The organism is Streptomyces sp. NBC_01431 (assembly GCF_036231355.1).
Taxonomy (GTDB): domain Bacteria; phylum Actinomycetota; class Actinomycetes; order Streptomycetales; family Streptomycetaceae; genus Streptomyces.
In genome coordinates, this window is sequence record NZ_CP109496.1 from 1,033,747 (window position 1) to 1,090,109 (window position 56,363).

Consider the following 56,363-nt stretch of genomic DNA (forward strand, 5'->3'; position numbering starts at 1 on the left):
CGCCAGGCCCATGTCGAGGTTGCCGACGCTGTCGATGCCCCGGTCGTAGTTGTAACCACGGCGCAGGATGCGGGAGTTGTCGGTCTGGGCGGTGCGGGGGTTGGCGAGGCGGATGTGCGCGTCCAGGGGGATCGCGTTGCCGTGCGGGTCCTTGGCGTAGTTGGGGCTGTCGGTCTCACTCGCGCCGTCCAGCGGGGCGCCGGTGTCCTTGCGGCGGCCGAACATCTTCTCCTGCTCGGTGAGCGAGACCCGGTCCCAGAACTCGACCAGCATGCGGATGATCCGGATGACCTGGTAGCTGCCGCCGACCGCCCAGGACGGCTCGCCGAGCGCGTCGCCGACCCAGATCAGCCGGTCGGTCTCGCGCGCGGACTTCACGTCGGGATTGACGATGCCGTCCTTGAAGCCGAGCAGGTTGCGCTGGGCGCCGGTGGGGCGGGGCGCGTTCTGGAAGCCGTCGATACGCCACTTGATCTGCATGGCGCCGCGGGTGTGCCGGGCGATGTCGCGCAGCGCGTGCAGCACGACGTCCTGGCGGGCGCCGCAGATCTGCAGCGAGAGGTCGCCGTGGCATTCGGCGGCCAGCAGGTTGTCGTTGGGGAAGGTCCGCATGGGCGTGAGGTGCAGCGGCTTGGCCTTGGCGAGCCCGTACCGGTCGTCGAAGAGCGAGGCGCCGACGCCGACCGTGACGGTCAGCGCGTCGGCGGGGACCTCCGGGCCGAGGATGCCGTTGTCGGACGGCGGCGCGCCGACGCCGAGGTCGGCGGGGGCGCCGCCGGTGGTCAGGAAGCGGGCCCGTTCGGTGATGGTCCGCAGCAGGTCGGCGAGGTCCGCCCGGCTGTCGGCGATGACGTCGAGGGAGACGAAGGCGGCGGCCGCGGGCTGCGGGGTGAGGATGCCGGCCTGGTGGGCGCCGTGGAAGGGGACCTTCCCCGCATCGTCGGTGCCCGCCGCGTGCGCCTCGGTGGGACGGGCCTGGCTCAGCGCGAAGCCCCCGCCGGCCAGGACCGCGCCGGCCGCACCCGCGCCCAGGGCCGTCTTGACGAACGAGCGCCGTCCGGCGGGGCAGCCGCCTTGCGGGGCAGGGGTTTCGGCGGGCATGTCGGGGTTCCCTTCGGGGCGTGCGGCAGATCGTGCGTCGTGCATCAGGCGGACTTCCGGATCTCCAGGAGGTCCGGCACCGGGGCCAGGTCTTCGAGCAGCTGTCCGGTCGCGCCGTTCAGCCGGGTGCGCGCGGCCGCGTCCAGCCGGTCGACGGGGGTCCAGCTCTGGTCGTGGTGCGCGGCGTCGAGCAGTTTCTGCACCCGGGCGATGTCGGCGTCGATGCGGGGCAGCAGCTGTGCGTCGCGGGAGACGAGCAACGGCCTGAGCACGCCGAGCAGTTCACGGGTTCCGGCGAGATTGGCGTCGGCGGTGGCGAGGCTGGTCCCGCTGCCCTGGTCGGCGTCGCCGGTGAGCTCGAACTGGAGGGTGTTCTCCAGGATCTCGTGGGTGCGCAGCGGCAGGTCGCCCGGGGCGAAGTCCTGGGTGGGGAACGCCTTTTGGAGACCGGCGCTGTCCTCGGCGAGGTGGGCTGCGGGCGCGGCCAGATCGCTCGCCGACTGGCCGTGCCACAGGCCGTACTCGACGCGGTGGAACCCGGTGAAGTCCTTGTCGTTCACACCGTCGGGCAGTCCGGCGGTGCGCCCGTTGATCTTCTTGTCGAAGTCCTGGAAGGTGCCGTAGGCGGCACCGAGCGAGGCGTAGGTGCGGTGCGCGGTGAGCCAGTCGGTGCGCGCCGCGTCGAGGTTGCCGCCGGCTATGTCGTCGCTGAGCTGCCTGGTCTGCGCGACGAGGGTGGTCAGGCCCTGGCCGAGGTACTGCTTGTACGCGGTGAGGGGCGCGGCCAGGTCGGCTTCGGAGACGGGCACGACCGCCTTGGCACCGCCTGCGCCGCTGACGCGTACGGGCACGGAGGTGACCGCCTTGCCGCCGGTGGGCACACAGCGCCAGGCGTAGGAGCCGCCCGCGACGGTGGCGACCAGGTCCCGGGTGGTGCCGGGGGCCAGGCCCTCGATCTCGCCGTAGACCGCGTTGCTCGCCGGGTCGATGAGGTAGACCTCGGAGGCCTTGTCTCCGGTGTTGTGCATCTGGAAGGTCTGGCGGCCTGGCTTGGGCGCGGCGAAGCCCTTGCCGCACTCCTTCTCGGAAACGGCGATGGTCTGGGCGTCGGCGGGCTTGGACTTGCCGAAGGCCACGACGCCCGCGGCGACGGCGGCGGGAACGGTGACCACCGCGACGGGCACCACCCAGGCGGGCCGCTTGCGCGTCCGCACGGGCGGCTCGGCGGAGGCCTCCTGCGCGGCGTCCTTCGCGGGGCCGGACTGCGCGGCGTCCTTCGCGGGAGCCTCCTGCGAGGCCTCCTTCACTGCGGCCTCCTGCGCGGCGGGCTTCGCCTCGCGGGCCGGCTTGGCCGCCGAGGACCGCACGCCCCGTACGAACAGCGTCATGACCACGGCGAGGTAGCCGACGTACGCGATGACCTGGAGCCAGGTCATCGTCGGCGTCAGGTTGAACACGCCCTGCACGAGGGTGCTGTACCAGGCGCCGGGGTCGATGCTCTGGCTCAGGTCGACGGCGTACGCGGACTTGCCGGGCAGCACCCCGCCTTCCTGGAGGTCGCGCAGCCCGTAGCCGAGGACTCCGGCCGCGATGACGATGAGGACGGCGCCGGTGGCGGTGAAGAACTTCGTCAGGTTGATCTTCAATACGCGGCGGTAGAGGCCCCAGCACAGCCCGGAGGCGATGACGATGCCGATTCCGGCGCCGATCATCGGGCCCGCGGATTCACCGGCCGCCCGCGCGGTGGTCCACAGGAACAGCGCGGTCTCCAGCCCCTCGCGGCCCACCGCGAGGAACGAGGTGACGATCAGCATGCCGGCACCCATGGCCAGCGCCCCGGTGACCTTCTCCTTGATCTCGCCGGAGAGGTTGCGCGCCGAGCGGCGCATCCAGAAGACCATCGCCGTGACGAACGCCACGGCCACCACGCTGAGCGTGCCGCCGAACGCCTCCTGGGCGGTCCCGGACATGCTGGCGGCCGTGAAGGTGAGCACCGCCCCGAAGCTCATGGCGAGCGCGACCGCCGCCAGCACACCGGTCCACACCTGCGGCAGCCGGGATCTGGCATCCGCACGCACGAGTGTGGCGACCAGGATCGAGACGATCAGCCCTGCCTCAAGACCCTCCCTCAAACCGATCAAGAAGCTCGGAAACGCGTCGTCCCACATGCGGTTCTCCCCAGCCCTGCCAAGGCGTGCCTCGCCTCAGTTAGCGAAGGCATACCTTAATCAATGCGGACTGGAGGCGTCTACGCGGGTGTAGTCACGCTGGAAGTCCGGTGCGGTACCGCGTCGCGAAGGGGCGCGCGAACTCCCCGACCCGCCCCGGGACCGACGAATTACCACCCCCCCTGGGAGGCGCCCTACGCCGGAGCGGCCCCTCCCCCGCCGCCCACAGCCCAATCGTCTACAGTCACGTAGACATTCACCGGTGGCGATCACCACCGCATGGGACATATCAGCCCAACCATGCCCGGAGCAGGGGCAGTTGAGGCTCGGGGCGCAGTGCGCCGGGAGGGCGGGAACGAGCATGGGTCAGCCGATCAGCGAGGCCATGACCAGGCCGGTACCGGAGGGGCGCCGTCGGGGGGCCGGACAGCCGACCGGTTCCGCCTTGAGCAAGGTGCCCCAGGTCACCGCCCTGTTCTGGATCGTCAAGGTACTGACAACCGGTATGGGCGAGACCGCCTCGGACTACCTGGGCCGCACGCTCGGCCCGATACCCGCCGGAAGCCTCGGGCTCGCGGGCCTGACCATCGCCCTGGTGCTGCAACTGCGCAGCGACCGCTACCGGCCGTGGACGTACTGGTCGGCGATCGTCATGGTCAGCGTGTTCGGCACCATGGCCGCCGATGTCGTCCACGTCGTGGCGGGCGTGCCGTACGCGGTCTCCACGGTGGCCTTCTCGGTGGCGCTGGCCGCCGTTCTCATCACCTGGTACGTCAGCGAGGGAACGCTGTCGATCCACAGCATCCGCACCCGCCGCCGCGAGACGTTCTACTGGGCCACCGTCCTCGCCACCTTCGCCCTGGGCACCGCGGTCGGTGACCTCACCGCGGGCACCCTGGACCTGGGGTACCTCACGTCCGGCTTCCTCTTCGCCGCCCTCATCGCGGTGCCCGCCGTGTCGGGCCGCTTCCTGGGCCTGAACGCGGTGGCCGCCTTCTGGTGGGCGTACGTCCTGACCCGGCCACTGGGGGCCTCGTTCGCCGACTGGATGGGCGTGCCGACCAGCCGGGCGGGGCTCGGCTGGGGCACCGGACCCGTCACGCTGGCGCTCATCGTGCCCATCGCCGCACTCGTCGGCTACCTGGCGGTCAGCCACAAGGACACGCCGCCCCAGGAGCCGGTCAGCGCGTAGCGGGGAGCGGCCCACCGGCCGCCGCACCCGTGCGACGGGAACCATGCGGCGGCTCACCCGGGCCACTGGTGGAATGTTCAACCACATCACTGTGTTGAGCGGGGTGCACGGCCCCCTGAGCGGGCCCCCGGACAGAGAGTGCCCATGAGCGCCGTACACAGTGAAGTGACCGACAGCTACTACGAGTTCGGGACGCCAGCCGAACGCTGGGCGCGCGCCCGGCAGTTCTTCGAGGCGAAGGAGTACGTCACGGCCGCGGACATCCTGACCGGCCTGGTCGCCGAGGCGCCCGAGCAGGTGGCCCCGCGCCTGCTGCTGGCGCGCGCCTACTACCACTCGGCCCGGCTGAAAAAGGCCGAGACGCAGTTGCGCGCCGTGCTCGACCGCGACCCGGTGGAGGAGTATGCCGCGCTCATGCTGGGCCGCACCCTGGAACGCCAGGGACGACCCGCGGAAGCGGCACCGTACTTGCGGGTGGCGGCCGCCTTCGCGGGCGATTTCCGCGACTGATCCCAATATCACGGGCGCCCCGCTCTGGCGAGAGGCGCCCGTCGGGCAGCACATTCCAGCCAACTCGACTGCGCCCGGTGACAGTTACGTCACGTTGTGCCACATTGCTGCACATGAACTCAGCCGTTTTCTGCACCGTGGTGCCGCCCCACATCCTCGACAGGCTGGCTCAGCACGAGGACCCCACCGTTTACGAGCCGGCGCGCCGCACCCTGGAGCACGACGCCCTGCTGCGCACCCAGCGCCGGATCACCACCGTCCGCGGTGTCGCCGCCCCCACCGGCACCCCGTCCGACAAGCCCGCCCGCACGATCTACGACGCGGGCCACCAGGAGACGCTGCCCGGCACCAAGGTGCACGCGGAGAGCGACCCGCCCGGCCGCGACGCCACCGTCAACCGCGCGCACGCCGGCCTGGGTGCCACGTTCGAGTTGTATCTGAAGGCCTACGGCCGGCACTCCATCGACGACTCGGGGCTGCCGCTGATCGCCACCGTCCACTACGGCGAGAAGTACGACAACGCGTTCTGGAACGGCGACCAGATGGTGTTCGGCGACGGCGACGGGGATCTCTTCCTCGACTTCACGCTCCCGATCGACGTCATCGGCCACGAGCTGACCCACGGCGTCACCCAGCACACCGCGAACCTGGACTACTTCGGCCAGTCCGGCGCGCTCAACGAGTCCGTGTCGGATGTGTTCGGCTCGCTCATCAAGCAGTACGCGCTGAGCCAGAGCGCCGACCAGGCCGACTGGCTCATCGGCGCCGGGCTGCTCGGCCCGCGCATCCACGGCGAGGCACTCCGCTCGATGAAGGCCCCCGGCACGGCGTACGACGACCCGCAGCTCGGCAAGGACCCGCAGCCCGCGACGATGGACGACTACGTCCGCACCAGCCGCGACAACGGAGGGGTACACATCAACTCGGGCATCCCCAACCACGCCTTCTACCTGGTGGCTTCGGCGCTCGGCGGCAACGCCTGGGAGCGGGCCGGGAAGATCTGGTACGCCGCGCTCACCGGCGGCGGGCTCGGCACGGGCGCCCAGTTCGCCGACTTCGCGCGGCTGACCGCGGCGACCACGCGTAGCCTCTTCGGCGACGGCGACGAGATCCAGGCGGTGCTCAAGGCCTGGTCCCAGGTCGGCGTGCCGGCAACGTAGCGGCGGTCCGCCGGTCGCACGGCACGGCCGCGCGCTCCTGGCCCCGCACGTCCTCGGTGTCGGGGTCGTGCTGGGGCGCGCGGTCGATCAGCCGCCCGGCGGGGCGCAGCAGCAGGTGTACGGCGAGGACGGCGACGGCGCCGAGCAGCGCGAGGTCGAGCCGGCCCGAGGCGGCGAGCACACCGAGCGCGGCCGAACACCACAGCGTGGCCGCGGTGTTGAGGCCGCGCACCGAGGCGCCGTCACGCAGGATGACGCCGCCGCCGAGGAAGCCGATGCCGGAGACGACGTAACTGGCGACCCGGGTGGGGCTGGTTTCGTCGCCGACCGCCTCGCTGTACAGGACGAACAGGGTGGCGCCCGCGGCGACGAGGGCGTTGGTGCGCAGGCCGGCGGTGCGGGCCCGCCACTGCCGCTCGACGCCTATCAGGGCGCCGCAGCCGACGCCCACGGTGAGGCGCAGGGCGAAGTCGAAGGTGGTGAGGGTGGACACGGGAACTCCTCTCACCCGGCCGGGACGGCCGGACGCGCCGACCCGGCGGCGCGCCGAGGGCGCTACCGCGAGCCGGAGGGGTGCGGGGACGGGGCGGCGCAGGACCGGTACCGGTCCTGGCTACTGTGACTTCGCTCCATGTCTCCACCCCCTTCCCGGGCTCCCGATCGTCCGGCGCCCAACGCTCCGCCGAAGTGGCGCTCGCCGGCCCCGGCGGCCGTGGCCGGTGGCGCGGCTCCCCGCACCCCCTCAGGGCGCCGACAGCGCACCCGCCTTCCACGAGCCGTCCAGGAAAAAACCGTACTTCCTATTTGCGCATCCACGCAAATAGGGAGCAGGCCCTCACTTCACATACACGGCGACGAAGTCCCGGGTCGCCTGGTTGTAGTAGCGCTCGGGCGGGTTCTGGAAGTCGAGGATGTTGGTGGGTCGCGGATCGGCCGGGTCCTTCGAGGGGTCGTAGGTCATGAAGGAGGGCCAGGCCCGGTTCATGTCCAGCGGCATGGCGCGCACCGCACCGGCCTGCTGCATGAGTTCGGCGAGAGTGCGCGCGGTGAGCGCCTGGCCGACGACCATGATGACGTCGCCCTGGGCGGTCACCCCGACCCCGGAGCGCTCGACGAACATCCGGCTCTGGTCGGTGGCGCCCCACTTGGAGTCGACGCCGATGTCGGGCACGACCCGGCCGTTGTCGACCATGAGGTCCAGGCACTGGCGCACACCGACCACGTCGGGGGTCATGCTCACATCGCGGCCCCACTGGCCGATCCTGATCGAGCCGTCCCGGTAGAAGACCTCCGAGGCCGCGCCGTCGCGCAGACCGCCCACCGTCTCGCCGTTGAGGTAGAAGCCGCCGCGCGAACCGCCGTCGGTGACCTTGAAGCCGCCGTTCCAGGTGGCCAGGAGGCCGGTGCGCCTTCCCTTGGGGATGGTGGGCGGTACGGAGAAGGTGCCGCCGGGTTCACGCACTCCCGGATGCAGTTCGAAGCGCGCCTTCGTGCCGCTGACCCAGGCGATGGCCGCCTGGTAGGAGGTGTGGTCGGCGTCGGGGCGTACGTAGGTGCCCTGGACCACGGCTTCGCCGCCGGCGGTGGCCAGCACCCGCCACACCCCCTCGCCCGGCAGCGCGGGGCTGACCAGTGGCCGCACCGGGGCGCGCAGGGGGATCTGCGCATGGCGGACCGGCATGGGCGCGGCGGTCGCCCTCATGCGGGCGAGCGCCTCGCTCGGCAGCGTGCCTCCCACCTGCGGCGGGTCGAGTTCGTACTGGAGGTTCTCCAGCTTGTCGACGACGACGCCCAGCTTGTGCTCGCGGGCCCAGCCGGCCAACCGTGCCTGGGTGCTGTCGTCGCCGGGGTAGGTCAGCGCCTCCCCCACCGAGTAGCCGACCGCTCCGACACACACCAGGCACACCGCGAGCGCGCCGTGGGTGGCCAGTTTGCGGCGCCGGAGTTGGCTCGGCGTCAGCGCGCTGCGGGGTTTCCACGGCACCAGACGTCGCCGCGCGGCCTTCGCCCGGCCGACGTCGCCGCGGGCCGCCCCTTCCGCTCCACTCCCCTCGTCCTCCCCACCACCGCTCCCCGGCCGTCCCGCGCGGTCCGCCATGTCGCCCTCTCTCCCGGCCGTCTCGTGACCTTCACGGCCCCATCCGCACGAGGTCGCTCTCCTCCGCGGCCCTTCGACGGCCGCGGATGGCCTGACACGCCGTTTCACAACGTAATCCGACTTTTCGTATATCTCGACCGCTGTCGGGCGACCGGATGACACCGGCTCACGTCGGGGCCGCGTGAAGGGCGCCGGAGCCGGTCGACCTGGGTCAGCTCGTCGGGGACCAGCTGTGCGGGGGACGCCCAGGGCGCGGGCGTGCGACCCATAAGGCGCCCAACTGGCATCAATCGGTGGGGAGTTCAAGCTCCGGGCGGTCCCACATCACAGCGGGCGGGTTGGCGGCGACCGTGCCCACGCGCTCGGCTCCGACACTGAGGTAGAAGCCCTCGGCGGGCGGATGCGAGACGATCCGCACGCGACCGAGCCCGGCGGCACGAGCCCGGCCCTTCAGGTCCGCCATCAGAAGGCGGCCCACACCGAGGCCCTGGGCGTCGTCCGCCACGAACATCAGGTCCAGCTCCGGGGGCGCCAGGACCAGCGCGTAGAAGCCGAGCACCCGGCCGTCCGGGCCGACCGCGACGAAGACCTCATGGGTCTCGATGTAGTCCGGACCGACCCGGTACCCCGCGACCATCGGCGCGTACGGGCCCTCATAGGTGCGGGAGCCGCGGACGAGCCGCGTCAGCCGCTTGGCATCGCGCGCGACCGCCCGCCGCACGGTCACCCCGCCGGGCGCCTTGCCCTTCGAACCCGTAACCCGTGAAGACATGGGGAGAGTATTACCCATGGACGGGTGGACCTTGCCGTGGGCTCAGCCGGCTCCCGCCGGGGCCGCCGACAGGACGTCGCCCGCCGTGGTCCGGTAGTAGAGGACCGAGCGTCCCGACCTGCGGCGTGCGACCAGTCCGGCGTCGAGCAGGACCTTCAGGTGGCGGCCCACCGAGCCCAGCCCCTGCCCGGTCAGCGCCACCAGGTGACTCGTGCTCTTCGGGGTGTCGAGCAGGACGAGCACGCCCGCGCGGGCCGGACCGATCAGCCGCCCCAGGGCTTCGGGCACCGCCGCCCGGCCCGCTTCGGCGAGCGCGCCCGTGCACGAGTACACCGCGGCGTAGTGACCGTGGTCGTCCCAGCTGACCCAGCACTGGCTCGGCGTGACCGGGAGGAAGAGCAGGCGCGCCCCGGAAAGGTCCCGGGGCGGGTAGTCGTGCACGTTGATCTGGATGCGGCTCTCGCCCAGCCAGCGCATCCCGGGCCGCATGTCGTCGAGTACCGCCGCCCAGCCGCCCCGGCTCAACTGGCCGGTGCGCGCGATGATGTCGGCCTCGATGACCCGGCGCCGACGCGGCCAGTCGGGGAGCACCGCCCGCTGCCACAGCCAGTCCAGGAGGTCCGCCGTACGGTCGGAAAGATCGTCGCGCAGCAGCGCGGCGGGGAGCGGTCCGCCGATCGTCTCGACCAGATCCGCGTGGACGGTCGCGGCCGAAGTGGCGCGGATCTCGGCGAGTTCCTCGTGGAAGTCGGGTTGGCCGTCGCCGGTCGGCGTGGGCACCAGGAAGTCCGCGGTCCAGCGGGGGCTGCGTACGGCGCGTACGAGCTGCGCGGTGACGGGGTCTGCCGCCAGTTTCGCCCGGAACGCGGGCAGATGGGCATCGAGCCAGGCCCGTTCCCCGGGGTGGCGGGCGGAACGAGCCGTCAGGGCAAACAGGCTCGCGGTGGTCTCGGCCAGCGGCGAGACCAGGAAACGGCTGCCCGCGAGCGTGTCCGCGCTGACCTGCCACCACCCCATGGTTTCGCCTCCCCGCGAAACAGTAACGCCGACACGGCGCCGCCATCGAGACTCCCCGCCATGCCCACGTACCGGGAGCTCCTGCGCACGCCGGAGTTCACACCCTTCTTCCTCGTCAGCTCCGTCCAGGTCGCCGCGGCGACGGTGAGCGGACTCGCGCTCGCCACCCTCGTCTACGCGGCGACCGGATCACCCCTGCTTTCCGCACTCAGCATGTTCGGGGCCTCCTTCAGCCAGGTGATCGGAGCGAGCCTGCTGATGTCGGCGGCCGACCGCCTGCCGCCGCGCACCGCGACGGCCTCGATCGCGGCCGCCTTCGCGGTCGGAACCGCCCTGCTCGCGCTGCCCGGTATGCCCGTGGGGGCGGTCTTCGCCGTCCTGCTCTGCCAGGGTCTGGCCGCCTCGGTCGGCGGCGGGGTGCGATACGGCCTGCTCAACGAGATCCTCCCCAAGGACCGCTATGTCCTTGGCCGTTCGGTGCTCAACATGAGCGCGGGCGCGACGCAGATCTGCGGGTTCGCGGTCGGCGGCGTGCTGGTGTCCGCGCTGTCGCCGCGTGGCACCCTGCTCGCGGGCGCCGCGCTGTACGCGGTCGCCGCGACCGTGGCCCGACTGCGGCTCAGCCGCCGCCCGCCGCGCGCCGCGGGCCGCCCTTCGGTCACCGAGACCTGGCGCGTCAACTCCCTTCTGTGGTCGTCCGGTTCACGCCGCCGCCTCTACCTCGGCCTGTGGGTGCCGAACGGCCTGATCGTCGGCTGCGAGTCCCTCTTCGTGCCGTACGCACCCGCGCACGCGGGCCTGCTCTTCGCCGCCGCGGCCGTCGGCATGCTGGCCGGGGACACGGTCACCGGGCGCTGGTTGCCCGCGCGCTGGCGCCGGCGGCTGCCCGTCCCGCTCCTTCTGCTGCTCGCCCTGCCCTATGTGCCGCTCGCCCTGCACCCGGCCCTGCCGCTCACCGTCGCGTCCATCGCGCTCGCCTCCGTCGGATACGCGGCGAGCCTCCTCCAGCAGGAGCAGCTCATGGCCCGCACCCCGGACGCCATGACCGGACAGGCCCTCGGCCTGCACTCCTGCGGCATGCTCACCTTCCAGGGCGTCGGAGCCGCCGTCGCGGGCACCCTCGCCCAGCACACCTCCCCCGGCACGGCGATCGCCCTGACGGCTGCGGCGTCCGTCTCGGTCACCGTCCTTCTGGCACTCGGCGCGGGTTCAGGCCGAATTCGCGGGCCCCGTAGGCCCGTTGAGGGCGCACGCCCCGCACCACAGCAGGTGTCCGGGACGTGAGGGGAACGTGGCCGATACCGCGTGGTGTCGGCACGACAGAAGGGCCACGGGGTAGATAAGGGTCATGACCGACCATGTGCTGTCGCCCGCCCTGTACGTCTTAATGATCGTTGTGGTCATGAAGATCGTGGACGGGCTGCCACAGCTGCCGTTCGGCCCGCGCAACCCGCCCAGAGCGGCGATCGGGCTGTGGCTGCTCGTGGCGATCCCCTCGCTGCTCCAGTTCGCCTTCCCCCAGCTGTACGACGCCCTGCACCGCGACTCCGACCTGATCATCGACCAGCACCAGTGGTGGCGGGCGTTCACCTCGTTCATGGTGCAGGACGGCGGGGTCGGCGGAACCGCGTTCAACCTGTTCGTCCTGGCCGTCATCGCCATCGCCGCGGAGCGGGTGTGGGGCACCCGGATGCTGCTGGTCATGGTTCCGGCACTGCTGCTCGTGTTCAGCGTCGACACCTTCCTGGTCCACGGCCCTCCCGGCGGCGGGAACTCGGGCCTGACCTTCCGGCTCGCCACCAGCATCGCCGGACTCGCTCTCCTCACCCGCCCGAGCAGGCGTCACTACCTGCTCGCCGGCGCGATCGTCGTGGACGGGGCGGTCCTGCTGCTGCTCGGCGACGGCCACGGCGAGCCCATGATCACCGGCATCGTCGCGGGCCTGGTCGCGGGCGTCATCCAACGCCGCCGACCGCGCCTGTGGCATCCGGTCGCGGCCGATCCGCGAGCGCGACAGGTCGCGCCCGGAGCGCCCGGCCCCTCCGAGCCCAACGACGCGCCCGCTCGACCGGAGCGCGACTTGGACGACCGATGACGCCAACGCGCCCACGCCTTCGGCAAGTTGACTGAGAGCGCACTTCAACTCGTAGCTTCGTCACATGTCCACACCTGAACACAACACCCCTCAGCACAAGACCGGATCGGGCTTCGGGGCCCGCAGCACCGCGGCGGACGTCCTGACCGGGATCGACCTCACCGGACAGCTCGCCGTCGTCACCGGCGGCTACTCGGGCCTCGGTCTGGAGACCACCCGCGCGCTCGCCGGAGCGGGCGCGCGCGTCGTGGTTCCGGCCCGGCGGCTGGACGTGGCCGCCGCGGCCGTGTCGGACATCCCCGGCGCCGAGGTCGACGAACTCGACCTCGGCGACCTCGACAGCGTGCGCGCCTTCGCCGACCGCTTCCTCGCCTCCGGCCGGGGCATCGACCTCATGATCAACAGTGCCGGTGTGATGGCCTGCCCCGAGACCCGGGTGGGTCCGGGCTGGGAGGCCCAGTTCGCGACCAACCACCTCGGCCACTACGCCCTCGTCAACCGGCTCCGGCCCGCCCTCGCCGAGAGCGGTGCCCGGATCGTGTCGGTGTCCTCCCGGGGCCACCAGCTCTCCGCCATCCGCTGGGACGACCCGCACTTCACCCGCGGCTACGACAAGTGGCTGGCGTACGGGCAGGCGAAGACCGCCAACGCGCTGTTCGCCGTGCAGCTCGACCTCCTGGGCCGGGACGCCGGGGTGCGGGCGTTCTCGGTGCACCCCGGCGAGATCAACACCGCGCTGGTGCGCCATGTCTCCGAGCAGGAGCGGATCGCCGCGGGCTGGGTCGACGCCGAGGGCAACTGGTCGCTCGACTTCAAGACACCGGAACAGGGCGCCGCCACCCAGGTGTGGGCGGCGACGTCCCCCCAGTTGACCAGGCTGGGCGGTGTCTACTGCGAGGACTGCGACATCGCCGAGCCCGCCGCACCCGGCGCGATCGGGGTCGCTTCCGGTGAGCTCGACGCCGACGCGCTCACCAGCGGCGTACGCCCGCACGCGACCGACCCCGAGCAGGCGGCCCGGCTGTGGGAGCTCTCGGCCGCTCTCACCGGCGTCGACGCGTTCGCACCGACGTCCTGACGGGAGCCCTGGGCGCTCAGCCGCGGTACGTCTCCAGGAGCCGCAGCCACACCTCGCTGATCGTCGGGTACGAGGGGACCGCGTGCCACAGCCGCTCCAGCGGCACCTCGCCCGCGATGGCGACCGTCGCCGAGTGGATCAGTTCGCCGACGCCGGGACCGACGAAGGTGACGCCGAGCAGAACGGCTCGGTCCTCGTCGACGATCATGCGGGCCCGGCCCCGGTATCCGTCGGCGTAGAGCCCGGCGCCCGCGACGTTGGACATGTCGTAGTCGACAGCGCGCACCCGGTGGCCCGCGGCCTGCGCCTCGGCCAGGGTGAGACCGGCCGAGGCGGCCTCGGGGTCGGTGAAGACGACCTGCGGGACGGCCGCGTGGTCGGCGGTCGCGTTGTGGGCGCCCCAGCGGTCGCTCTCCAGGACCGGGGTCCCGGCGGCGCGCGCCGCGATGGCGGCTCCCGCGATCCGGGCCTGGTACTTGCCCTGGTGGGTCAGGAGCGCGCGGTGGTTCACGTCGCCGACCCCGTACAGCCAGTCGCTGCCCTGGACGCGGCAGGAGTCGTCGACGGGCAGCCAGGATCCCGGGTCGAGGCCGATGGTCTCCAGGCCGATGTCGTCCGTGCGGGGCGCGCGACCGGTGGCGAAAAGGATCTCTTCGGCCTCCAGGCGTTCATCGCCCTCGGGCCCGCGCACCGAGACCGTCACCGCGCCGGTCGCGACGTTGCGTACGACATCCGTGACCGAGGTGTGCGTACGGATCTCGGCGCCGGCTTCCTTGAGTGCCGCCGCCACCAGCTCACCCGCGAAGGGCTCCATCCTGGCGAGCAGACCGCCGCCCCGCACCACAACGGTGACCTTGGCACCGAGCGCCTGCCAGGCGGTGGCCATCTCGGCGGCCACCACTCCCCCGCCGACGACCACGAGGGAGCCCGGCACCTGCTGGGCGCTGGTTGCCTCGCGGCTGGTCCAGGGGTTCACATCGGCGAGGGAGGGAAGGTCGGGCAGCACGGCGCGGCTGCCGGTGCACACGGCGACGGCGTGCCGGGCGGTGAGGACGTGGTGCTCGCCCTCGGGGCTGGTGACGCTGACCTTGCGGGTGCCGTACAGGCGGCCGTGCCCGCGGTAGAGGTGGGCGCCGATGCCGTCGAGCCACGCCACCTGCCCGTCGTCCTTCCAGTGCGATGTGTAGTCGTCGCGGTGCGCGAGGACCGCGGCGGAGTCGAGGGGGCCCTGCGCCGACTCGCGCAGTCCGGGCACCCTGCGGGCCTCGGCGCGGGCGACCGCCGGGCGCAGCAGCGCCTTGCTGGGCATGCAGGCCCAGTACGAACACTCGCCCCCGACCAGTTCACTCTCCACCACCGCACAGCTCAGGCCCGCGGCCCTCGCGCGGTCGGCGACGTTCTCGCCCACCGGTCCGGCACCCAGCACCACCACGTCGTATTCCTCGGCTTCCGTCATAGGGACAGTCTGCGTGCGGGGTGTACTCCGTGGCCACGTGGGCACGCGCCAGGGACGGAATACCGCGACGGCCCGTGCCGTTGTGCAAGGCGGCCCCAGTCCGGGGCCGGGAAGAGGAGCGTGTGATGGCGACTGTCGAGCTGACCAAAGAGAACTTCGACTCGGTCGTGTCCGACAACGGATTCGTGCTGATCGACTTCTGGGCCTCCTGGTGCGGCCCGTGCCGGCAGTTCGCCCCGGTGTACGAGGCCGCTTCCGAGCGCCACGACGACCTGGTCTTCGCGAAGGTGGACACAGAGGCGCAGCAGGAGCTGGCGGCGGCCTTCGACATCCGGTCGATCCCGACGCTGATGATCGTCCGCGACAACGTGGCGGTCTTCGCGCAGCCCGGCGCGCTGCCCGAGGCCGCGCTCGAGGACGTGATCGGCCAGGCGCGCGCCCTGGACATGGACGAGGTACGCAAGTCGGTCGAGTCGGCACAGCAGAAGTAGCCCGGCTCCGCCACTCCGCACGGCCCTCTCCCACCCGGGGAGAGGGCCGTGGTGTTCTCCGGGCGGAATGCGCCATTGCTGTGCGCGCGGGGGTGCGTCGGTTACCGGTCAGCCGGTCCCCGCCGGGCCCGCGAGCAGGCGGTCCCGCGCTGGAACGAGCTCTGGCCAAGACCTCAACTGCCGCCAATCCAGGGCCGGTTCGACCCGAGTCCGTTCGAGCCAGCGCGGCCTTCACCATGTGCAGATACAGCGGACGCGGCGTGCCCGTGCTTCTACTGTCCGTCCTCATGCGAATCACACACCTGAGGCGTTTCAGCCTCGCCGCCGTCCTCACCTTCGCCCTCGCCCTCTTCGGTCTGGGCCAGCCCGCGAGCGCCGACACCCCCGATGTCGCCTTCAGCGTCGACCACGCGACGGCGACGCCCGGCACCACGGTCAACCTCCAGATGACCTTCACCAACAGCCAGACCACCGACGTCTGGTTCGTCTACCAGTCGGTTCAGCCGACCTGGCAGACCACCCAGCGCGCCGACCTCAAGTACACCCTCGCCTCCTGCACCGGCCAGGGCGTCACCTGCACCGGAACCGGCACCACCACGCTCGGCGTGAGCTACTCGGTGCCGGTCGCGCCGGGCGCCAGCCGCACCGTCACCATCCCGGTGCAGATAGCGGCCACCTCCGGCTGCAACGGCGACATCGCGTTCTACTCGTACGTCTACTACGAGTTCAACAACAGCCAGAGCCACAAGGACGGCGTCTTCAACTCCCCGACCACGCGGGTCAACTGCGCTACTCCCGCCCCTGCGGGCGCTCTCTAGCTCCCGCACCGGCCGCGCTCGTCCGCGGCCCGCACACGCCGGTCGGCCCATCCCCCCGGGTCGGCCGGTTTCGCATGTCCGGAACCTGACGTCCGGAGCCTTCGTCCGGGTGAGGGCTTCGCTCGTGTGGCCGAAAACGGGATGCGGTCTGGAGCATCGATGTTGTCTGGACCATTGGTGGTGCACGCCCGCGTGCGCCCCCGGCCGAAAGCGGTTGCTCCCCCGGCTGCTCCGGCTTTCCCGCCCCCGGGCATCCGGGCCCGGCCTCATCGGAGCCGCTCCCACGGCGGTGTGGACGGGTCTGTGCCCTTGCACATCGGCCGCGCTTTTACGTCATGTTTCACAGTAGCCACTCGAAAACTCCCAGAAGAGCCGCACTATGTGACGCGACAGAGCGAAACGACACGACCCTCCCCGGGAGGGCCACCGTTGCGCCGGGGGTGGGGTCCGTCCAGGCAGGGGAGCCGAACGGACCTCCAGGGGAGGGGACTTCACCGCGTGAAGCGGAACACTTATCGCAGCAGACGCCGCACCGGCATGGCCGCCGGCGCACTCCTGCTCGCGCTCGGCTTACCGGCGGCGCCGGCGTTCTCCGCGACGCCCGCGCCGCGCATCGACCTGAGGGTCCTCGTCGTCTCGGACGGCGGACCGGCCACCGCCGCCATCACCGCGGAACTGGACGGCGAAGGCACCCCGTACACCGTGGTCGAGCTGGGGCGGTCCGGCCGGCCCGTCATCGACGCCGCGTTCCTGGCCGACACCGTGGCCGGCCTCCCACGGGCCAAGTTCCAGGCCGTGGTACTGCCGAACGACAACCCGTTCCCGACCGGCTCCGCCGAAATGACCGCGCTCGCCGCGTACGAGACGTCGTACGCGATCCCGCAGGTCGACGCCTACACCTACGCACGCCCACAGGTGGGATTGCAGACGCCCGCGGGCGGCGGCTACAGCGGCTCGGTGGACGGCTTACAGGCCCAGGTGACCGCCGCGGGCCGCAGCGGTCCCTTCGGCTACCTCAACGGGAGCGTGCCGTTCGAGGACAACTCGACCTCCGTGAGCGAGAGTTACGCCTTCCTGTCGCCGCCCGCCGCGGGCGCCGACTTCACCAGCTACGTCCAGGCCCCGATCCCCGGCAAGACCGGCGACGGGTCCCTGGTCGGCGAGTACCGCCACGACGGGCGCCGGGAACTGGTCGTCACCTTCGCGTACAACCAGTACCAGCAGCAGTTCAAGCTGCTCGCCCGCGGCATCGTCGACTGGATGACCCAGGACGTGCGGCTCGGCGCCTCGCGGAACTACTTCGCGGTCCACGTGGACGACGTGTTCGCCGGCGACGACCGCTGGGACTCCACCCTCAACTGCACGCCCGGCGACGTGGACTGCCCGCCCGGCCAGGGCGTGCAGAGCACGATCCGGATGACCCCCGACGACGTGAGCAACGCCGTCGCCTGGGAGAAGTCCCACAACTTCACGCTCGACCTCGCCTTCAACGGCGGCGGCAGCGTCGACTACCGCGAGGAACACAGCGGCAGCGACCCGCTCGCCGATCAACTCGCCCTGAACAAGGACCAGTTCCGCTGGATCAACCACACCTACGACCACGCGTTCCTCGGCTGTCAGCAGAACGTCACCGTCGTGCCGTGGACGTGCGCGACCAACCCCGACGGCTCCACCCGCTATGTGAGCCAGGCCGAGATATCCAAGGAGATATCCGACAACCTCCAGTGGGCGCAGAGCAACCAACTGCCCGTCCAGCCCGACGAGTTGATCACCGGCGAACACTCGGGGATGGCGCTCCTTCCACAGCAGCCCCAGGACAACCCCTACCTCGCCCCCGCCCTCGCCGCCGACCACATCGACTGGCTCGGCGCCGACATGTCGCGCGATCCCCAGCAGCGCGCGGTCGGCTCCGCGCTCACCGTGGCCCGCTACCCGATCAACATCTTCTACAACGCGGGCCACGTCTTTGAGCAGGTCGACGAGTACAACTGGATCTACACCAGCCGGGCCCAGGGCGGCAGCGGCCTGTGCGAGAGCCTGCCGAACACCAGCTGCCTGCCCGCGCCGCTCGACCCGGCCACCGGCTACACCGCCCACATCGTGCCCCTTGAGACCCAGGTGGCGCTCGGCCACGTCCTCGGCAACGACCCGCGGCCGCACTTCATCCACCAGTCCAACCTCGCCGAGGACCGGATCGGCTACGCCGTGCTGGACGGAGTGCTCGACCAGTACAAGGCGCTCTACGCGGCCAGTGCGCCGCTGGTCAACCCGCGGATGAGGGACATCGGCGCGGAGCTGCGCAACCGCGGTGTCTGGAACACCGCGGTCAAGGCGGGCCAGGTCAGCGCCTATCGGATCGGCGACCGCGTGACCGTGCAGGCACCGGCGGGCGTGCCCGTCACCGCGACGATGCCCAACGGCACCGGGCAGGTCCTCCAGAACGGCACCACCGCCTTCGGTCAGGCCTATGCCGGCAGCATGTCCGGCTGGGTGTCGCCGGAGTCCGGGCAGAGCACCGTGACCCTGGCGCTGGCCCCGGCCCCCGCCACAGCCCTGGCACCGCAGAGCCACCCCGCGCGTCCCGCCGCTCCCGCGGGGGCCCAGCACGCGCCCCGTACGCCGGTCCCCGCCGGTGTCACCAAGCCGGTGCCGTACAGCGCCGAGCGGCGCTGACCGCGTCCCGCACCCAGGGACCTGGGGCCCTGCCGCCGACGCGGCGGCGGGCCGCCGGGCCACTGTCACCACCCACCGCTCTCTTCAGCCGCGGAGCGCACGCATGCACGTACGACACCGCGCGCCGCGCTCCGGCGCGGCGCGGGTCACCCTGCTCACCGAGGGCACCTATCCGCACAGCCACGGCGGAGTGAGCGTCTGGTGCGACCAGCTCGTCACCGGGATGCCCGACATCGACTTCGACATCATCGCCGTAACCGGAACCGGGCGCGAGCCCACCGTGTGGGAGCTTCCGCCGCACGTGTCGGAGCCGGTCAGCCTCCCCATGTGGGGGCCCGCGCCGACCGGTTCGGCCCCGCGCGGACGTCAGGAACGCCGCCTGATGACGGCGTACGAACGCTTTTTGACGGCCCTGCTCGATCCCCGAGCCGAGAGCGGTTTCGCCCCGGCGCTCTACGAACTGGCCGCGGCGGCCCGGGACGGCCGGCTCAGTCCCGCGCTCCGCGGCGACCGGGCGATCCACGTCATGACCGAGGTGTGGAACCGGCCTGGGCTCGCCGTGCGCGAGGCCCGGCCCACCCTGCACGACGCGGTCACCGCGACCGCGCTCCTGGAACACGCGCTGCGCCCGCTGGCCGCCGAGCCGCCGACCCAGGGCGTCTCGCACGCGGTCAGCGGCGGCGTGGCCGTCCTTCCGGGGCTCGTGGCGGCCGAACTCCACGGCGTGCCCCTGCTGTTGACCGAGCACGGGGTGTACCTGCGGGAGCGCTATCTGGGCTACCGGACCGCTCCCTATCGCTGGCCGGTCAAGGCGGTGCTGCTCGGCTTCTTCCGGCTGCTCGCCGAGGAGACCTACCGGCGCGCCGCGCTGATCACTCCGGGCAACCAGTACAACCGGCTGTGGGAGGAGCAGGGCGGAGCCGACCCACGGCTCATCCGCACCGTGTACAACGGGGTCGATCCCGCCGCCTTCCCGCCCGCCGGACCGGAGCCGCAGGCGCCAACTCTGAGCTGGGCGGGTCGAGTTGACCCCATCAAGGACCTGGAGACACTCATCCGCGCCTTCGCCCGGGTGCGTACGGAGGTCCCCGCGGCCACCCTGCGCCTGTTCGGCGGCACGCCCAAGGGCGGCGAGGCCTACCGGGAGCGGTGCGAGGCGCTGGCCCACTCGCTCGACCAGGGCGCGGCGGTCACCTTCGAGGGCCGCGTGGACGACATCAGGGACGCCTACGCGGCGGGCAACATCGTGATGCTGTCCAGCATCAGCGAAGGCTTCCCCTTCACCCTGATAGAGGCGATGTCGTGCGGGCGCGCCACCGTCTCCACTGATGTCGGCGGGGTGCGCGAGGCGGTCGGCCCGGCGGGTCTCGTGGTGCCGCCGCGCGATCCGGCCGCGATGGCGGCGGCCGCCCTGGAACTCCTGGGTGACCCGGAACGCCGGGCGGCCATGGGGGAAGCGGCCCGGCTGCGCGTGGTCGAGCAGTTCACCCTGCGCCAGACCGTCGACACCTTCCGGGCCATCTACCTCGAACTCTCGGTCCGCGGCACGACCGTGCCGGTACGGCGCAGCGCCGTCGCGGAGGACGCCACGCCGACGGTGCGCCTGGTCGCGTCCGATCTGTCGGCCGCCGGTCTGAGCCGGGTGGCCGGATGAGCGGCCCCATCGCTCTGGAGCCGCCCGACGGCCGCGACGACACGCTGACGCTCCGGCTCGCCGTCGAGTCCACGATGACGCTGAGGCTGCCCGATCGCGTCCGGCGGGCGGGCAGGGACTCGGCCATCGACCGACTGGCGGCCCACCTCGCCGAGCAGATCGGTCCCGCCGTGCACGCCTACGAGGTCGCGGCCGTCCTGGAATCCGAGGGACTCACGGCCCAGCAGATCGCGGACGAGTACGGTCACGACAGCCTCTTCACGCTCGCCGAGGACCTCTACAGCCGGGTGCCGCGCAGCTTCCCGGAGCCGCCCGCGGCCGCCGATCCCTGGGCCCCCGACCATGTGCGGTGCGCGCTGCGCGGCGCGCTGTTCGCCCTGCCGGGGCTCGCCTATCCGCTGACCGCGCGCCTGTGGCAGAGCGAGGAGGCCGTCCTCGCTCTGGTGGTGGCGGGTCTCGTCTCCTGGTCGTGGGGGCAGGGGCTCGGCCACCGCGCGTATCTGCGGATGGCGGCGGGCCGGGCCGATGCGGCCCGCACGCTGATGGCCGGCGCCCCGTTGGGCGCACTGCTCGCTTCCTTCCTGGGGCTCGCCCTGGTGGGCCCCGGCCCCGCGGCGGTGTTCGTGGTGGGGCAGTCCTGCTATCTGGCCGCGGCGGGGGTCCTGCTGGTGCTGGCCCGCGAACGGCTGCTTCTCGGGGCGCTGGCCCCGCTCATCGCGGGGGGCGCGATGCTGCCGTGGTGGGATCCCGGTCCGCTGCCGCGCGTGGGGCTGAGCGTGCTCACCCTGACGCTGGTGGTGGCCGCCGTCGGCCACTGCTTGCGCGGCGCCCTCAAGGGGTCCGCGAAGTCCAACTCCCCGACACCGCCCTTCAGTTCCTCGCTCCCGTACGGGCTCTTCGGACTCGCCGCCGGGGTGCTCGTGGCCTTCGCGGGGCAACGGCATCCGTTCGCGGTGATCGCCCTGACGCTCAGCATGGGGCCCGCCGAATGGCTGCTCTACCGCTACCGGGGGCTGGCGGTGGCGGCGCTGCGGGCCACGGCCACCCCGGCCGCGTTCCGGTGGCGGTCGGGCGCCGTCCTCGCGGGCTGCCTCTTCGTCTATCTGCTGCCCCTGTTCCCGGCGGCGCTGCTCACCGGGGCCAGGCCCGCGCCGTTGCTCGCGCTCGCGGCGCTGCTGTGGACGGCGCTGCTGCTCCAGGCGTTCGGCATCGCCTGGCTGCCGGCCGCGGTCAGCCTGGCCGCCGCGACCGGGGTCGCCTCGTCCGATCTGCTGGCACCCGCGCTCGCCCCGCTCGCGCCCCTGTTCTGCTGTACGGCCGCCGCCACCGCGCTGGTGGGCGGCACGGTCCATCTGCTCGGGCGGCCGACCGCGCACGCCTGACCGCCGCACCACACCGCACAGCACACGGCCCACACCGGGCCACCGGCATCACGCACCGCACCGAGTCGATCACCGAATGTCCTGAACAGCCTTGAAAGGAGCGGCAGTTGACTTCCGCACCGCTTGTCGCCGTCACCGGAGCCGAGGGCTTCATCGGCTCCCACCTCACCGAGGCCCTGGTCGCCTCCGGGCACCGGGTCCGCGCCATGGCCCAGTACAACTCGTTCTCCTCCTACGGCTGGCTGGAGACCCTGCACCCCGACGTCCTGGACCAGGTGGAGATCGTCCTGGGCGATGTCCGCGACCCAGGCTCGGTGCGGGGCCTGGCCGAAGGCGCCGAGGCCGTCTACCACTTGGCGGCCCTCATCGCGATCCCGTACTCCTACCGCGCGCCGCACAGCTATGTGGACACCAACGTCACCGGCACCCTCAACGTGCTGGAGGCGGTTCGCGCCCTGCGGACGCCGCGCCTGGTGCACACCTCGACCAGCGAGACGTACGGCACCGCGCAGACCGTACCCATCACCGAGGACCACCCCATCAACACCCAGTCCCCGTACGCCGCTTCGAAGGCCGGCGGTGACCGGCTCGCGGACAGCTACTACGCGAGCTTCGCCACCCCCGTGGTGACGCTGCGCCCGTTCAACACCTACGGGCCGCGCCAGTCGATGAGGGCCGTGATCCCCACCGTCATCGGCCAGGTCGCGGCCGGCTCGCGCACCATCACGCTGGGCGACCTGCGGCCGACCCGGGACTTCACGTTCGCCGCCGACACGGCGCGGGCGTTCCTCGCGGTGGGCACCGCGCCGGCCGAACGCGTGGTGGGACGGACCTTCAACGCGGGGACCGGCACCGAGATATCGGTCGGCGATCTGGTGCGCCTCATCGGCAAGGTGATGGGCGCCGAGCTCGACGTCCAGGAGGACACCCAGCGCATCAGACCGGCCAACTCCGAGGTGATGCGCCTGGTCGCGGATGCGAGCCGGCTGACCGCGGCGACCGGCTGGCAGCCGGGGCACGACCTGGAATCGGGTCTGGCGCGGACCGCGGAGTTCTTCCGCGATCCCGGCAACCTCGCCCGCTACAAGACCGGCATCTACAACATCTGACCCGCCAGGCCCAATCTCAGGGAGGCTCCCATGCACGTAGTGATACTCGCCGGAGGCAAGGGTGTCCGGCTGCGGCCCTACACCACGGCGCTGCCCAAGCCGCTCGTCCCGATCGGCGACCAGCACACGATCCTGGAGATCGTGCTGCGCCAGCTCGCGGCCGCCGGGTTCACCGGATGCACCATCGCCATCGGCCATCTGGGCCAGATCATCCGCGCCTACGTCGGCGACGGCGAACGCTGGGGCCTCGACATCGACTACTGCACCGAGGAGAGCCCACTGGGTACCATCGGCCCGCTCCTGACCATGCGGGACCGGTTGCCCAAGTCCTTCCTCGTCATGAACGGAGACATCCTCACGGACCTCGACTACGCCGACGTGCTGAACCAGCACCGCGCCGGTGGCGCCCCCCTGACCATCGCCACCTACGCGCGCAAGGTGCACATCGACTTCGGGGTGCTCACCACCGACGAGACCAAGGTGGTGGCCTTCACCGAGAAGCCCAGCATGGACTACCGGGTGTCGATGGGCGTGTACGGGCTGTCCCTCGACACGCTGGACGCCTACACCGCGGGCCTGCCGCTGGGCTTCGACGAGCTGGTGCTCGACCTGCTCAAGGCCGGCACCCCGCCGCACGCCTACGCGTTCGACGGCTACTGGCTCGACATCGGCCGCCCGGACGACTACGACCGGGCGAACGCCGAGTTCACCACCCACCGCTCGCTGCTGCTCAAGGGGGCCTGAACTCCCCATGCGCATCCTTGTGTTGGGCTTCAGCGGCTATCTGGGCGGCCATGTCGCCCGGGAGCTGCGCGCCCTGCCCGGCGTGCGGTTCTTCGGCGCGGGACGCGGCCCGGCCGCGGACCTCGCCGTCGACCTCGCCACCGTGGCGCCCGGACAACTCGCCGAGCGGTTCTACTCGTTCGCGCCGGACGCCGTGATCAACTGCGCGGGTGCGGTCGGCCCGCAGTCGGTGTCGCTCGCCGAGGCCAACGTCCGCGGTCCGGCCGTGCTGTGCGCGGCGCTGCGCGAGGCCGCGCCCGCGGCCCGGCTCGTCCATCTCGGATCGGCGGCCGAGTACGGACCGACCGGGATCGGCGAGCGCGTCACCGAAGAGGCCGCGGCGCGCCCGAGCACGCTGTACGGGGCGACCAAGCTGGCCGGCACGCTGGCCGTCACCTCGTCCGGGCTCGACGCCGTGGTCCTGCGGGTCACCAATCCGGTCGGTCCGGGGGCGCCCGCCGCCGGGTTGCCCGGCCGTCTGGCTCGGCAGTTGCGCGACCTCGGGCCCCGCCGCGTCGTGCGGCTCGGCGACCTCTCCGCGCACCGCGACTTCGTCGACGCGCGGGACGTCGCCCACGCGGCGGTCCTCGCGGCGACGGCCGCGGGTCCGCTGCCCCCGCTCCTCAACATCAGCAGCGGACGGGCCGTACCGGTAAGGGAGTTGGTGTACGAGCTCGCCCAAGCGGCGGGCTTCGGCGGACGCTTCGAAGAAGGCGCCGAAGGCTCCGCCCGCTCCGCCGATGTCCCCTGGCAGTGCTCCGACCCGGGCGCGGCCCGCACCACCCTGGGCTGGTCGCCGCGCCACCGCCTGGCCGATTCGGTGTCCGCGCTGTGGGCGGCCGTGTGCGCCGAACCGGACCGGGAACCGGTGCACTGATGCTGCTCGTTCCGCTCTACGTCCACCCCGCCGAAGACCCGGACGCGTGGCGCCTGCTCGCCGAGGCGGCGGCCGGCGTCTACGCGGTGGTGCTCAACGCGGCGGACGGGCCGGGCGGCGCCCCGGACCCGGCGTTCACCGAGCCGGTCCGGGCGCTGCGCGCGGCCGGGGTCCGGGTGCTCGGCTATGTCGACCTGGACTACGGCGCCCGGCCCGTCGAGGCCGTACTGCGGGACCTGGAGCGGCACCGCGACTGGTACGCAACCGACGGCTGCTTCCTGGACCGGGCGCCCGCCGACCGGACCGGCCTGCCGCTGGTGCGGCGGGTCGCCCGGACGGCGCGGCGGTGCGGCGCCACCACCGTGGTGCTCAACCCGGGCGTCCATCCGGCGCCCGGGTACCTGCGGACCGCCGATGTCGTCGTCACCTTCGAAGGGCCCTGGACGACGTACGTGTCCGCCTTCACCCGGCCCGGCTGGGCCGACCGCCGCCCGCCGGAGCGCCTGTGCCACCTCGTGTACGGGGTGCCGCAGGCGCTCACGGCACTGGCCGTGCGGACCGTGCGGGAACGCGGCGCCGGTGTGTGCTGCGTGGTCGAGCGCGGCCTGCCCAATCCCTGGGCGGCGCTGCCGCCCGTCCTCCCCGGAAAGACACCATGAACCGCACCCTGCCCCTGATGTGCACGGCCGTCGCCCTGCTGCTGTTCGCCACCGCCTGTTCGTCGAACTCCTCGGACGACGCGGACGGCCCGGACGAGCCGCAGCCGACGGTCACGCCAGCCCCCTCCTCCCCCACCGCGCCCGCGCCGAGCCGGTCCGCCGGCTCTTCGCCGAGCGGTTCGGCCCCGGCCAAGCCGTGGCAGCCCAAGCCGGGCACCGCCTGGCAGTGGCAGCTCAACGGCCGGGTGGACAGCGGCCCCGACGTTCCGGTGTACGACATCGACGGCTTCGAGAACACCGCGGCCGACGTGGCCAAGCTGCACAGCCAGGGCCGCAAGGTGATCTGCTACATCAACGCCGGCGCCTGGGAGAACTTCCGCCCGGACAAGGACGCCTTCCCCCGCGAGGTGCAGGGCGAGAACAACGGCTGGGACGGCGAGCGCTGGCTCGACATCCGGCGCGTCGACATCCTGCGGCCCCTGATGGAGCGGCGCTTCGACATGTGCCGCGAGAAGGGCTTCGACGCGGTGGAACCGGACCTGATGGACGGCTACCTCAACAAGACGGGGTTCCCGCTCGACGCCGCGCAGCAGCTCGCGTACAACCGCATGATCTCCCAGATCGCGCACGCCCGGGGCCTGGCGGTGGGGCTCAAGAACGATCTCCAGCAGATTCCCGAACTGCTGCCCGCCTTCGACTTCGCGGTCAACGAGCAGTGCGCGCAGTTCGACGAGTGCACCCAGCTCACCCCGTTCGTGAAGGCGGGCAAGGCGGTCTTCCACGTCGAATACCAGCTGCCCACCAGCGACTTCTGTGCGGAGTCCGACAAACTCGGGCTGTCCTCGATGCGCAAGAACCTCAAGCTGGACACCTGGCGCCAGCCCTGCTGAGCGGGTTCCGGTCAGCCGAGCAGGACCGCGATCAGCGAGAGGGACACCATCGACAGGAGGGTCGTGAGGAGCACGGTGTCCCGGGGCAGCTCCGTGTCGAGGCGGTATTCGGCGGCGAAGATGAAGGCGTTCTGCGCCGTGGGCAGTGCGGCGCAGAGCACCACGGCGAACAGTTCGTGCCCGCCGAGGCCGAAGACCCAGCGGCCCAGCACATAGGCGAGCAGCGGCTGGACGGCCGTCTTCAAGGTGACGAGCACGGACCGCTCGGTGCGCCCCGCCGGGTCGGGCGCGGCCCGGCCGTTGAGCGACATGCCGAGGGCGAAGAGCGCCGCGGGGACGGCGGCGCCGCCGAGGATCTGGAGCGGCGAGGTCACCTCGGCGGGCAGGTGCAGGCCGAGTGCGGCCACCGCCACCCCGGCCGCCGAGGCCCCCACCACCGGGTTGCGGACGGGCAGTTGGAGCATCCGCAGCCAGCGCCGGCCCGCGTCCCGGCGTACGTCGAGCTCTATGAGGATCAGGATCAGCGGCGTGATGAACAACATCTGGAAGAGGGCGGCTGCGACGATGAAGGACGTGTCGTGCAGGACGTGCACGGCCACCGGGATGCCGAGGTTCGCCGAGTTCACATAGGACGCGGCCATCGCGCCGATCGCCTGCTCGGCCTTCTTGCGCCCGAAAAGGCGCCGGCTCGCCAGGTGCCCGGCGGCGAACACGGCGAGCAGGCTGAGGGCGAAGACCGCGACGCCCGGCTGCGCGAGCACGCCCGGCCGTGACCTGGACATCGTGAGGAACAGCAGGGACGGCATCGCGAAGGTGAACGCGAAGCGGCCGAGCACCTGTTGGGCGTGGTCGCCCAGCACGTTGAACCGTCCGGCGGCCCAGCCGAACGCGGTGATGGTCCAGATGGGCAGGAAGCCGGAGAGAACCGAGTGCACCGGCCAAGGATGCCCGACCCGCCGCACCCCGGCTCGGCTGGGGTCACCCGCCGGTCAGAAGGGATGGTCCGCCGGTTCGCGGCGCACCGTCGTCCAGCGCAGTTCGGTGAAGGCGTCCAGGTTGGCCGAGCCGCCGAACCGGGCGCCGGTTCCGGAAGCCGCGACGCCGCCGAACGGCGCGACGGCCTCGTCGTTGACCGTCTGGTCGTTGATGTGGGCGATGCCGGTCGGGATGCGGTCCGCGAGTTCCAGACCCAGCGCGGTGTCCCGGGTGACGATGCCGAGCGAGAGTCCGTACGGTCCCGCGGCGGCCAGCGCGGCGGCCTCGTCCAGGGTGGCGAAGGGGCGGACCGGCGCGACCGGCCCGAAGACCTCCTCGGCGTAGGCGGGACTGTGGTCGTCGACGTCGGCGAGCACGGTGGGCCGGTAGAAGAGGTCGCGGTGGGTGCCGCCCGCGACGAGCCGCGCCCCGCGGGCGGTGCTGGCCTCCACCAAGGCGTGGATCTTGGCGAGTTGGGGCCGGTCGATGACCGGGCCGAGGTGCACCTTCTCGCGGTACGGGTCGCCCACGGCCAGCGCGTCGGCTCTCGCGGCGAGCCGCTCGACGTACTCCTCGTACAGCGAGGCATGCACGAGGTGGCGGCCGGTGGTCATGCAGATCTGGCCCTGGTGGAAGAAGGAGCCCCAGGTGGCCTGCGCGACGGCGCCCTCGATGTCCGCGTCGGCGAGCACGACGAGGGCGGAGTTTCCGCCCAACTCCAGGTGGGCGCGCTTGAGTTGGTGGCCTGCGGCCTCGCCGACCCGGCGTCCGGCGGCGGTCGACCCGGTGAACGAGATGACGGGGATCCGGGGATCGGCGACGAGCGCCTGTCCGGTCTCGGCGCCGCCCGGCAGGATGTGCAGCAGCCCCTCGGGCAGCCCGGCCTCGGCGAACACGGCGCCGAGCGCGAGGCCGCCGCAGACCGCGGTGCGCGGGTCGGGCTTGAGCAGGACGGCGTTGCCGAGCGCGAGGGCTGGAGCCACCGAGCGGATGGAGAGGATGAGCGGGGCGTTGAACGGGGCGATCACACCGGTCACGCCGACCGGGACCCGCCGGGTGTAGGACAGTCGCGGCGCCTCGCTGGGCAGCACCTCGCCGAGCGGCCTGGACGCCAGGGCGGCGGCCTCGTAGCACTCCTGGGCGGCGACGTGCAGCTCGAAGTCCGCCTTGCCGGCCACGGAGCCGGACTCGCGCATCAGCCACTGGCTCAACTCCTCGGCGTGGTGCGCGAAGAGGTCGCCCGCCCGGCGCAGGACCTGGGCGCGCGCGAAGTGCGGGGTGCGTGCCCAGGCGGTCTGCGCCGCGACGGCGGCTTCGGCGGCAGCGGCGATGTCCTCGGCGGTGGCGAGGGCGACGGCACCCAGCGACTGGCCGGTGGCGGGCTCGGTGACCTCGTACTCACCTCCCGAGAGCCTTCTGGGCTGCCACGTCTTGGGGTCGAGCAGGGTCATGAAGGATCTCCAGTCACTCTGGTCGTCCGAGACGAAGTCCCGTGTGGGGCACGGCAGTTGGAAGCCCGCCACCGCGCGGGCGTCATCGTAAGGTGATTCACCGCTCAACGAAAACTCGGAGGTCCCCGACTCCCCTTCTCGCCCGCCGGTCCCCAACTCCCCCTGGAATACGGTGTGTCAGCGCTCAAGGACGAGGGCGAGGCCCTGGCCCACGCCAATGCAGAGCGCGGCCAGGCCGGTACCGGATCCCGCGGCCGCGAGCTGGTGGGCGACGGCCCCGGCGAGGCGTGCACCGGACGCGCCCAGCGGGTGTCCGATGGCGATGGCGCCGCCGCGCGGGTTGACCACGGCGGGGTCGAGTCCGGGCCATTCGGCGAGGCAGCCGAGCGACTGCGCGGCGAACGCCTCGTTCAGCTCGAAGGTGGTGAGGTCGCCGAACCCCTTGCCCGCCTTGGCGAGCGCCCGGCGCACCGCTTCGACCGGGCCGAGCCCGAAGAGCTGCGGCTCGATGCCGGTCACCGCCGAGCTGCGGATGCGGGCGAGCGGCTCGCGGCCGGTGGCCCGCAGCCCCTCCTCGTCGACCAGGAGCAGGGCCGCGGCCCCGTCGTTGAGCGGTGAGGCATTGCCCGCAGTCACCGAACCGTCCTTGCGGAAGACCGGCTTGAGGCGGGCGAGGGTCTCCGGGGTGGAGGACTCGCGGATGCATTCGTCGCGGAGCAGGGCGACGCCCTCGTACGGGACGACCTCTCCGTCGTACAGGCCCTTGGCCCAGGCCTCGGCGGCCTTGCGATGGCTGTCCAGGGCGAAGGCGTCCTGCTGTTCGCGGGTGATGCCGTGCTTGTCCGCGATGAGTTCGGCGCCCTCGCCGAGCGCGACCGTCCACTCGGCGGGCAGCTCGGGGTTGGTCATGCGCCAGCCGAGGGTGGTCGAGTACATCTGCTGATGGCCCGCGGGGAAGGCGCGTTCGGGCTTCTGCATCACCCAGGGGGCGCGGGACATGGACTCGACGCCGCCCGCGACGGCCACCGACGCGTCACCGACGGCGATGGCGCGGGCCGCCTGGATGACGGCTTCGAGTCCGGATCCGCAGAGCCGGTTGACGGTGACGCCGGGCACCGAGACGGGGAGTCCGGCGAGCAGCACGGCCATCCTGGCCACGTCGCGGTTGTCCTCGCCCGCGCCGTTCGCGTCGCCGAAGTACACGTCGTCGATGCGGGCCGGGTCGAGCTCCGGGGTGCGGTCCACCAGCGACCTGACCACATGGGCGGCGAGGTCGTCGGGCCGGACTCCGGCGAGCGCACCCCCGAACTTGCCGATCGGGGTGCGGACGGCGTCGACGATGTACACGTCGCGGATGCTCATCGGGTCTCTCCCACGGATCTCTCCACCGCGTCGGGCCGCTCCAGCGGCCTGTTCGCCCAGTGAAGTTATGTTCATGAATGGCTCCGCCGAGTCTCTGCCCGCCGCCGTCCGCTGTCAACGGGCCCCGGCCGGAACACGATCACCGTCACGGGCCGTCCGGGACCTCACTGACCAACACGGTCAGCCCGATGTCGAGTTCCGATCCGTCGACCAGCAGCGCCTCGACCGCGTGGGTGGCGGAGTCGATCTCGGCCACAACGCCGTGCCCGGCGTACCGCGGATAGCCCGAGACCCCCCTCTCACCGGTCGCCTCGACAACGGCGGACCGCACGGCGCTGTCCACCACCGAGGCGCCTCCCCGGTCCTCGACGTGTTCGGGAACGAGCAGGATCTCGAAACGCTGGGGGTGACGGCGCGCGCGCTCTGGTTGATTGCTCATGCCCCCGACGCTAAACACCCCGGCCGCCCGGCGCACGCCGTCCCGGCCCGGCTACCCATGAGCGCCCCGAAGGCGCGCGGCGCCGCTCGCCGCGGAGCGCTCAGCTCGATTCCCGGGGCACCGCCCGTGCGCCCATCAGATCGTGACGTTCCGGCGCGCCGTCCGGGTCGCGGACCACCCGGTCTACCAGCTCGGCCAGGTGGCGGCCGGTCACCATCTCCACGTGGACGGTACTCAGCGGGGGGCGCAGGAGTCTGCCCAGCAGGAGGTCGTCGGCGCCGATCACCGACACCTCGCCGGGGACATCGATGTCAGCGTCCTGGAGGGCCCGCATCAGCAGCATCGCGTACTCGTCGTTGTACGCGAACACCGCGTCCAGCCCCAACTCCCGCCAACACCCTGCCAGTTGGGCCGCTGCTTCCTCCTCGTACGCCATCGCCACGGGCTCAACCACGGCGTCCGTTCCGTGCACGGCCTCGCGGGCTCCGGCCAGGCGCGGCCGGGAGAAGAAGTCGAGCCCGTCCTCGGCGGGGATCAGTACGCCGATGCGGCGCCGGCCCCGTTCGAGCAGATGGCCGACCGCGCTCCGGCCGATCTCGCGCTGGTCCATCACGAGTGCGTGCGCGCCCTCGACGCGCTGCGGGCCGAGCGTTATCACCGCGCGGGCCCCGGAGCGCTTGAGGAGCTGGACGCCCTGCGGGGTCAGTTCGATCTCGCCCAGCGTCACGACGGCGACCGGCCGCAGCTCGGCCCAGGCGCGAGCCGCCTCGTCCGCGCCGAGCCCGAGGCTGCCGTACTGGACGACCGTGTAGTCGAGCCGGCGCAGCTCCCACTGGAGCTCGTTGAAGAACCGGCTGTAGAGCGGGCCCACCGGAATGTGCGCGGTGGGCAGCAGCACGATCCGGGTGTGCCCGGCGCGCAGGCTGCGGGCCGCGGCGTGCGGCACATAGCCGAGTTCCTCGGCGGCGGCGCGGACCCGGGCCCGGGTCGGTTCGCTGATCCGCACGGCCGAGGTGTTGTTGAGCACGTAGCTCACGGTCGCCCGGGAGACCCCGGCCAGGCGGGCCACGTCGGCGCTGGTCGGTACGGGGCGGTCGGCAGGCTGCTTCGGTGTCTGGCTCATCGCGATCGGCATCTTTGCAGACCCGTCCCGGCCGGGCTCTGGCGGATGGCCCGAATTCGATGCCGCAGAGGGCTTACACCAGTCACTGACACGTGTAATCTCGTGACGACGCGATCTGGCCCACTTCCCAGTCCCCGGAAGGCATCGTGGTCCCTTCCTCCCCGACCCCGGTGTCCCGGTGGCTGCCGATTCCCCAGGCCGCGGGGCCCGCGCGCACTGATCATTTCGGCCACCGGCGCCACTGCGCGCTCCCCCCGTCGAGAGCAGCGCCCTCGGTCCTGGGCGCGCCGGCGGCGAACCCGATCAGGAGCGTGCGCCGACAGACGTACGGGTTCGGTCGGGCACACTCTGGCGGTCGCGCCCACCGGCCCCGGCACCCGTACGGAACATGTACCCGTAAGGAACCAGGGCGGCCGGCACCTGACCGCACCGCCCGCCCCGGATCCCTACACCCGACCGGGATCCGTGGGCCCCACCCCCTCCGGAAACACCGCAGCGAAAGGCACCACCATGCAGCTCAACACCCGCATCTGGGGAGAGGGCGACCGTGTCGCGCTCCTGGTTCACGGGATCATGGCCGACCACCGCACCTGGCGGAAGGTCGGGCCCGCGCTAGCCGAGCGGGGCTACCGTGTCATCGCGGTGGACCTGCGCGGCCACGGCGCGAGCGGGCGCGGCGAGTACACCGCCGACCTCTTCGCGGACGACCTCGTCGAAACCCTGCCGACCGGCGCCGAGTTGGCGATAGGGCATTCCCTCGGCGGGCTCTCCCTGGCACTGGCCGCCGAACGGCTGCGCCCGGCGCGCGCGGTGTACTCGGATCCCGCCTGGCACCTCAACTCCCTTCAGGAGAGCGTCAGTCCGGAGCTCTTCGTCCAGTTCAAGTCGGTCACCCGGGCGATGGTCGCGGCGCTCAATCCGCGCTGGGAGGCCGAGGACGTCGACGTCGAGCTGGAAACGCTGAAGGTCTGGGACGAGAACACCGCGCGCGGCCTGGCCGGGATATTCGGCTCGGACCGGGCCCCCGCACGAGCCGTCGTGCCCTCACTCGTGCAGTTCGCCGACGCGAGCTTCCTGTACGAGGCCGCCGAGGCGGCCCGCCTCACGGCCCGCGGATTCGAAGTCCGCACCGTCAAGGGGGCAGGGCACACCATCCACCGCGACGACTTCGAGGGCTTCATGGCCTCGCTCGACGGCTGGATCTGAGCCGGTGCCGGTGAGGCGGGCCGGGACTCGTCCCAACCGCTTCGGCGGCCCGGCAGGTTACGCTCGCCCGCATGAACGAGGACATGGTGGGTCTGGTCGGGCGGGTGACCGGAACGATCGGCCCCGGGCTCGTCGGGGAGGTCATCGTCAGGATCCGCGGCGGGGCCGAGCACTTCCTCGCCCACCCCGCGCCCGGGACGGGCCGACTGGAGTCCGGGACGGTCGTGACGGTGGTGGAATACCTGCCTCCGCGCACGGTGTACGTGATGGCCGCATACGACAACTGAGCACGGCCACGCTCAAGTTGACCAGGGCTTTCACCGGTGCGTATCAAGATTGCGACAAGGATTCGTCAGCGTCTTCACGCCGCTGGGGGCCGGGAGCACACTCCCCTCATCGGTGCCGAGCGGCACCGCATGAAGGGGGCGTATGCCGATGGTCGTCGGCGTCGTGGCGGGACTGGTTCTCGCCACCATCATCGTTCTGATCGGCCTGTTCAAACTGATGTGGCGGGTGGCCGAACCGAACGAGGCACTCATCATCTCCGGCTCCAAGCACCGGACCGAGGGCCTGGGTGAGGGCATGGGGTTCCGCATCGTCACCGGACGGGGAACCCTGGTGCTGCCGGGTGTGCAGGCGGTACGCAAGTTGTCGCTCGATCTCAACGAGACCGAGCTGTCCGTGGACTGCGTGACCCAGCAGGGCATTCCACTGCGGGTCCGCGGCGTCGTGATCTTCAAGGTGGGCGACGACTTCGTGTCGATCGCCAATGCCGCACGACGCTTCCTCGACCAGCAGAAGATGATGTCGGAGCGGGTGCACAACGTGTTCGCCGGTCATCTCCGTTCCATCGTGGGCGGGTTGACGGTCGAGGACATGATCCGGGACCGGGAGAAGCTCACCGGCCAGACCCGGGCCGCCTGCGGTACGGAGATGGAGAAGCTCGGGTTGATCGTCGACTCGCTACAGATCCACGAGATCGAGGACCCGACCGGATACATCAAGAACCTCGCCATGCCGCACGCCGCCGCGGTGCAGCGCGACGCCCGCATCGCGCAGGCGGAGGCGAACCTGCGGGCCACCGAGGCCGAACAGGCCGCGTTCGCGCAGATGTCGGAGGCCACCCGGGACAGCGAGATCCTCCAGGCCGGCTACCAGGCGGAGCGGGACAAGGCCGCGGCCAGCTCCCGGCAGGCCGGGCCGCTCGCGGACGCGGCCGCCCGGCAGGAGGTCGTGGTCCAGGAGACCCGGGTCGCCGAGCTGGAGGCACAGCGCCGCGAGCAGCAGCTCCAGGCGGATGTGCGCAAGCCCGCGGACGCCCAGGCTTACGAGAAGAGGACGCTGGCCGAGGCGGAGCGCGACGCGCGCATCTCGGCCGCGCAGGCCAAGGCGAAGGAGACCGAACTCGCGGCGGCCGCGGAGGCGACCCGGGTGAAGACGGCCGCGGCCGCCGAGGCCCAGGCCACCGAGGCCCAGGGTCGCGCGGCCGCGACGGCGACCCGGGCGACCGGTGAGGCCGAGGCGGCGGCGACGCAGGCCAAGGGGCTCGCCCAGGCCGAGTCGGCGAAGGCCCAGGGCCTGGCCGAGGCCGAGGCGATCAAGGCGCGTGCGGCGGCGCTCGCGGAGAACCAGGAAGCCGTCGTCGCCCAGCAACTCGCCGAGAACTGGCCGCAGATCGTGGAGGCGGGCGCTTCGGCGTTCGGCAATGTGGAGCACATGGTGCTGCTCAACGGCGCCGAGGGCATGTCGGACATGTTCGCGAAGGCGCTGACGATGGGTGGCACGGGTCTGGGCCTGGCCCGCCAGCTGCTGGCGTCGATGAACCAGGGCGCGGAGCAGACGGAGCGACCCGGCACTACCGCCAACGGGCGCTCCCCGGCGGTCCGTTCGCCGCTGTCGAAGCCGATTCCGATCACGGAGGAGGACAGCGGGGGCCACAAGTAGGCCTGGAATCACAGGAGTCGGCCCCCGCCCGGAATTCGGGCGGGGGCCGACGGTGCATTCGCCGCCGGGGCGGCAGTTGCTCCATCTGGCGGGTGCGAGGGCGAGCACCCGCCCGGCCCCGACCGCCCCTCAGGCAGGCAGCGTCCGCGTGGCCGAATCCTCCAGGTACTCCTCGCGTATCTCGCGCGGCCCGAACGGCCAGACCTTCTCGACCCGCGCCCACAGGAAGAAGGCGACACAGCCGAGCGCCAGCCAGGCCAGCGACCATTCGATGGGGTGGCGGCCGGGCGAGTTCTTGTCGGCGTACCCGTAGATGACGAGCCAGCCCGCCAGCGCGATCAGGCTCGGCAGCGGGTAGAGCCACATCCGGTAGGGGCGGCGCAGGGCGGGCTGGCGCTTGCGCAGCACGGTGACCGCGAGGATCTGGGCGAGCGCCTGCACGATGACCATCACCGTGGTGAGGAGCTGGATGAGGGTGGCCAGATCGGTGTGCCGGCCGATCAGGAAGCCCACGGCGGTGACGACGCCCATGGTGGCCAGGCCCACCATGGGAAAGCGGTGCCTGGGGTGCAGTTTGGCGTAGGGGCGGAAGAACACCCTGTCGCGGGCGGCGTCGTAGGGGACGCGGGAGCCGCCGAGCAGCCCCGTGAAGACGGAGGCGAACGCGGTCACCAGGATCAGTACGGTCACCACGTCGGCGGCACCCTTGCCCCAGGCCTTCTCCAGGACCGCGGAGGCGACCGAGGTGGAGGCGATGTCGTTGGGGTCCAGCATCCGCTTCCAGTCGATGACGCCGAGGGTGCCGATCTGGAGCAGCAGATAGATCACCATGATGCCCAGGACGGAGTAGATGATGGAGCGCGGCAGGGTGCGCCCGGGGTCCTTGATCTCGGCGCCCATGTAGGCGGTGGTGTTGTAGCCGAGGTAGTCGTAGATGCCGATCGTGAGGCCCGCGGCGAAGCCGACCCAGAAGTGACCGCTCGTCAACTCGAAGGCGCTGGCCGGGTAGTTGAAGGCGAGGTGTGGGCTGAAGTCGGTGGCGGCGGCGGCGATCACCAGGGCCACGGAGGCGATCATGACGACCCACATCACGGCGGTGATCCGGGCGATGTTCTCGATGCCCCGCCAGAGCAGCAGGACGACGAGGGCGATGATGCCGAGCCCGATCAGGTCGCCGGGGGTCTGCCCGAGGTCCGGGGCGAGGTAGCCGAGGTACTGCACGAATCCGACGACGCCGGTGGACATGGCCAGCGGGATGAAGAGCATCGCCGTCCATACGAAGAGGAACGGCATGAGGCGGCCCGTGCGGTACTGGAAGGCCTGGCGCAGATAGACGTAGCTGCCGCCGGAGCCGGGCAGCGAGGCGCCGAGTTCGGCCCAGATCAGGCCGTCGGCGAAGGCGAGTATCGCGCCGGCGACGAATCCGATGACGGCCTGTGGGCCGCCGAAGGCGGCGACCATCAGCGGGATGGTCACGAACGGGCCGATCCCGCACATCTGGCTCATGTTGATGGCGGTGGCCTGGAAGAGTCCGATCCGGCGGACGAAACCGCCGTCCGGCGGTGGGGTTCCGGACACTGGGGCCTCCCTGGGCTGTGGGTGAGGAAAGGGCGCTACTGCCGGTTCGCCAGTGCAGGGATTCGCCTCGGCGGTGAGCGTGCTTAAGTTAAGTACCTTTACTTTGACCGTCAAGGGGTCGTCAGTGAACTGCTCGGACCGATGCGTGAGAATGATGCGATGACCAGCAGCGACGAGGGTGGCGACCTGCCCTGGAACCCGCAGCGGCAGCGCAGCTCCAACGAGCGCCTGCTGCTGGATCGGCTGCGCACCGGGGGCCCCGCCTCACGGGCCCAGCTGGCGCGGGACACCGGTCTGTCGAAGCCCACCGTGTCGAGCGCGCTGGCCTCGCTGGAACTCGCGGGACTGGTCCGCGAGGCGGGCACGATGATCCCCGACCGGGGCCGGGCCGCCGTGCTCTACGCCCCCGATCCGACCGCGGGTTACGCGCTGGGCATCGACATCGGCCGGGCCTGGCTGCGGGTCGCCCTCGCCGACCTCGACGGCACGGTCGTGGCCCGCTCCGAGGTCCGCAACCACGCTCGCACCTCGGCCACGATGGCCGATCTGGTGGTCAGCAGCGCGCACCAGCTCGTCGCGGGCTCGGGGGTGGACGCGGACAAGATAGCTCAGGCCGTGGTCGGCACCCCCGGTGTGTACGACGCCGAGAAGCGGCGGGTGCGCTATGCGCAGCATCTGCCGGGCTGGGGCAGGCCGGGCCTGTTCGACCAGATGCGGGAGCGGCTCGGCATCCCGCTCGCGGTGCACAACGACGCCAACCTCGCAGCGCTCGGCGAGTACACCTTCGGCGTCGGCGCGGGCAGCAGGCTCTTCGTGTACGTGATGGTGGGCACCGGGCTCGGCATGGGCGTGGTCAGCGAGGGCCAGCTGTTCACCGGGGCGCACGGCGGCGCCGGGGAGATCGGGTTCCTGCCGTGGCCGGGCCGCCAGAAGCCGGACACGCTGGAGGGGGCGGTCTCCGGCGACGCGGTGGTGGAGGCCGCCCGCTCGCTCGGCATGGCGGGCCCGCTCACCGCGAAGGACGTCTTCGACGCGGCGCGGGCCGGAACTCGCCCCGCGGTCAAGGCCGTTCAGCTGGAGGGTGAGCGCCTCGCCCACACCGTCGCGGTGGTCGCGGCCGTCCTGGACCCCGACCTCGTGGTCCTCGGGGGCGGCGTCGGCCACAGCGCGGACCTGCTTCTGCGTACCGTGCGGGACACGCTGCGGGCGCTCACTCCGCTGCGTCCGAAGGTGGCGCCGAGTTCGCTCGGCGAGGACGCGGTGCTGCTCGGCGCGGTGGCCACGGCGCTCGGCACGGCACGTGACGTGGCCTTCGACCGGCGCTCCGCGCACTGACGACGGCCTGTTACCCGCAGGCCTGCGATTGACATGCTCCACTCACTCCCCTAGCTTGCCGAGCACCTTAGTAAGGTTTCTTAACTTGGGTTGCCCGGCTTGCAATCGGCCGAGTTGCCCCGAAGCGCGGATGTCCCGACCAGCCCCCTGGGAGACCACCGTGTTCCACCGCCCTGCCGCCGTGCGCCGAAGGACCGCCGCCGTCGCGGTCCTCGGCCTGGTCCTCGCCTTCACCGCCGGCACCTCGTCGGCCACGCCCCGCACCCGCCCCGTACCCCGCCCGGTCACCCACGTCGGCTCCGCACCGGGCAGCACGACCGCGCTGGCCGGATACGTGATCCGGTCGACGGCCGAGGTCGCCGACTCCCCGGCCGCCGTGTCGAGCCCCGGCTACCCGGCAGCCGGCTGGTACGCCGCCGGCCCCCGCTCCACGGTGCTCGCCGCACTGCTCGCAGCCGGAAAGTACCCGGACCCCTTCTACTCGGCCAACCAGCAGAAGATCCCGGCGGCCGACTTCGCGGTCCCCTGGTGGTACCGCTCGGACTTCACCGTCGCCGACACCAACTCCCGTACGTACCTGGACTTCAGCGGGGTGATCTCGGCCGCCGACGTGTACGTCGACGGCAAGCAGGTGGCCGCCAAGGACACGGTCACCGGCGCGTACACGCGGCACGAGCTGGACGTGACCGACTTGGTGAGGTCCGGTACGAACACGGTCGCCTTCCGGATCCAGCCCAACAACCCGGACAAGGACCTCACGATGGGCTGGATCGACTGGTTGCAGCCACCGCCCGACCGGAACATGGGCATCGTCCGCGACGTGACGGTCAGGCGGGGCGGCCCCGTCGCGCTGCGCGACGCACATGTGGTGACGGCGCTCGCACTGCCGTCGCTCTCGTCCGCCGACCTGACCGTCAAGGCGCAGGCCCGCAACGACTCGGCGGCTCCGGTCACCGCGACCGTCTCGGGCACCGTCGGGCAGGTCTCGTTCAGCCAGGACGTCACACTCGCGGCACACGAGACGAAGTCCGTCACCTTCACCCCGGCGTTCCACCCCCAGCTCCACCTGACCGCACCGCGCGTGTGGTGGCCGGCCGGGATGGGCGCGCAGCCCATGTACGACCTCGCCCTCACGGCCACGGTGTCCGGCAGCACGTCCGACCGGGCGCACGAGTCGTTCGGCATCCGCGATGTGAAGGCCCCGCTCAACGCCGACGGCGCGCGCCAGTACTCGGTCAACGGGCGTCCACTGCTGATCAAGGGCGGCGGCTGGTCCCCCGACGAGTTCCTGCGCTGGGACCGCACCTACGTCGAGGACCGGCTCAGGTACGCACTCGACCTCGGCTTCAACACCATCAGGCTCGAAGGCCACATCGAGCCGGACGAGTTCTTCGACCTGGCCGACCGCTACGGCATCCTGACCATGCCGGGCTGGGAGTGCTGCGACAAGTGGGAGGGCCAGGTCAACGGCAGCGAGTCGGGCGACAAGTGGACCGCCGCCGACTACCCGGTGGCGAAGGCGTCCATGGCCGCGGAGGCGGCTCGGCTGCGCGACCACCCCAGCGTTGTCTCGTTCCTCATCGGCAGCGATTTCGCCCCCGACAAGACGATCGAGAAGAACTACGCCGACGCACTGAGCGCGGCCGACTGGCGGACCCCGGTGGTGAGCGCCGCATCCGACAACTCCGCCCCCATCAACGGCAGTTCGGGCATGAAAATGACGGGCCCCTACGACTGGGTGCCGCCGGGCTACTGGTACAACAAGCAGGAGGGCGGGGCCACCGGCTTCAATTCCGAGACCAGCGCGGGCCCCGACATCCCGACCCTGGACACCCTGCGCCGCATGCTGTCCCCGGCGGAGCTCGCCGCCCTGTGGCAGAACCCCTCGGCGAAGCAGTACCACCGCTCCCCCTCGGCCACGTTCGCCACACTCAAGCTGTACGACGACGCGCTGGCGGGCCGGTACGGCACCCCCACCGGCCTCGACGACTACGTACGCAAGGCACAGCTCGCCCAGTACGAGAACGTGCGGGCCCAGTTCGAGGCGTACGGTCGCAACGCGAAGGACGCCTCGAAGCCGTCGACGGGGGTCGTCTACTGGATGTTCAACAGCGGATGGACCTCCCTGCACTGGCAGTTGACGGACCGATACCTCGATCAGGGCGGCGCCTACTTCGGCGCGAAGAAGGCCAACGAGCCGCTGCACATCCAGTACTCCTACGACAACCGCGCCGTGACCGTCGTCAACAACCGGACCACCGCCGCCTTGGGACTCACCGCCCGGGTGACCCTCTTCACCACCGACGGCACGCGGAGGTACGACCGGACGGTGACGGGTCTCGACATCGGGCCCGGCGGCGCGAGCACCACCGCGCTGACCGTCCCGGCGTCGGTGAGCGGCCTGTCCCCCACGTATCTGGCGAAGCTGGTCCTCACCGACACCGGCGGCCGGGAGGTGAGCCGCAACGTGTACTGGCTCTCCACCAAACCCGACGTCCTGGACTACGCCCACACCGACTGGTTCCACACCCCGACCACGGCCTACGCCGACCTCAAGGGCCTCTCCTCGATGCCCAGGGCGACGGTGACCGCCACGGGGACGACCGCCGAGGGTCCGGACGGGACGTCCACGACGACGGTGACGGTACGGAACACCGGCTCGGGCACGACGCCCGCGCTCCTCACCGACGTCCACGTGGTGGACGCCCACGGCACGCCGGTTCTTCCGGTGCGGTGGTCGGACAACCAGGTGAGCCTGTGGCCCGGCGAGTCGGCGACCCTGACGGCGACGTACCGCACGGCGGACCTGCACGGCTCCGCGCCCCGGGTGCGGGTGTCGGGGTGGAACACCCCGACCGCCACGATTGGCCTCCACAGCCCGGCGGAGGCACTCTGGAAAAAGGGGACGCCCCCTGGAGGTGATGTGCCATGACCACGCTCGTCGGATGGCATGTGGAGCTGGAGTTCTCCGAAGAGGGGAACCGCACCAGCGCGGCGGCCCTGATCCGGCTCGCCGACGGCTCCGAGATCAAGGGGCGCGGCTATGCCCTGCGCCACCCGGCCGACCCGGAGCAGCTGCGGGTCGGCGAAGAGATCGCCGGTGCGCGGGCGCTCATGGGTCTCGCGTCCCAGCTGTTGCAGAAGGCCCACACCGAGATCGACGAGGTCTCGGGCAAACAGTCGCTCCCGTTGACACCCTGAGGCCCACCGCTTGCCCGCCCTGTTTCAGACGCGGCCGAGGACCGGCCACACCGCCGGGTCCTCGAAGCCCAGTGCCCACAGAGTGGTGTTGCGGATCCCGTGGCGGCGCAGGACCGGCAGGTCCGCGGCGACGCCGAGGGAGTCCTGGTACCAGACGTCGCGGACGCTGTCGTCCTCCTCGTACGTGAAGTGAGGTGTCTGCGACGCCGGGTCCAGTTGGTAGGCGATGCCCTTCGCCAGGCGCAACGCCTCGGCCTCCTTCCAGGTGACGTGCCGGGTCCTGCCGCCCGGCACCCAGTCCCAGCCGTAGGCGGGCAGCCCCATTTCCAGCCGGTCGGCGGGGATCAGCGCGGTGGCGTGGCGCAGGATGTCGTCGTACCACTGCGGGCTGGCCAGCGGGCCCGCTGCGCCGCCCGACCAGTGGAGGTCGTAGCCCATGATGCGCACCCGGTCGGCCGCCTTGCCGAGTGCGGCGTAGTCCCAGATGCGGCCGGTGTCCGCGGTCTGGGGGGACACGGTCAGGACGCACTGCTTGCCGAGGGCGTGCAGCCTTCCGCAGAGTTCCCGCGCGAAGGCGGCGTACGCGGCGCGGACGCCGAGGTATCCGTCCTCGCCGGTCGGGGCGATCGATTCGTAGTCGATGTCGATCCCGTCGTAGCCGCGGGCGCGCACGACGGTGAGCAGCGTCTCGACGTGGGTGGTGCGGCTGTGCGGGTCGGTGAGGATCTCGGCGAGCACGCCGGGGCCCATGGTCTCCATGACGGTTGGTACGACCTTGATCCCGGCCTGGTGCAGCCCGTCGATGATGCGGGTGTCGCCTGCTCCCGGGTGCCCGTCGATCCGGTCGGCCGCCATCGCCTGGTACCAGAACGGGCTGACGGTGTGCAGTTGGGAGGCGTGCCGCAGCGCGTCCGCGTACCCGCCCTCCTGGTCCCAGTAGGGAAGCCAGCCGGAGACGGTGCGCGCCGGCGGCTCGTCAGCGGACGCCTGGGGCTGGGCGAGGACGGTGAGCAGAGCGGTGACGGCGCACAGAGCGGCGAGGCGCACTCGCGCGCCGGGGGAAAGGGCCATGGGCCCGAGCCTGGTGCCCACCTGCCGTACCCGCCCTGCGGGTTGGGCCGTCCAGGTCCTACGGTGTCCGGATGACCACGTATCTCAATGACCAGACCGACCGTCCTGCGCTGCCCGGCCAGAGCGGCCCGACGGCCACCGCCGAAGCCGATCCGCACGAGGTGGGGGTGGTGCGCATGGACTACGCGCCGGACCGCGACGGCGACCCCGACCCGGGCGAGATCGTCTGGACGTGGGTGCCGTTCGAGGAGAACGACGGGCGCGGCAAGGACCGGCCGGTGCTCGTCGTGGCGCGCGAGGCGGGCGGCACGCTGCTCGCGGTGCAGTTGTCCAGCAAGCGGCACGACCACGACCGCGAATGGGTGCCGATCGGCGTGGGGCCCTGGGACCGGGAGGGGCGCGAGTCCTGGGTGGACCTCGACCGGGTGCTGAGGCTCCACGAGCAGGGCATGCGACGCGAGGCCTGCGCCCTGGACCTGCCCCGCTTCACCCTGGTAGCCGGCCGCCTGCGCGAGCGGTACGGCTGGCGCTGATCGCCGCGGTGGGAGGCCGCTTACGCCCCTGACCTCGAAGCGCGTGGTGCGGTCGCGGTCAGGGGTGACAACGCGCGGCTTTGGACCGTAGCGGGTAGTGTCCGCGAGAGCGGCACACAGCGGCTCGGCGACCGACCCGGTCCGGCCGATCTCGTTCTCGTACCGGCCGGTGTCGGTGCACCGTGTGCCGCACGATCCCGCCGAGTCGTGCACTCGTGACGGGCATCGTGGCGGTCCGCCGAAGACCCTGCAATCGAATACTCGTCCGGATGGGCACTCTTGTGCGATGCGACGAAAATGACTTAGGTGGTACGGCATGTGCATTTCGAGCCCCGGGAAGGCGGGCAAGGAACCATGACCGCACGCGAGTTGACCGAAGCAGAGGCCGGTGACCTGCTTCGATGTATTTGTTTCAAGACGGGTCCGCCACGCGCCGTCGGCGTGGAGCTGGAATGGCTCGTCCACGACCTGAACGATCCCCGGCTCCTCGTCCCGCACGAGAGCCTGCAAGCCGCCTACGCAGCATTGCGGACCCTGCCACTGCGGTCGGCGCTCACCGTCGAACCCGGTGGCCAGCTTGAGCTCAGCTCGCTGCCCGCCGCATCGCTCATGGAGTGCATTTCCACCACCGGAGCCGATCTGGCGGCCGTCCGCGCCGCTCTGGAGCCACGCGGCCTGACCCTCGTCGGTCTCGGCCAGGATCCCTGGCATCCCCCGCGGCGCATGCTGCACGAGGCCCGTTACGACGCCATGGAAGCCCATCTCGACCGTACGGGACCGGCCGGCCGCGCCATGATGTGCTCCACGGCCTCGGTCCAGGTCTGCATCGACGCCGGGTACGAGGAGCCCGGCCCGCTCGGCTTCGGGCGGCGCTGGCTGATGGCCCACCTGCTGGGCGCCGTACTGGTCGCCGCGTTCGCCAACTCCCCGGTCAGTACAGGGCGGTTGACCGGATGGCGGTCGACGCGGCAGGCCAACTGGAGCGACCTCGACCCGGTGTGCGCACTGGCCCCGCCACTCGACGCGCCGCCGCGCGACGCCTGGGCGAACCACGTCCTGGACGCGCCCGTGATGTGCCTACGTACCGAGGCGGGGCCGTGGTCGGCGCCGCCGGAGCTCACCTTCCGGCGGTGGCTGCGCACCGGGGCACCGCGCCCGCCCACCCGCGCCGACCTGGACTACCACCTGACCACCCTGTTCCCGCCGGTGCGGCCACGCGGTCATCTGGAGCTGCGGATGATCGACGCCCAGCCGGGCGCCGACGGATGGACCGTTCCGCTCGCCGTCACCAGCGCGCTCTTCGACGATCCGGAGGCGGCCGAGGCGGCCTACCGAGCCGTCAAACCCCTCGCGGAGCGCACCGGTTCACTGGCCGCGCCCCGCAACCCGCTCTGGCGGACGGCGGCTCGCGACGGACTCGCCGACCCGGAGCTGCGGGAGGTCGCCACCGTGTGCTTCGCGGCGGCGCTCGACGCGCTCCCCCGCCTCGGCGCCACCCGGGAACTCCAGGACCGGGTCGCCGCCTTCACCGACCGCTACGTCGTACGGGGCCGATGTCCGGCCGACGACACCTCCCCACCCGTCCCAGCGAAGGACGTCACTCCATGACCGACCCGGAGCTGCTCAGGGAACGCGCCCTGACCGCACTCACCGCCGCGCGTGCCCGCACCGGCGCGCTCACCACCAGCGTCGATGACCGTGAACTGACCGCCCAGCACTCACCGTTGATGTCACCCCTGGTGTGGGACCTGGCGCACATCGGCAACCAGGAAGAGCAGTGGCTGCTGCGCGCGGTCGCCGGACAGGACGCGATCCGGCCCGAGATCGACTCGCTGTACGACGCCTTCGAGCATCCGCGTGCCACGCGTCCCAGCCTGCCGCTGCTCGCCCCCGCGGAGGCCCGCCGGTACGCCGCCGATGTACGGGGCCGGGCGCTCGACGTCCTGGAGCGCACCCCGCTGCGCGGCGGACCGCTCACCGATGGCGGATTCGCCTTCGGCATGATCGCCCAGCATGAACAGCAGCACGACGAGACGATGCTGATCACCCATCAGCTGCGTGGCGGCCCCGCAGCCCTCACCGCGCCCGAGCCGCCGACCGGAACGACCGAGGGGCTGCCCGCCGAAGTCCTGGTACCCGGCGGCCCGTTCAGCATGGGCACGTCCGCCGAGCCGTGGGCGCTCGACAACGAGCGTCCCGCGCACCACCGCGTCGTGTCCGCCTTCCACCTCGACACCACCCCGGTGACATGCGGCGCCTACCTCCGCTTCATCGAAGACGGCGGCTACGGCGACGCCCGCTGGTGGGAGCCCGCCGGGTGGGACATGGTCCGCGAACACGGCCTGTCCGCACCGCTGTTCTGGCGGCGCGAGGGCGGCCAGTGGCTGCGCAGGCGGTTCGGTGTGACCGAGCCGGTGCCGAACGACGAGCCCGTCCTGCACGTCAGCTGGTACGAGGCCGACGCCTATGCCCGCTGGGCCGGGCGGCGGCTGCCGACCGAGGCGGAATGGGAGAAGGCGGCGCGCCACGATCCGGTCTCGGGCCGCTCGCGCCGCTACCCCTGGGGCGACGCCGACCCCACCGAGGCCCACGCCAACCTCGGCCAGCGCCATCTGCGTCCCGCGCCCGCCGGAGCGTACCCGGAGGGACAGTCCCCGCTGGGAATACGCCAGTTGATCGGCGACGTGTGGGAGTGGACGTCGAGCGACTTCCTGCCGTACCCCGGCTTCGTGGCCTTCCCCTACCGCGAATACTCCGAGGTCTTCTTCGGGCCGGGGCACAAGGTGCTGCGCGGCGGCGCCTTCTCGGTGGACGAGGTCGCCTGCCGGGGCACCTTCCGCAACTGGGACCTGCCGGTCCGGCGCCAGATCTTCGCGGGCTTCCGCACCGCCCGGGACGCTGCCTGATGTGCCGTCATATCGCCTATCTGGGCAGCGCGTTGCCGTTGGCGGACGTTCTCGTGCGGCCCGCCCACGGGCTGTACCGGCAGTCGTGGGAGCCGCGCCGTCAGCGGTACGGCACGGTGAACGCCGACGGCTTCGGTGTCGGCTGGTACGCGCAGGACGATCCGGTGCCCGCCCGCTACCGTCGCGCGGCACCCGTCTGGGGCGACCTGAACTTCGCGGACCTGGCCAGGGTGGTGCGCAGTGACGCGCTGCTCGCGGCGGTCCGGGACGCCACCGAAGCGGGCGCGGACGGCGAGGCGGCGGCAGCACCCTTCGCCGCCGGGCCCTGGCTGTTCAGCCACAACGGCGCCGTACGGGGCTGGCCGGACAGCGCTGCGGGGCTCGCCGCCACGCTGCCCGCCGAAGCGCTGCTGCGCCTGGCGGCCCGCTGCGACGCCGCGTTCATCTGGGCGCTGGTGCTGAACCGCCTGACCGGCGGCGATCCGGCGGGCCAGGCGATGGCCGACACGGTGACCGAGCTGGCCGCCGCGGCGCCCGGCTCGCGGCTGAACCTGCTGCTCACCGACGGCGCCACGATCACCGCTACCGCCTGGGGCGACAGCCTCTGGTACCTGCACACGCCCGGCCACTCGGCCGCCGTCGCCTCCGAACCGTACGACGACGACCCTCGTTGGTGCGAGGTCCCCGACCGCACCCTGCTCGTCGCCGACCGGACCGACGTCCTGCTCACCCCCCTCAAGGAGCCCCAGTAGTGCGCCCGTTCCAGCTGACCCGCACCCTGCCCGAGGACGCCACCGGGGCCGCGCTGCGCGCCGATGTGCTGCGCGGTCTGTCCAGTACGCCCAAGACGCTGCCGCCCAAGTGGTTCTACGACGCGCGCGGCAGCGAGCTGTTCGAGGAGATCACCCGGCTGCCCGAGTACTACCCGACCCGGGCCGAGCGCGAGATCCTCACCGACCGGGCCGCCGAGATAGCCGCCGCGACCGGCGCCCACACCCTGGTCGAGCTGGGCTCCGGCTCCTCGGAGAAGACCCGGCTCCTGTTGGACGCGCTGCCCGCGCCGCTCACCTACATCCCGGTGGACGTGAGCGAGAGCGCGCTGGCCGGGGCGGCCGAGGGGCTGCTCACCGACCACCCCGGTCTGTCGGTCCACGCGCTGATCGCGGACTTCACCCACGGCCTCGAACTGCCCGACGCACCCGGGCCGCGTTTGGTGGCGTTCCTCGGCGGCACGATCGGCAATCTGCTGCCCGACGAACGAGCCGAATTCCTCATCTCTGTACGGAAGTTGATGGAACCCGGCGACTCGCTGCTCATCGGCACCGACCTGGTGAAGGAGGAATCCGTCCTGGTACGGGCGTACGACGACGCGAGCGGGGTGACGGCCGCCTTCAACAAGAACGTGCTGAGCGTCATCGACCGTGAGCTCGGCGCGGACTTCGACCCGGACGACTTCGCCCATGTGGCGTTGTGGAACCGCGAGGAGGAGTGGATCGAGATGCGGCTGCGGGCCCGCCGCGCGGTGACCGTGAAGATCCCCGAGCTCGATCTGGTGGTCGCCTTCGCCGAGGGCGAGGAGTTGCGCACCGAGGTGTCGGCGAAATTCCGCGAGGACGGCGTGCGGGCGGAGCTGACGGCCGCGGGCTTCGTGCCGTCGCGCTGGTGGACGGATGCCGCCGGACGGTTCGCACTCTCGCTGGCGACCGCGGGCTGAGCGCCGGAAGCACCGGTGCGGGGCCCGCGGCGCGAGCGCCGCGGGCCTCGCAGTCGGCCGCTCAGTGGGCTTGGGGCGCCGGCTCCAGGACGAAGACGGGGATCTCGCGGTCCGTCTTGCGCTGGTAGTCCGCGTAGTCGGGGTACGCCGCGACGGCGCGCTCCCACCACTGCGCCTTCTCCTCACCCGTGACCTCACGAGCCGTCATGTCCTGGCGCACCGTGCCGTCCTGGAGCTCCACCCGGGGGTCGGCGACGACGTTGTGGTACCAGACGGGGTTCTTCGGCGCGCCGCCCTGGGAGGCGACCACGGCGTACGCGCCGTCGTGCTCGACGCGCATCAGGGGTGTCTTGCGCAGCTTGCCGCTCTTGGCGCCCCGCGTCGTCAGCAGGATCACGGGCATGTCGCGCATCGTCATCCCCTCCTTGCCGCCGGACTTCTCGATGAGATCGACCTGCTCGCGCACCCACTGGGTCGGGCTCGGCTCGTACTCGCCCTCGAGAGGCATGGATGGGTCCCTTCGTCGGTGAACGTTCGGGCCGGTCCGGCTTTGACCGACACACGGACAACGCCGGTGGCTCCGTCCATCTTCCCCTCGGCGACGCCCGCACTCCCCGAACGACGCCGCCGGGCCACGGCAGGAAGGCCGGATCGGGACGCTTGCCCGCGCTTGCCGCGGGCAGCTGGACCCGTGTCGTGTTCCGCGCCGGACGACCTCCCGCAGACTCCTACCGAGGACGTGCCTTCGATGGTGACTCCCTCCGCTTCCCGGGCCGCTCCCCAGCCGTCGCAGGGCCGGGCGCTGCGTGCCCGCTCGGCCTGGTCGGGGGTGCTCATCGGCGTGGGCGTCGCCGCCTTCGTCGACGAGACCGTCTTCCACCAGCTGCTGCACTGGCACCACTTCTACGATCGTTCCACGCCGGACATCGGCCTGGTGTCCGACGGCCTCTTCCACGCCTTCGGCTGGTTCGCCGTCGTCATCGGTCTGGTCATGGTGGCCGATCTGCGGCGCCGGGCCGCCCTGGTGGGACGCGCCCTGGCGGGCGGCATCCTGACCGGCGCCGGTGCGTTCCAGCTGTACGACGGCACGGTCCAGCACAAGCTGATGAAGCTGCACCAGATCAGGTACCACGTCGATCTCACCCCGTACGACCTGACGTGGAACATCCTCGCCGTGCTGTTCATCGCGGCCGGAGTGCTGCTGCTGCGTGCGGCCAACCGCCGCTGATGACAGCGGAGCTGACGGTATTTCAGGCGGCTGCCCACGTCCACGGTGGCGCCCAGCCGGGCGGCGCCGCGCTCCTCGCCGCCGGAGGCGCGTTGAGCTGCGGGGCGGTGTATCTCCTCGCCTCGGCCCGGCTCCGCCGCCGCGGGGACCGCTGGCCGCTCCTGCGGGACCTCTCCTTCGGTGCGGGGGCAGTGGCTCTGGTGACGGCGGCCCTCGCCTCCATGCCGGGCGCTCCGTTCACGGCCCACATGGTCCAGCACCTGGTCACCGGCATGGCGGCGCCGCTGCTGCTCGTCCTGGCCCGCCCGGTCACACTCGCCCTGAGATCGCTGCCGCCGGGCCCCCGGCGCCCCCTGCTGGCCGTGGTGCGCTCGCGCCCGGCCGGGTTGCTCGTGCTCCCGCCGGTGGCCGCGCTGCTCGACGCGGGCGGGCTGTGGCTGCTGTACCGCACGCCGCTGTTCGCGATCGCGCACGAGCGGCCCTGGCTCGCGGCGCTGGTCCATGTCCATGTGTTCGCGGCCGGGCTGCTGTTCTCGGCCGCGGTCTGCGCACTGGATCCGCTGCGCCGCCGCCACGGCCCGGCACTGCGGGGTGCCGCCCTGGTCGCGGCGGGCGGCGCGCACGCGGTCCTCGCGAGGACCCTGTACGCGACCGGCCCGCCCGGCACCCGCTTCGCCGCCGCCGATCTCGCGGGCGCCGCCGAGTGGATGTACTACGGCGGCGACCTCGTCGAGATCGCCCTGGCGGTGGCCGTCGCGGCCCAGTGGTACGCGGCCGCGGGGCGGCGCCTCGCGCGCGAGGCCCGCCGGGCACCACCCGGGCCCGGCGGGCCGCCCGCGTCAGCCTCCTACGGTCAGTGACGCCGTGTGGGCACGGACCTGCTCCGGGGTCAGATAGGCATCCGTGTGCTCGAACTCCCGCAAGGTGCCTGGCTTTTGGGCCTGGAACCCGGTGCGGACGAAGTCGTCGCCGGCGACCGCGTTGAGCAACCAGTTGGTGAGCACCCGGGTCTTGGCGACATTGGTGCGCAGCGCCGACCAGTGGTAGCCGCGGGCCACGGCCTGGGCGAGCAGTCCGCGCAGTTCGATGCCGAGGGGTTTGGAGACCGCGTCGCGGCCGCCGAGGTCGACGACGAGACCCAGGTCCTTGTGCTCGTAGGGCCGCAGCGGCTGGTGGCGCAGCGCGGCCACGATGTTGTCGGCGGCCTTCGGGCCCTGGCGCATGGCGTGCTGGGCGGTGGGCGGGCAGAAGGCGCCGTCGCCCTTGGCGAGGTCGGGGACGGCCGCGGCGTCGCCGAGGGCGAACACGCCGTCGAGGCCGGGCACGGTCATCTCGGGAGTCACCAGGAGCCGGCCGCGCTCGGTCTCCGCGTCGAGCGTGCCGACCAGCGGACTGGCGGCGACGCCGGCCGTCCAGATCAGGGTGCGGCAGGGCAGCACCCGGCCGTCGGTGAAGGTCACCTTGTCCGCCCCGGCCTCGGCGATCGACACCCCGAGCGACACCTCGATGCCGCGCTTCTGCAGGATCTCCATGGCGGCTTTGCCGAGCTTGTCGCCGAGTTCGGGCATGAGCTTGGGGGCGATGTCGATCAGGTGCCACTTGATCTGCCGCGGATCCAGGCGCGGGTACCTCTTGACCGCGTTCTGGGTGATCCGCTGGAGGCACGCCGCCGTCTCGGTGCCCGCGTAGCCGCCGCCCACGACCACGAACCGCAGCCGGGAGGCCCGCTCCTCCTCGTCGCTGCTGGCGTCGGCCAGGTCGAGTTGGGCGATGACGTGGTCACGGATGTACGCGGCCTCCGCGAGGGTCTTCATGCCGCGGGCGTGGTCGAGCAGCCCCGGGATGTCGAAGGTGCGGGTCACGCTGCCGGGCGCCAGGACGATGTAGTCGTACGGCTGGTCGAGTGTCTCTCCGGTGATCTTGCGTACGACGCAGACCTTCGCCTTGGGGTCCACGCCGATGGCGCCGCCGGGGATGATCCGGGTGCGGTGCTTGGCGCTGCGCCGCAGCGAGACGGCCACCGACTGCGGTGTGAGCACCCCGGCCGCGACCTGCGGCAGCAGGGGCAGATACAGCTGGTAGGAGAACGGGGTGACCAGGGAGATCTCCGCCTCTCCCGGTGTCAGCCGGCGCTCCAGGCGTCGTACGCATTCGACCCCTGCGAATCCGGCGCCTACGACGAGAATCCTCGGTCGTGCCACGGTGTGCGTCCTTTCCCTGGGACCTGGGACCTGAGAACGGTGGGTCTGAGAACTGGGCCGTCCACTGCTCGGGTGCCCCTGACCGGCGTCCGTCAACACCCCCATAGTGATCAACGCGGCGCGCGCGCACCACCGAACGCCCCGACCGGTGACCCGAAACGGCGCTGCCCTCCCCGGGAGGTCCGGGGAGGGCAGCGCCGTCGGTGCAGGTGGGCGGGCGTCAGGCGACGGTGCCGCTCGCGCTGATGACGACGACGGCGCTCGGGCTGCCGCTGCGGCTGCCGAGCCCCTCGATCTGCTTCACGAGGTCCTGGCCCTCGACTACCTCGCCGAAGACGACGTGCTTGCCGTCCAGCCACGGGGTGACGACGGTCGTCACGAAGAACTGGGAGCCGTTGGTGTCCGGGCCGCGGTTGGCCATCGACAGCAGGAACGGCCTGTCGTGCTTGAGGGAGAAGTTCTCGTCGGCGAAGGTCGCGCCGAAGATGCTCTTGCCGCCGGTGCCGTTGCCGTGGGTGAAGTCGCCGCCCTGGAGCATGAACTCGGGGATGACACGGTGGAAGGACGAACCGGCGTAGCCGTAGCCGTTCTGGCCGGTGGCGAGCTCGCGGAAGTTGCGCGCCGTCTCGGGGACGACGTCGTCGAAGAGCCGGAAGACGATGCGGCCGGCGTCCTTGCCGTCGATGGTGATGTCGAAGTAAACGTTTTGCATGGGCCCCATCCTGACATCAGCCGCCCCGTGACCCAATCCCGGCACTCCCGTGGCGGTGCGAAACCCCCTGTGCTCGTCACGGGAACAGCAGCGAGGTGATCCGGTCGGAGGCGGCCTTGGCGGCCGTCTTCGGGTCCGCGCCGTTGAGCACGGCCGTCATGTAGGGCTTGATGGGGTTGTCGGCCTCGACGGCCGCCCACTGCGGCGAGTTGGGCGTGGCCTGCCCCTGCGCCGCGCCCCTGGCCATCGCGGCGGTGCCCGCCTGGCCTTCGACGGCGGGTGCGAGGGAGGCCTTGTTGGGTACGTAGTTCATCGTCGTGGCCAGGTCGGTCTGCCACTTCTCGCCGGTCAGCGCGGCGATGACCTGGACGGCTTGGGTACGGTGCGCGGTCTTGCGCGGGATGATCAGGTCCGAGCCGCCGGTGAAGACGGTGCCCGGCTTGGCGTCGGTCCGGCCCGGGATCGGGAAGTAGCCCAGCTTGTCGGCGAGCTTCGGGTTGGCCTTCTGGATTGCCTTGGCCGCGCCCGGCACCGCGATCATCTGCGCGATCTGCCCCTTGGCGAAGACGTCGGCCTGCGGCGGGGTCGCCTCGTCGGCGTTCTTGGGGCCCCGGCCGAGCGCCTGGAGCTGCTTGTAGAACTGCATGCCGCGCAGCGCGGCGGGGCTGTCGAGCGTCCCCTTCCAGTCACCGGTGTCCTCCTGGGCGAGCTCCCCGCCCTCGTCCCAGACGAAGCCGGCCAGCGTGTACCAGTCCTGACCGGCCAGGTAAATGCCTTGACTGGCGCCCGAGTTGAGCTTGGCCGTGTCGGCGAGCCACTCCGCGCGGTTCCTGGGCGGCTTGGTGATGCCGGCCGCACCGAAGAGGTCCTTGTTGTAGATGACGACGCGGTTCGCCGCGTACCACGGGATCCCGTACTGCATGCCGTCGACGTTGCCCGGCTGGGCGAGGCCGGGCAGCCAGTCGTTGCTGCCCCAGTCGCGCAGCGACTCCAGGGTCATGTCGAGCAGGCCACCGCTGGCCGCGTACTGGGGCACCTGGGTGTTGCCCACCTCGATGACGTCCGGGGCGTCGCCGCCCCGGAGCGCGGCAGTGATCTTCTGGCCGATTCCGGTCCACTCCTGGACGCGGACATCGAGCTCGACGCCGCTGTGCTCCTTCTCGAAGGAGCGCTTGAAGCGCTGTACGAAGTCGTCGGACGCGCTGTCCTTCATCAGCCACACGGTGACCTTGGTGGCGCCCTCACCGAATCCCGGCAGCGCGCCGCAGCCGCTGAGGCCGCAGACCGAGACGAGCGCGACGGAGCAGGCGAGGGTGCGGCGGATCTTCACGAGAGGTCACCTTCTGCGTATGTGGCAAGCAGTCATGACCCGACGTGGGGGGCAAGCGCGATGTGGCTTGTTCGGGTGTGGCTCGTGAGTTTGGTATGGACCAAAGGGGCGGTCAAGTCCCGAGCGGGAGGAACCTTTCGAGCCACCGGCCTGACGGCGGCGTCAGACCTCGTGAGCTGGTCGGACCTCCGTTGTCCTCGGACCTTCCGTTGTCCTCGGACCCCGTGTCGTCAGACCTCCGGGCCGTCAGCTCTCGGCGCCGTCAGACCTCCGTGTCGTCCTCCAGGCGGAATCCGACCTTCAGGCCGACCTGGAAGTGCTGGATCGCGCCGTTCTCGACGTGGCCGCGGATCTGCGTGACCTCGAACCAGTCGACTTGGCGGATCGTCTGCGTGGCGCGGCCGATCCCGTTCCGGATGGCCTGGTCCACGCCTTCGCTGGAGCTGCCGACGATCTCGGTGACTCGGTAGATGTGATCCATGCGGGGGCTCTCCTCAGCTCGCGTTGGCTCGCGTTCTTTCACCGTGCCCTGTCGTCCGGGGTCGAACCGGCACCCGGACCCAGCCGTCCGGCGGGCGGACGGATGTGGGCCGCGGGCGGGTGGCCGCCCCACGCTCCCGGCGCGGGTGGCCGCCCCGCTCGCCGCCCGGAGCGCCCCTGGGGGCGTGTCCGGCGAGCGGCCCGAGGGCCGCCGAGCGGTCCGCGCTACATCGGCGGCTGATCGTCGCGGCGCGGCTGATCCGACCCCAGCTGCTCCTTGAGCCGGTCCTGAGCGGTGTCGACCTGGCCGCTGTACTTGCCCTGGGTCTTCCCGTCGACGTAGTCGCCGGCCTTGTCGATTCCCTGACCGGTCTGCTCCGGGTGCCCCTTGAACATCTGCTTCAGCTTGTCCATGACGGACATCGTGGACCTCCTTGCCGAGATTTCCGGACCCCCTCAGCATCGCCGCTCAACCCCGGCCCTGCATCTGCGACGGGTGGTGCGCGGGCGCCGGCACCGTCGTACGCCCCTGCCTCAGGTGCGGCCCTCGCGCTCCTGCGCGTCTTTCAGCGCCGCGGAGGCGCCGGTCCACCGGGCCCGTACGACGCGGAAACCGGCCTGTTCCGCCGCGTCGCACACGAGCTCGTCGTCGTCCACCAGCATGCGGACCTCGCGGCCGCCGCCCAGCCTGCGCAGGATCTCCAGCTTGGTCACCCGGGCCGGCCGCCGGTCGTCGTTGCGGCGCATGTGGACCCGGCCGGACGGAAGCCCGTGCGTGGCGAGCCAGTCCACGGTGTCCGCGCGGCACCGCTCGGGCCGCCCCGTGAGATAGACGATCTCGCATTCCCGCGCGGCGTCCAGGCACAGCTCCACGCCCTCGGTGAGCGGCGGGTCGGCCGGGGCAGCGCCGAAGAAGGCGTCCCAGTCGCGCGGCTTGCGCTCCAGGAGGTACTGGCGGTGGGCGCTGTCCGCGAGGGTGCCGTCCAGGTCGAATACGGCCAGGGGCCTGCTCTTGTCGATCACCCCGTCAGAGTAGGGGGGTCTCTGCTCGGGGGGTCCGGCCCGGGGTCGCCCCGCCCGCGCCCGCACCCGCACCCGCACCCGCACCCGCACCCGCACCCGCCGGGAATCCTGGCGCGGCCAAGGCGTTGAACCCTGTGTGAGCTCAGTGATCGCGACGACCCGATTCTCCGTCCTCGACCGCTCGCGCATCCGTGCCGGGCACAGCGGACCGCAGGCGCTGCGGGACACCGTGGCGCTCGCCCGCGAGGCCGAACGGCTCGGCTACCACCGCTTCTGGGTCTCCGAGCACCACGCCGTGCCCGGAGTCGCCGGTTCCGCGCCCACCGTCCTGGCCGCGGCGGTGGCGGCGGCCACCACCGGCATCCGCGTCGGCACCGGCGGTGTGATGCTGCCCAACCATCAACCACTGGTCGTGGCCGAGCAGTTCGGGGTGCTCGAATCGCTGTTTCCCGGCCGCATCGACATGGGGCTCGGCCGGTCGGTGGGGTTCACCGACGCGATACGCACGGCGCTGGGACGCGACAAGAAGGACGCCGACGATTTCGCGGCCCAACTCGCCGAACTGCTCGGCTACTTCGACGCGACCCGGACTGCCCACCCACGCGTCCACGCCCGCCCAGCCGAAGGCCTGACCGTCCCCGCCTTCCTGCTGGCCACCGGGAAGGGGGCCCAGCTCGCCGCCGAGGCCGGGCTCCCCCTGGTCATCGCGAACGTGCGCGGCGAGGACGCGATGCTGCGCGCCATCGACGACTACCGCGCCGCCTTCCGCCCCTCCGCCCAGTCGGAGTGTCCCTACGTCGTGGTCTCCGGAGCGGTCGCCGTCGCGGACACCACCGACGCCGCCCGCGAAATCCTGCTTCCGGAGGCCTGGTCGACGGCGTACTCGCGTACCCGCGGCGAGTTCCCGCCGCTCTCCCCGGCCGCCGAGATCCGCCCGGCGGCGATGACCGGGCGCGAACGGACCCTGTTCGAGGAGGCCCTGCGCGGCCAGGTGCACGGCACCGAGGAAGAGGTGGCCGACGCCCTGGACAAGCTCCTCGCGCGCAGCGGCGCCGATGAGTTCCTCGTCACCACGAGCACCTACGACCGGGCGGCTCTGCTGGACTCCTACCGGCGGCTCGCCGGGATCGCGGGTCTGACCGACCGCCCCGAGACCGCTGTGGCTGGGAGATCGGCAGCCGAGACACGATCGTAGAATTCCGGTATGCAAAGCCCCCCTGACCCGTTCGTCCGTGTTCGCGGCGCCCGCGAGAACAATCTGCGCGGGGTCGATGTCGACATTCCGCGTGACTGCCTCGCCGTGTTCACCGGCGTCTCCGGGTCGGGCAAGTCCTCGCTGGCGTTCGGCACGATCTACGCCGAGGCGCAGCGGCGCTACTTCGAGTCGGTGGCGCCGTACGCCCGTCGGCTGATCCACCAGGTGGGCGCGCCGAAGGTGGGCGAGATCTCGGGGCTGCCGCCCGCGGTCTCCCTGGAACAGCGCCGCTCGGCACCTTCCGCGCGCTCGTCGGTCGGCACGGTGACCACGCTTTCCAACTCGCTGCGCATGCTCTTCTCGCGGGCCGGCAGCTACCCGCCGGGGGCCGAACGCCTCGACTCCGACGCCTTCTCGCCCAACACCGCCGCCGGCGCGTGCCCCGAGTGCCACGGACTCGGCCGTATCCACCGCACCAGCGAGGAGCTGCTCGTCCCCGATCCCTCGCTGTCCATCCGCGAGGGCGCGATCGCCGCCTGGCCGGGTGCCTGGCAGGGCAAGAACCTCCGCGATGTGCTCGACACGCTCGGATACGACGTGGACCGCCCCTGGCGGGAGCTCGACCGCGGCGACCGCGAGTGGATCCTGTTCACCGACGAGCAGCCGGTGGTGACGGTACATCCGGTGCGCGAGGCGGGCCGCATCCAACGCCCTTATCAGGGCACGTACTTCAGTGCCCACCGCTATGTGATGAAGACCTTCGCGGAGAGCAAGAGCCAGTCCCTGCGAGCCAAGGCCGAGCGGTTCCTGACCGCCGCCGACTGTCCTGCCTGCGGCGGACGCCGGCTGCGCCCCGAGGCGCTCGCCGTCACCTTCGCGGGCCGTACGATCGCCGAGCTCGCGGCCCTGCCGCTCAGCGCGCTGGCCCAGCTGCTGCGCGGCGCCGGCGGCGGCGCCACCGCCGACGCCCTCACCGCCGATCTGCTCGCGCGCATCGGCCCGGTGAGCGAACTCGGCCTCGGCTATCTCAGCCTCGACCGCCCGGCCCCCACCCTCTCGGCGGGCGAGCTCCAGCGCCTGCGGCTCGCCACCCAGCTGCGCTCCGGGCTCTTCGGCGTCGTGTACGTCCTGGACGAGCCGTCGGCGGGTCTGCACCCCGCGGACACCGAGGCGCTGCTCACGGTCCTCAACCGGCTGAAGGCCGCGGGCAATTCGGTGTTCGTGGTCGAGCACCACCTGGACGTGGTGCGCACCACGGACTGGCTGGTCGACGTGGGTACGCTGGCGGGCGAACACGGAGGCCGGGTACTGCACAGCGGTCCCGTGGCCGGGCTCGCCCACGTCGAGGAGTCGGCGACGCGCCGCTTCCTGTT

General features: G+C 71.8%; 51 protein-coding genes and 1 pseudogene (2 of these 52 only partly in view). 31 read left to right on the forward strand and 21 right to left on the reverse strand.

Going from position 1 to position 56,363, the window contains the following annotated elements; genetic code table 11:
* Together efeB and efeU are read right to left on the reverse strand one after the other, a co-directional pair.
* On the reverse strand, positions 1–1,101 hold the 5' portion of the coding sequence (gene efeB, locus OG522_RS04985) for an iron uptake transporter deferrochelatase/peroxidase subunit (RefSeq protein WP_329461695.1). Its footprint begins 171 nt before the window's first position; only the first 1,101 of its 1,272 coding nucleotides appear in the window; the start codon lies at positions 1,099–1,101; its stop codon lies off the left edge, out of view.
* A 44-nt stretch (positions 1,102–1,145) separates the two neighbouring features.
* Positions 1,146–3,269 carry an iron uptake transporter permease EfeU gene (gene efeU / locus OG522_RS04990; RefSeq protein WP_329461696.1) on the reverse strand — a complete coding sequence of 708 codons (2,124 nt, stop codon included), beginning with the start codon at positions 3,267–3,269 and terminating at the stop codon, positions 1,146–1,148.
* A 385-nt stretch (positions 3,270–3,654) separates the two neighbouring features.
* Between efeU and OG522_RS04995 the strand changes: the two genes are divergently transcribed.
* The 3 genes from OG522_RS04995 to OG522_RS05005 all read left to right on the forward strand — a co-directional run bounded on the left by OG522_RS04995 (position 3,655) and on the right by OG522_RS05005 (position 6,131).
* On the forward strand, positions 3,655–4,461 hold the full coding sequence (locus OG522_RS04995) for a COG4705 family protein (protein ID WP_329467492.1): 807 nt from the start codon (positions 3,655–3,657) through the stop codon (positions 4,459–4,461).
* Between the two features lie 144 nt (positions 4,462–4,605).
* Complete coding sequence (locus OG522_RS05000) at positions 4,606–4,971, forward strand: tetratricopeptide repeat protein (protein ID WP_443074662.1); 366 nt, start codon at positions 4,606–4,608, stop codon at positions 4,969–4,971.
* Between the two features lie 113 nt (positions 4,972–5,084).
* Complete coding sequence (locus OG522_RS05005) at positions 5,085–6,131, forward strand: M4 family metallopeptidase (protein ID WP_329461697.1); 1,047 nt, start codon at positions 5,085–5,087, stop codon at positions 6,129–6,131.
* A gap of 55 nt (positions 6,132–6,186) precedes the next feature.
* On the opposite strand, the pseudogene OG522_RS05010 reads toward OG522_RS05005, so the two are convergent.
* From OG522_RS05010 to OG522_RS05025, 4 genes and pseudogenes are all read right to left on the reverse strand, one after another.
* Positions 6,187–6,624: pseudogene (locus OG522_RS05010) on the reverse strand (MgtC/SapB family protein); the annotation flags it as partial.
* 342 nt (positions 6,625–6,966) lie between these two features.
* Positions 6,967–8,229: a phosphodiester glycosidase family protein gene (locus OG522_RS05015; RefSeq protein WP_329461698.1), complete on the reverse strand. Its 1,263-nt coding sequence runs from the start codon at positions 8,227–8,229 to the stop codon at positions 6,967–6,969.
* Positions 8,230–8,515: 286 nt separating this feature from the next.
* Positions 8,516–9,001: a GNAT family N-acetyltransferase gene (locus tag OG522_RS05020; protein WP_329461699.1), complete on the reverse strand. Its 486-nt coding sequence runs from the start codon at positions 8,999–9,001 to the stop codon at positions 8,516–8,518.
* Positions 9,002–9,043: 42 nt separating this feature from the next.
* A complete protein-coding gene (locus tag OG522_RS05025; RefSeq protein WP_329461700.1) occupies positions 9,044–10,018 on the reverse strand; it encodes an ArsR/SmtB family transcription factor in 975 nt (324 codons plus the stop codon).
* Positions 10,019–10,078: 60 nt separating this feature from the next.
* Between OG522_RS05025 and OG522_RS05030 the strand changes: the two genes are divergently transcribed.
* The 3 genes from OG522_RS05030 (at position 10,079) to OG522_RS05040 (ending at position 13,191) form a co-directional block, all read left to right on the forward strand.
* Complete coding sequence (locus OG522_RS05030) at positions 10,079–11,302, forward strand: MFS transporter (RefSeq protein ID WP_329461701.1); 1,224 nt, start codon at positions 10,079–10,081, stop codon at positions 11,300–11,302.
* 64 nt (positions 11,303–11,366) lie between these two features.
* Entirely contained in the window at positions 11,367–12,113 is a 747-nt protein-coding gene (locus OG522_RS05035) for a rhomboid family intramembrane serine protease (RefSeq protein WP_329461702.1), read from the forward strand.
* Between the two features lie 64 nt (positions 12,114–12,177).
* Complete coding sequence (locus OG522_RS05040) at positions 12,178–13,191, forward strand: SDR family NAD(P)-dependent oxidoreductase (RefSeq protein ID WP_329461703.1); 1,014 nt, start codon at positions 12,178–12,180, stop codon at positions 13,189–13,191.
* 16 nt (positions 13,192–13,207) lie between these two features.
* On the opposite strand, the gene OG522_RS05045 is transcribed toward OG522_RS05040, so the two are convergent.
* A complete protein-coding gene (locus tag OG522_RS05045) occupies positions 13,208–14,647 on the reverse strand; it encodes a dihydrolipoyl dehydrogenase family protein (RefSeq protein ID WP_329461704.1) in 1,440 nt (479 codons plus the stop codon).
* Positions 14,648–14,772: 125 nt separating this feature from the next.
* Between OG522_RS05045 and trxA the strand changes: the two genes are divergently transcribed.
* The 10 genes from trxA (at position 14,773) to OG522_RS05095 (ending at position 25,983) form a co-directional block, all read left to right on the forward strand.
* Positions 14,773–15,138 carry a thioredoxin gene (gene trxA / locus OG522_RS05050; protein ID WP_329461705.1) on the forward strand — a complete coding sequence of 122 codons (366 nt, stop codon included), beginning with the start codon at positions 14,773–14,775 and terminating at the stop codon, positions 15,136–15,138.
* A gap of 287 nt (positions 15,139–15,425) precedes the next feature.
* A complete protein-coding gene (locus OG522_RS05055) occupies positions 15,426–15,956 on the forward strand; it encodes a hypothetical protein (RefSeq protein WP_329461706.1) in 531 nt (176 codons plus the stop codon).
* A gap of 537 nt (positions 15,957–16,493) precedes the next feature.
* Positions 16,494–18,629, forward strand: coding sequence for a hypothetical protein (locus OG522_RS05060; RefSeq protein ID WP_329467494.1), 2,136 nt, complete (start codon positions 16,494–16,496; stop codon positions 18,627–18,629).
* A 103-nt stretch (positions 18,630–18,732) separates the two neighbouring features.
* Positions 18,733–20,283 carry a GT4 family glycosyltransferase PelF gene (gene pelF / locus OG522_RS05065; RefSeq protein ID WP_329461707.1) on the forward strand — a complete coding sequence of 517 codons (1,551 nt, stop codon included), beginning with the start codon at positions 18,733–18,735 and terminating at the stop codon, positions 20,281–20,283.
* Positions 20,280–21,665, forward strand: coding sequence for a hypothetical protein (locus OG522_RS05070; protein WP_329461708.1), 1,386 nt, complete (start codon positions 20,280–20,282; stop codon positions 21,663–21,665). The genes pelF and OG522_RS05070 overlap by 4 nt, the downstream gene beginning before the upstream one ends.
* A 107-nt stretch (positions 21,666–21,772) precedes the next feature.
* Positions 21,773–22,774: a GDP-mannose 4,6-dehydratase gene (locus tag OG522_RS05075; RefSeq protein ID WP_329461709.1), complete on the forward strand. Its 1,002-nt coding sequence runs from the start codon at positions 21,773–21,775 to the stop codon at positions 22,772–22,774.
* Between the two features lie 30 nt (positions 22,775–22,804).
* On the forward strand, positions 22,805–23,518 hold the full coding sequence (locus OG522_RS05080) for a sugar phosphate nucleotidyltransferase (protein WP_329461710.1): 714 nt from the start codon (positions 22,805–22,807) through the stop codon (positions 23,516–23,518).
* Between the two features lie 7 nt (positions 23,519–23,525).
* Positions 23,526–24,434, forward strand: a complete 909-nt coding sequence (locus OG522_RS05085) for an NAD-dependent epimerase/dehydratase family protein (RefSeq protein ID WP_329461711.1) — start codon at positions 23,526–23,528, stop codon at positions 24,432–24,434.
* Positions 24,431–25,093: a spherulation-specific family 4 protein gene (locus OG522_RS05090; RefSeq protein WP_329467495.1), complete on the forward strand. Its 663-nt coding sequence runs from the start codon at positions 24,431–24,433 to the stop codon at positions 25,091–25,093. The genes OG522_RS05085 and OG522_RS05090 overlap by 4 nt, the downstream gene beginning before the upstream one ends.
* Positions 25,090–25,983 (forward strand): endo alpha-1,4 polygalactosaminidase, encoded by an 894-nt coding sequence (locus tag OG522_RS05095; protein WP_329461712.1) that lies wholly within the window; start codon positions 25,090–25,092, stop codon positions 25,981–25,983. Before OG522_RS05090 ends, OG522_RS05095 begins: the two co-directional genes overlap by 4 nt.
* A gap of 11 nt (positions 25,984–25,994) precedes the next feature.
* On the opposite strand, the gene OG522_RS05100 is transcribed toward OG522_RS05095, so the two are convergent.
* The 5 genes from OG522_RS05100 to OG522_RS05120 form a co-directional block, all read right to left on the reverse strand.
* Positions 25,995–26,918, reverse strand: coding sequence for an AEC family transporter (locus OG522_RS05100; protein ID WP_329461713.1), 924 nt, complete (start codon positions 26,916–26,918; stop codon positions 25,995–25,997).
* Between the two features lie 54 nt (positions 26,919–26,972).
* Entirely contained in the window at positions 26,973–28,409 is a 1,437-nt protein-coding gene (locus OG522_RS05105; RefSeq protein WP_329461714.1) for an aldehyde dehydrogenase family protein, read from the reverse strand.
* Positions 28,410–28,586: 177 nt separating this feature from the next.
* A complete protein-coding gene (locus OG522_RS05110) occupies positions 28,587–29,771 on the reverse strand; it encodes a thiolase family protein (RefSeq protein WP_329461715.1) in 1,185 nt (394 codons plus the stop codon).
* 145 nt (positions 29,772–29,916) lie between these two features.
* Positions 29,917–30,210 carry a hypothetical protein gene (locus tag OG522_RS05115; protein ID WP_329461716.1) on the reverse strand — a complete coding sequence of 98 codons (294 nt, stop codon included), beginning with the start codon at positions 30,208–30,210 and terminating at the stop codon, positions 29,917–29,919.
* Positions 30,211–30,310: 100 nt separating this feature from the next.
* On the reverse strand, positions 30,311–31,333 hold the full coding sequence (locus OG522_RS05120; RefSeq protein ID WP_329461717.1) for a LacI family DNA-binding transcriptional regulator: 1,023 nt from the start codon (positions 31,331–31,333) through the stop codon (positions 30,311–30,313).
* 510 nt (positions 31,334–31,843) lie between these two features.
* Between OG522_RS05120 and OG522_RS05125 the strand changes: the two genes are divergently transcribed.
* The 3 genes from OG522_RS05125 (at position 31,844) to OG522_RS05135 (ending at position 34,483) form a co-directional block, all read left to right on the forward strand.
* The gene (locus OG522_RS05125) at positions 31,844–32,539 is read left to right on the forward strand and encodes an alpha/beta fold hydrolase (RefSeq protein ID WP_329461718.1); all 696 of its coding nucleotides are present in this window, start codon (positions 31,844–31,846) and stop codon (positions 32,537–32,539) included.
* Between the two features lie 83 nt (positions 32,540–32,622).
* Complete coding sequence (locus OG522_RS05130) at positions 32,623–32,826, forward strand: hypothetical protein (protein WP_382797956.1); 204 nt, start codon at positions 32,623–32,625, stop codon at positions 32,824–32,826.
* Positions 32,827–32,968: 142 nt separating this feature from the next.
* Positions 32,969–34,483, forward strand: coding sequence for an SPFH domain-containing protein (locus OG522_RS05135; RefSeq protein ID WP_329461720.1), 1,515 nt, complete (start codon positions 32,969–32,971; stop codon positions 34,481–34,483).
* Between the two features lie 129 nt (positions 34,484–34,612).
* Here OG522_RS05135 and OG522_RS05140 read toward each other — a convergent pair whose 3' ends face one another.
* Positions 34,613–36,061: an APC family permease gene (locus OG522_RS05140; RefSeq protein WP_329461721.1), complete on the reverse strand. Its 1,449-nt coding sequence runs from the start codon at positions 36,059–36,061 to the stop codon at positions 34,613–34,615.
* A gap of 159 nt (positions 36,062–36,220) precedes the next feature.
* On the opposite strand from OG522_RS05140, the gene OG522_RS05145 reads away from it, so the two are divergent.
* The 3 genes from OG522_RS05145 to OG522_RS05155 all read left to right on the forward strand — a co-directional run bounded on the left by OG522_RS05145 (position 36,221) and on the right by OG522_RS05155 (position 40,597).
* On the forward strand, positions 36,221–37,396 hold the full coding sequence (locus OG522_RS05145; protein WP_329461722.1) for an ROK family transcriptional regulator: 1,176 nt from the start codon (positions 36,221–36,223) through the stop codon (positions 37,394–37,396).
* Positions 37,397–37,556: 160 nt separating this feature from the next.
* Positions 37,557–40,328 carry a glycoside hydrolase family 2 protein gene (locus OG522_RS05150; RefSeq protein WP_329461723.1) on the forward strand — a complete coding sequence of 924 codons (2,772 nt, stop codon included), beginning with the start codon at positions 37,557–37,559 and terminating at the stop codon, positions 40,326–40,328.
* A complete protein-coding gene (locus OG522_RS05155; RefSeq protein ID WP_329461724.1) occupies positions 40,325–40,597 on the forward strand; it encodes a DUF1876 domain-containing protein in 273 nt (90 codons plus the stop codon). The genes OG522_RS05150 and OG522_RS05155 overlap by 4 nt, the downstream gene beginning before the upstream one ends.
* A gap of 24 nt (positions 40,598–40,621) precedes the next feature.
* Here OG522_RS05155 and OG522_RS05160 read toward each other — a convergent pair whose 3' ends face one another.
* Positions 40,622–41,668, reverse strand: a complete 1,047-nt coding sequence (locus OG522_RS05160) for a glycosyl hydrolase family 18 protein (RefSeq protein ID WP_329461725.1) — start codon at positions 41,666–41,668, stop codon at positions 40,622–40,624.
* A 71-nt stretch (positions 41,669–41,739) separates the two neighbouring features.
* Between OG522_RS05160 and OG522_RS05165 the strand changes: the two genes are divergently transcribed.
* The 5 genes from OG522_RS05165 to egtD all read left to right on the forward strand — a co-directional run bounded on the left by OG522_RS05165 (position 41,740) and on the right by egtD (position 46,821).
* Positions 41,740–42,201, forward strand: coding sequence for a type II toxin-antitoxin system PemK/MazF family toxin (locus OG522_RS05165; protein WP_329461726.1), 462 nt, complete (start codon positions 41,740–41,742; stop codon positions 42,199–42,201).
* A gap of 354 nt (positions 42,202–42,555) precedes the next feature.
* Positions 42,556–43,809 (forward strand): ergothioneine biosynthesis glutamate--cysteine ligase EgtA, encoded by a 1,254-nt coding sequence (gene egtA / locus OG522_RS05170; protein WP_329461727.1) that lies wholly within the window; start codon positions 42,556–42,558, stop codon positions 43,807–43,809.
* On the forward strand, positions 43,806–45,107 hold the full coding sequence (egtB, locus tag OG522_RS05175; protein ID WP_329461728.1) for an ergothioneine biosynthesis protein EgtB: 1,302 nt from the start codon (positions 43,806–43,808) through the stop codon (positions 45,105–45,107). Before egtA ends, egtB begins: the two co-directional genes overlap by 4 nt.
* The gene (gene egtC, locus OG522_RS05180) at positions 45,107–45,859 is read left to right on the forward strand and encodes an ergothioneine biosynthesis protein EgtC (protein ID WP_329461729.1); all 753 of its coding nucleotides are present in this window, start codon (positions 45,107–45,109) and stop codon (positions 45,857–45,859) included. Before egtB ends, egtC begins: the two co-directional genes overlap by 1 nt.
* Positions 45,859–46,821, forward strand: coding sequence for an L-histidine N(alpha)-methyltransferase (gene egtD / locus OG522_RS05185; RefSeq protein WP_329461730.1), 963 nt, complete (start codon positions 45,859–45,861; stop codon positions 46,819–46,821). The genes egtC and egtD overlap by 1 nt, the downstream gene beginning before the upstream one ends.
* Before the next feature lie 61 nt (positions 46,822–46,882).
* On the opposite strand, the gene OG522_RS05190 is transcribed toward egtD, so the two are convergent.
* Positions 46,883–47,329 carry a nitroreductase family deazaflavin-dependent oxidoreductase gene (locus OG522_RS05190; RefSeq protein WP_329461731.1) on the reverse strand — a complete coding sequence of 149 codons (447 nt, stop codon included), beginning with the start codon at positions 47,327–47,329 and terminating at the stop codon, positions 46,883–46,885.
* A gap of 240 nt (positions 47,330–47,569) precedes the next feature.
* On the opposite strand from OG522_RS05190, the gene OG522_RS05195 reads away from it, so the two are divergent.
* Together OG522_RS05195 and OG522_RS05200 are read left to right on the forward strand one after the other, a co-directional pair.
* On the forward strand, positions 47,570–48,049 hold the full coding sequence (locus tag OG522_RS05195; protein WP_329461732.1) for a DUF2243 domain-containing protein: 480 nt from the start codon (positions 47,570–47,572) through the stop codon (positions 48,047–48,049).
* Complete coding sequence (locus OG522_RS05200) at positions 48,049–48,909, forward strand: cytochrome c oxidase assembly protein (RefSeq protein ID WP_329461733.1); 861 nt, start codon at positions 48,049–48,051, stop codon at positions 48,907–48,909. The genes OG522_RS05195 and OG522_RS05200 overlap by 1 nt, the downstream gene beginning before the upstream one ends.
* Here OG522_RS05200 and OG522_RS05205 read toward each other — a convergent pair.
* The 6 genes from OG522_RS05205 to OG522_RS05230 form a co-directional block, all read right to left on the reverse strand.
* Positions 48,889–50,250 carry an NAD(P)/FAD-dependent oxidoreductase gene (locus OG522_RS05205; protein ID WP_329461734.1) on the reverse strand — a complete coding sequence of 454 codons (1,362 nt, stop codon included), beginning with the start codon at positions 50,248–50,250 and terminating at the stop codon, positions 48,889–48,891. The genes OG522_RS05200 and OG522_RS05205 overlap by 21 nt on opposite strands.
* Before the next feature lie 220 nt (positions 50,251–50,470).
* The gene (locus OG522_RS05210) at positions 50,471–50,962 is read right to left on the reverse strand and encodes a peptidylprolyl isomerase (protein WP_329461735.1); all 492 of its coding nucleotides are present in this window, start codon (positions 50,960–50,962) and stop codon (positions 50,471–50,473) included.
* A gap of 76 nt (positions 50,963–51,038) precedes the next feature.
* The gene (locus tag OG522_RS05215; RefSeq protein WP_329461736.1) at positions 51,039–52,292 is read right to left on the reverse strand and encodes an extracellular solute-binding protein; all 1,254 of its coding nucleotides are present in this window, start codon (positions 52,290–52,292) and stop codon (positions 51,039–51,041) included.
* Positions 52,293–52,554: 262 nt separating this feature from the next.
* Positions 52,555–52,773 (reverse strand): dodecin, encoded by a 219-nt coding sequence (locus tag OG522_RS05220; RefSeq protein WP_329461737.1) that lies wholly within the window; start codon positions 52,771–52,773, stop codon positions 52,555–52,557.
* Positions 52,774–52,997: 224 nt separating this feature from the next.
* Positions 52,998–53,195: an antitoxin gene (locus tag OG522_RS05225; protein WP_329461738.1), complete on the reverse strand. Its 198-nt coding sequence runs from the start codon at positions 53,193–53,195 to the stop codon at positions 52,998–53,000.
* A 111-nt stretch (positions 53,196–53,306) separates the two neighbouring features.
* Positions 53,307–53,795 (reverse strand): phosphatase domain-containing protein, encoded by a 489-nt coding sequence (locus tag OG522_RS05230; RefSeq protein WP_329461739.1) that lies wholly within the window; start codon positions 53,793–53,795, stop codon positions 53,307–53,309.
* 136 nt (positions 53,796–53,931) lie between these two features.
* Here OG522_RS05230 and OG522_RS05235 point away from each other — a divergent pair, with 136 nt between their 5' ends.
* Both OG522_RS05235 and OG522_RS05240 read left to right on the forward strand, forming a co-directional pair.
* Entirely contained in the window at positions 53,932–54,990 is a 1,059-nt protein-coding gene (locus OG522_RS05235; RefSeq protein ID WP_329461740.1) for an MsnO8 family LLM class oxidoreductase, read from the forward strand.
* A 9-nt stretch (positions 54,991–54,999) separates the two neighbouring features.
* A protein-coding gene (locus OG522_RS05240; protein WP_329461741.1) for an excinuclease ABC subunit UvrA crosses the window boundary here: on the forward strand, positions 55,000–56,363 show its 5' portion. The gene runs 979 nt beyond the window's last position; only the first 1,364 of its 2,343 coding nucleotides appear in the window; the start codon lies at positions 55,000–55,002; its stop codon lies beyond the right edge, outside the window.

What these genes read in the sequence shown, in the direction of transcription:
- efeU (WP_329461696.1), bottom strand. Translation starts at nt 3,269, where the DNA reads ATGTGGGACGACGCGTTTCCGAGCTTCTTGATCGGTTTGAGGGAGGGT.
- OG522_RS04995 (WP_329467492.1), top strand. Translation starts at nt 3,655, where the DNA reads ATGACCAGGCCGGTACCGGAGGGGCGCCGTCGGGGGGCCGGACAGCCG.
- OG522_RS05000 (WP_443074662.1), top strand. Translation starts at nt 4,606, where the DNA reads ATGAGCGCCGTACACAGTGAAGTGACCGACAGCTACTACGAGTTCGGG.
- OG522_RS05005 (WP_329461697.1), top strand. Translation starts at nt 5,085, where the DNA reads ATGAACTCAGCCGTTTTCTGCACCGTGGTGCCGCCCCACATCCTCGAC.
- OG522_RS05015 (WP_329461698.1), bottom strand. Translation starts at nt 8,229, where the DNA reads ATGGCGGACCGCGCGGGACGGCCGGGGAGCGGTGGTGGGGAGGACGAG.
- OG522_RS05020 (WP_329461699.1), bottom strand. Translation starts at nt 9,001, where the DNA reads ATGTCTTCACGGGTTACGGGTTCGAAGGGCAAGGCGCCCGGCGGGGTG.
- OG522_RS05025 (WP_329461700.1), bottom strand. Translation starts at nt 10,018, where the DNA reads ATGGGGTGGTGGCAGGTCAGCGCGGACACGCTCGCGGGCAGCCGTTTC.
- OG522_RS05030 (WP_329461701.1), top strand. Translation starts at nt 10,079, where the DNA reads ATGCCCACGTACCGGGAGCTCCTGCGCACGCCGGAGTTCACACCCTTC.
- OG522_RS05035 (WP_329461702.1), top strand. Translation starts at nt 11,367, where the DNA reads ATGACCGACCATGTGCTGTCGCCCGCCCTGTACGTCTTAATGATCGTT.
- OG522_RS05040 (WP_329461703.1), top strand. Translation starts at nt 12,178, where the DNA reads ATGTCCACACCTGAACACAACACCCCTCAGCACAAGACCGGATCGGGC.
- OG522_RS05045 (WP_329461704.1), bottom strand. Translation starts at nt 14,647, where the DNA reads ATGACGGAAGCCGAGGAATACGACGTGGTGGTGCTGGGTGCCGGACCG.
- trxA (WP_329461705.1), top strand. Translation starts at nt 14,773, where the DNA reads ATGGCGACTGTCGAGCTGACCAAAGAGAACTTCGACTCGGTCGTGTCC.
- OG522_RS05055 (WP_329461706.1), top strand. Translation starts at nt 15,426, where the DNA reads ATGCGAATCACACACCTGAGGCGTTTCAGCCTCGCCGCCGTCCTCACC.
- OG522_RS05060 (WP_329467494.1), top strand. Translation starts at nt 16,494, where the DNA reads ATGGCCGCCGGCGCACTCCTGCTCGCGCTCGGCTTACCGGCGGCGCCG.
- pelF (WP_329461707.1), top strand. Translation starts at nt 18,733, where the DNA reads ATGCACGTACGACACCGCGCGCCGCGCTCCGGCGCGGCGCGGGTCACC.
- OG522_RS05070 (WP_329461708.1), top strand. Translation starts at nt 20,280, where the DNA reads ATGAGCGGCCCCATCGCTCTGGAGCCGCCCGACGGCCGCGACGACACG.
- OG522_RS05080 (WP_329461710.1), top strand. Translation starts at nt 22,805, where the DNA reads ATGCACGTAGTGATACTCGCCGGAGGCAAGGGTGTCCGGCTGCGGCCC.
- OG522_RS05085 (WP_329461711.1), top strand. Translation starts at nt 23,526, where the DNA reads ATGCGCATCCTTGTGTTGGGCTTCAGCGGCTATCTGGGCGGCCATGTC.
- OG522_RS05095 (WP_329461712.1), top strand. Translation starts at nt 25,090, where the DNA reads ATGAACCGCACCCTGCCCCTGATGTGCACGGCCGTCGCCCTGCTGCTG.
- OG522_RS05105 (WP_329461714.1), bottom strand. Translation starts at nt 28,409, where the DNA reads ATGACCCTGCTCGACCCCAAGACGTGGCAGCCCAGAAGGCTCTCGGGA.
- OG522_RS05110 (WP_329461715.1), bottom strand. Translation starts at nt 29,771, where the DNA reads ATGAGCATCCGCGACGTGTACATCGTCGACGCCGTCCGCACCCCGATC.
- OG522_RS05115 (WP_329461716.1), bottom strand. Translation starts at nt 30,210, where the DNA reads ATGAGCAATCAACCAGAGCGCGCGCGCCGTCACCCCCAGCGTTTCGAG.
- OG522_RS05120 (WP_329461717.1), bottom strand. Translation starts at nt 31,333, where the DNA reads ATGAGCCAGACACCGAAGCAGCCTGCCGACCGCCCCGTACCGACCAGC.
- OG522_RS05125 (WP_329461718.1), top strand. Translation starts at nt 31,844, where the DNA reads ATGCAGCTCAACACCCGCATCTGGGGAGAGGGCGACCGTGTCGCGCTC.
- OG522_RS05130 (WP_382797956.1), top strand. Translation starts at nt 32,623, where the DNA reads ATGGTGGGTCTGGTCGGGCGGGTGACCGGAACGATCGGCCCCGGGCTC.
- OG522_RS05135 (WP_329461720.1), top strand. Translation starts at nt 32,969, where the DNA reads ATGCCGATGGTCGTCGGCGTCGTGGCGGGACTGGTTCTCGCCACCATC.
- OG522_RS05145 (WP_329461722.1), top strand. Translation starts at nt 36,221, where the DNA reads ATGACCAGCAGCGACGAGGGTGGCGACCTGCCCTGGAACCCGCAGCGG.
- OG522_RS05155 (WP_329461724.1), top strand. Translation starts at nt 40,325, where the DNA reads ATGACCACGCTCGTCGGATGGCATGTGGAGCTGGAGTTCTCCGAAGAG.
- OG522_RS05160 (WP_329461725.1), bottom strand. Translation starts at nt 41,668, where the DNA reads ATGGCCCTTTCCCCCGGCGCGCGAGTGCGCCTCGCCGCTCTGTGCGCC.
- OG522_RS05165 (WP_329461726.1), top strand. Translation starts at nt 41,740, where the DNA reads ATGACCACGTATCTCAATGACCAGACCGACCGTCCTGCGCTGCCCGGC.
- egtA (WP_329461727.1), top strand. Translation starts at nt 42,556, where the DNA reads ATGACCGCACGCGAGTTGACCGAAGCAGAGGCCGGTGACCTGCTTCGA.
- egtB (WP_329461728.1), top strand. Translation starts at nt 43,806, where the DNA reads ATGACCGACCCGGAGCTGCTCAGGGAACGCGCCCTGACCGCACTCACC.
- egtC (WP_329461729.1), top strand. Translation starts at nt 45,107, where the DNA reads ATGTGCCGTCATATCGCCTATCTGGGCAGCGCGTTGCCGTTGGCGGAC.
- OG522_RS05190 (WP_329461731.1), bottom strand. Translation starts at nt 47,329, where the DNA reads ATGCCTCTCGAGGGCGAGTACGAGCCGAGCCCGACCCAGTGGGTGCGC.
- OG522_RS05195 (WP_329461732.1), top strand. Translation starts at nt 47,570, where the DNA reads ATGGTGACTCCCTCCGCTTCCCGGGCCGCTCCCCAGCCGTCGCAGGGC.
- OG522_RS05200 (WP_329461733.1), top strand. Translation starts at nt 48,049, where the DNA reads ATGACAGCGGAGCTGACGGTATTTCAGGCGGCTGCCCACGTCCACGGT.
- OG522_RS05210 (WP_329461735.1), bottom strand. Translation starts at nt 50,962, where the DNA reads ATGCAAAACGTTTACTTCGACATCACCATCGACGGCAAGGACGCCGGC.
- OG522_RS05220 (WP_329461737.1), bottom strand. Translation starts at nt 52,773, where the DNA reads ATGGATCACATCTACCGAGTCACCGAGATCGTCGGCAGCTCCAGCGAA.
- OG522_RS05225 (WP_329461738.1), bottom strand. Translation starts at nt 53,195, where the DNA reads ATGTCCGTCATGGACAAGCTGAAGCAGATGTTCAAGGGGCACCCGGAG.